This window comes from Alcaligenes sp. EGD-AK7 (assembly GCF_000465875.3).
Classification (GTDB): Bacteria; Pseudomonadota; Gammaproteobacteria; order Burkholderiales; family Burkholderiaceae_B; genus Alcaligenes; species Alcaligenes phenolicus.
Genome location: NZ_AVOG02000001.1, coordinates 115005 through 172197 on the forward strand (window position 1 = coordinate 115005; position 57193 = coordinate 172197).

Sequence of the window (57193 nt, forward strand, 5' to 3'; positions counted from 1 at the left end):
CAAAAACCAATCAATGCTATCCCGCCTCGTGCTCAGGCTTTTTGCAATTTGCGTTTTGTGCTGGGAACGCAGACAGAGGACTTGGAAAGCACCTTGCGCCAGCACCTTGATGCGCATGGCTTCGAGCAGGTGCGTATTCATATGGGCCAGATCATGCCTGCCACCAGGCTGGATCTGGGCAATAAGTGGATCGCCTTGATCAAGGATGCGATCAGCAAAGTGACGGATCAGAAAATTGCCGTGATCCCGAATTTGGCAGGAACTGTACCCAACGATATTTTTGCCGATGTACTGGGTCTGCCCACGATCTGGGTGCCACACTCCTACCCCGGCTGCTCTCAGCACGCTCCCAATGAGCACATGCTGACTCCCATTATCCAAGAGGGACTGGACATCATGACCAGCGTTTTCTGGGAACTGGGCGAATTGAACAAGAATACTTAAAAAAACAGACGCCGTTCAGAAGTAACGGCGCATTGCCTTCGGAAACACCGGGGGCAGGAGGAGATAAAAGATGGAGCAGACCAAAAAAGCGGTGGGGCCTTTACCGCGTTCGTTCTGGAAGCCGGTCGCCGCGTCCGTGGTGGGGAATACCTTGGAGTGGTTTGATCTTGCTGTATATGCCTACTTTGCACTGACCATTGGTCGTGTTTTTTTTCCGAGCTCAGACCCTACTGTCTCTTTGGTTCTGGCTTTTGCCACATTCGGGATTTCATTTCTGATTCGGCCCATTGGAGCCGCGGTTATTGGCTCCTATGCGGACAGACACGGACGCAAGAAAGCCTTGTCCCTGTCCATCCTCTTGATGTTATTGGGCACGTTCATGATTGCGGTCATGCCTGGTTATGAAACGCTCGGGCTCATTGCGCCTATCGGTATTTTGATTGCGCGTTTTATTCAGGGTTTTTCGGCGGGGGGCGAATTTGGCAGTTCTACCGCATTCATGATGGAGCATGCTCCAGAACGCTCTCGCGCATTTGTGGCCAGTCTGCAGTTTGCCAGTCAGGGCTTTGGTGTCGTGCTGGCTTCTTTGTTCGGTTACGTGTTGACTTCTACCTTAAGCGAACAGCAGATGCTGGATTGGGGGTGGCGTGTTCCTTTTTTCTTCGGCTTGTTGCTGGGGCCGGTAGGATACTGGATCCGCAAAACGGTGGATGAGTCTCCGGATTTCAAAGAAAGTGAGCCGGGCGGTCAGCCAGTGCGAGAAGTACTGAGTTCACAAAAGGCTTTGCTGTTGATTGCTTTAGGCACCTTGATCTTGTCTACCGCCTCCAACTACCTGATTACTTATATGCCGTCCTATGCGGCGACCACATTGCATGTTCCACAATCCGCCGGATTCTTGGCAACCTTAACAGCAGGCTTGATTCTGACTATTGCTACGCCGTTGGTAGGTTATGTCGCAGGTAAAGTTGGTCGGATCAAGATCATGCTCACCGCTGCCGTGCTGTATGCGATTACGATCTTCCCGTCCTTCATGTGGTTGAATAGCGAGGCGACCCAAACGGCGCTGATTCTGGTTGTAGGTTTGATGGCTTTGCTCAAAGCCGTGTACTTCGCCCCCTTGGCCGGACTGATGGCTGATGTTTTTCCGGTGCGTACCCGTGTTACAGGCATGTCCTTGAGCTACAACGTCGGCGTCACTGTCTTTGGTGGTTTTGCACCTGTGATTGCCACGGGTCTGATTTCACTGACCGGCTCTCCGGTGGCGCCCAGTTACTACCTGATTCTGGCCGCGGCGTTGAGTATCGTGGCCTTGCTGGCAGCCAGTCGCAAGCTGGGTATGAGGTAAGTCAGGGTCGTTCAAGGGAGGGCAGGCACTGCTAACAAGCAAAGGAGCCTGTTCAGAAAACCGTTTTCAGACCGGTTTGCCTGTGGTCAGCGGGCAAGCCGGTTTTTTTGTGTCTGCCTCCAGGCTGGCGCATCGTTCTTGTCCTGGCACCTTGCCGTATCTATAAGATGTATTTAATATATATCTTTATGGGCGGTGGCGATTTCATCAACTGCCTCACCTCATGTTAAAGGGATAAAAAATGCAAGTTGGAATGCTGAAACTGGCGGGTTTGCGACACCCTGAATGCGCCGATAAAGTGGCTATTGCCTTGGCGGCTATTGAAGGCGTACAAGCGGCAGATGCCTCGTTCGAAAACGCAAAGGCGTCGGTTCGTTTTGATGAAACCCAGGTCTCGCTGGAAGATCTGCATGCTGCGGTCGAGCGGGCCGGCTATCAAATCGCCAAACCTGCGCATGGTGAAGATGGTGCATGTTGCGGTGGCTGCGGCGGTTAAACCTACTGCATCCTGAGACTGAAAACCGACTGTAGAAACACAGTCGGTTTTTTATGGTTGTACAAAGCAGGGCAGGCGGTGTTTTGCTTTGAGTGTGTTGCCTTGGCTCCCCAGGTGCTTGCTTCAAGGGGTATTCACAGGCCTGTAAAGAAATCAGCCGATCATGCGGTGGTGATTTTTTGTGTGGAAATGGCTGTGTGTACAAAAGAAGGGGGTCGTATTGCTGCTTGTTTTCTGCCACAGTCAGACGTAATCGGATTGATGCTGAAGGATAATAAATTCATGGAGCAACCAAATAAGAAAGGCCGACCATTGAGAAATGAGCGGCCTTTCGGAATTTTGGTGCCCAGAAGAGGACTCGGTCACACGGGCGCGACCCCGGTCGGGCTTGCATGCCCGACCTTTCTCGCCCCCACGTCAGGTGCTCAAGCACCTGACTTTCTGGGCTGGAAAGCAAAAAGCCGACCATCTTGCGATGATCGGCTTTTTTGGAATTTGGTGCCCAGAAGAGGACTCGAACCTCCACACCCGAAGGCACATGGACCTGAACCATGCGCGTCTACCAATTCCGCCACCTGGGCATATCGTTGTATGCTTATGGCTGTGCCAAAAGCCTTGAACGACTTTACTGCGTGAGCAGCAAAGAAAAAGGATTATAGGCATACTTTATTAATAATGGAAGTGTCCTTTTGAATAAAAAACATCAAGACAGTACTGAGGACCGTATTCAATCAACGGGCCGTTATGAGTTGCCGCCTGACTTCGACCCGGATACCCCGACTCGGGAAGTGATCCTGGCGGGGCTGCGCGAAGATGCAGACGGCCTGACCATGCAGGCTCTGGCGAAAAAGCTGGGCCTGGGCAAAGAAATTACGGTGGGTTTCGAGCGGCGTGTGCGCGCAATGGAGCGCGATGGTCAGTTGCTGATTTCCCCCGAAGGCAAAATTCGCAAAAATAACCAAACTGGTTTTATCGCCGGCAAAGTGTTGGGCCATCGCGACGGCTTTGGTTTCTTGCAGCGCGACGATGGGCAGCCCGATCTGTTCTTGTCGCCACGAGAAATGGCCAAAGTGTTGCACGGCGACCACGTTATGGTGCGTATCGTCGGTGAATACCGCGGCAAGCCAGATGCCTCGATTGTCGAAGTTACTGCGCGCCACACCAGCAAGCTGGTGGGCCGTTTCCTGCGCGAGCGTGGCACGTTTATCGTGGTGCCCGAAGATCAACGCATCAAGCACGACATCCTGATTCCCAACGGAGACCAGGGCGAGGCCGAGCCCGGTCAGGTTGTGACGGTAGAGATTACTCAGCAGCCCGAGCGCCATCGTCAGCCTTTGGGGCGTGTGATTGAAGTGCTGGGGGAAATTGACGATCCCGGCATGGAAATTGAAATTGCCGTGCGCAAGTTTGAAGTGCCGGTCGATTTTTCCGAGAAGGCGCTCAAGCAGGCTGCGCGCATTCCCGCCAAGGTCAAGCCATCGGAATACAAAGGCCGCGTTGATTTGCGCGATGTGCCTTTCATCACTATTGACGGTGAAGACGCACGAGATTTTGACGATGCGGTGTACTGCGAACGCGTTGATATCGGCACGGGCAAGCGCTCGCGCTGGGCATGGCGTTTGCTGGTTGCGATTGCCGACGTCAGCCATTACGTGCGCTCTGGCGATGCCCTGGATGAAGACGCTCTGGAGCGTGGCACCAGTGTGTATTTCCCGCGCCGCGTGATCCCCATGCTGCCAGAAAGCCTGTCCAACGGGATTTGTTCTCTGAATCCGTCGGTAGACCGTCTGGTCATGGTATGCGATATGGTCGTGTTGGCCGATGGTGCCAAATCCGGCACCGTGTCGGCCTACCAGTTTTATGAAGCGGTCATTCATTCACATGCACGCACCACGTATTCCGATATCTGGAGCGCCTTGCAGCAGCCCACTGGCCCGGCGGCCACCCAGATTCAGCACGTGCTGGAGCCTGTGCAGAACCTGTACTCCTTGTACCGCCTGCTGGCCGAGCGCCGTACTGCACGTGGTGCGATTGACTTCGATACGGTTGAAACCAAGATTGTGTGCAACCCCTTGGGTCGTATTGAACGTATTGAGCCCTTGGTCCGTAACGACGCGCACAAGCTGATTGAAGAGTGCATGTTGGCAGCCAATACCTGTGCTGCCGACTTTATTGCCCGCAGCCGTCGCAACGGTTTATACCGCGTGCACGAAGGCCCAACGCCGCCCAAGCTGGAAGCCTTGCGTGAGTATTTGCGCAGTTTAGGTTTGACGCTGGAAGGAGGCGATGAGCCTACTTCTGCTGATTACGCCAAAGTCGTGGCTGCGGCTCGTGGCCGTTCTGACTTTGCCGTCATTCAGACCATGTGTTTGCGGTCCATGCAGCAGGCTATTTATAGCCCGGAAAAAACGGGGCACTTCGGTCTGGCCTATTCGCAATACGCGCACTTCACCTCGCCGATTAGACGTTACCCGGATTTGCTGGTGCACCGTGTCATCAAGGGTATTTTGAAGGGCGAGCGCTACATTCCGGCTATCGACGAAGATCCGGGCGATGCCGCCTTGCCAGCCAGCAAGCGCGACTTTGCACGTTGGGAAAAATTGGGCGCCTTGTTGTCAGCGCGCGAGCGTCGTGCTGATGAGGCTTCCAAAGATGTGGAAGCCTGGCTCAAGTGCTGGTTTGTTAAAGAGCACGTGGGGGAGGAATACTCCGGCAAGATCAGCGGCGTGACCAGCTTCGGTCTGTTTGTGACGCTGGATACCTTGTATGTGGAAGGTCTGGTCCATGTCTCCGAGCTGGGTGCGGATTACTTCCAGTACAACGAAACCTCGAACGAGCTGCGTGGTGAGCGCACCGGTCTGCGTTATCGCCTGACCGACGCGGTGCAAGTCCAGGTCGCTCGTGTTGATCTGGAAGCGCGCCGTATCGAGTTCCGTCTGGTCAAGGGTGTGGGCTACAAGGCGGTGAAGGCGGCAGCTGAAGGGGTCGATCCATCCGAGCGTCCCATCAAGAAAGCGGCCCCAACCAAACCGCTGGCCTTGAAGGGCACCACGGCATCCCAACGGCGTGCATCGCAAAAGCAGGCCGAGCGGGATGAAAAGCGCAGTGCGGAGAAGGCAGCCAAGTCTGCGAAATCCACGCGTAGCCCTAGAGGACGGCGCCGATAGGCGTACAATGCCAGGCCGGGCTTTTTGCCCGGCTTTCTTTATTTGCTCTTATTTCCCCCAAGGATTGTTATGCCTCAGCAGGTTTTGGCCGGTTTCCATGCCGTTATTGCCCGAGTTCGTTTTAGCGCCGCTTCGGTGCGCGAGGTCTATGTGGATCAGACCCGGCGCGATAAGCGGATGCTGGCCTTTATCGAACAGGTAGAACTGGCTGGTTTGAAAGTCATGGCTGTGCCGGTGGAGCGTCTGGATGGTCTGGCCAAAGGCACGCGCCATCAGGGCGTGGTGGCATTGGCTCTGGAGCAAGAACTGGCCGTCGATGTCAATGAATTGCTGGACGATCTGGAAGAGGCCGGTCAGGTACCTTTTCTGTTGATTCTGGATGGAGTGACAGACCCCCACAATCTGGGAGCCTGCTTGCGTAGCGCCAATGCGGCAGGTGCCCACGCCGTAATTGCGCCTCGTGACCGCGCTGTGGGTCTGAATGCCACCGTATCACGCGTGGCTTGCGGCGGTGCAGAGTCTACGCCTTACATTACGGTGACGAACCTGGCCCGTACCATGCGTATGCTGCGCGAGCGCGATGTCTGGCTGGTCGGCACCAGCGACCAGGCCACGCATACCTTCCACCAGGTCGATGCCCGCCGTCCCATGGCCTGGGTAATGGGGGCCGAGGGCGAGGGCATGCGTCGTCTGACCCGTGAAACCTGCGACGAGCTGGTTTCCATCCCCATGATGGGCGCAGTTGAAAGCCTGAACGTTAGCGTCGCCAGTGCGGTTTGCTTGTATGAAACCTTGCGCCAACGTAGCCAGTCTTAATTTCTTTTAAGTCTTGTTACTTGCTTAATTACTTATTTGTATAAAAAACGGCGGGTTTCATCCGCCGCTTCACCAGATAATAGGTAATTGGCCGTCAGCCGGGCAAAACCCGATCGGCGCTGACGGTGTGTACACGCATTATGGGCTTGGAAACGATCATGGAAGAAAACGGCTTTATTACCTCTACCTTGCACTCTGACCGTCGCTTGGGCACGCAGCATGGCGCTATCCATCAGCCATTGCACCCATCGACCGAGTTCGGTTTTCAGGATGCGCGTGAGCTGGCTGCGGTCTTTCAGGGCAAGTCCGGCTTTACCTATTCTCGTCAAGGCACGCCCACCACGGCGGCGTTGGAAGCCAAGATTACACGCATGGAAAAAGGCATAGGCAGCGTCAGTTTTGCCACAGGTATGGCGGCGCTGACAGCAACCTTGTTTACCTTGCTGCGCCAGGGCGATCACCTGATTGCCAGCAAATTCCTGTTCGGTAATACCAATAGCTTGCTGGGGACTTTGCGCGACCTGGGTGTACAAACCACGCTGGTGGATGCAACTGATCTGGCCCAGGTGCAAGCCGCACGGCAGCCCAATACCCGCATGGTCTTTGTTGAGACCATTGCCAATCCCGGTACACAGGTAGCAGATCTGAAAGGGGTGGGGCAGTGGTGTCAGGACGAGGGTTTGCTGTATGTGGTCGATGCCACCTTGTCTTCGCCGTATCTGTCGCCCGGCCGTGAATTCCAGGCTTCTCTGGTGGTCAACTCCCTGTCCAAACACATTGGTGGTCACGGTAATGCCCTGGGTGGCATGGTGACGGATACCGGCCTGTTTGACTGGACGACCTACCCCAATATTGCCGAGGTCTACCGCACGGGCAATACGCAGAACTGGGGTTTGGTACAGATTCGGAAAAAGGGCTTGCGCGATATGGGCGGCACCTTGTCGTCTGACGTGGCTCACCGGCTGGCCGTCGGTTCGGAAACCTTGCCTTTGCGTATGGAGCGTATCTGTTCCAACGCCCTGGCCTTGGCGCGCCATTTGAAGGCGCATCCCAAGGTCAAGCACGTGCAGTATCCCGGCCTGGAAGATCACCCGCAGCACGAGCGTACGGCTCAATTGTTCGGCAATCGCTTCGGTGGCCTGATGAGCGTAGTGCTGGAAGAGGGCATTGAAATCTTTGACTTCCTGAATCGCCTGAAAGTCTTTGTACTGGCTACGCACTTGGGTGACAACCGCAGTCTGGTGCTGCCCGTGGCCCACACCATCTACTACGAGATGGGCGCTGAGCAGCGCGCTCTGATGGGCATTGCCGACAATCAGTTGCGTATCTCCGTAGGTATTGAAGAGATTATCGATCTGACCTCGGACTTTGATCAGGCGCTGGCCCAGTCCTAAGCTCTTCGCACATCTAGCCATGGTTCAGCCTGGGCTGTATCAGGGCTAGATGCTGCATTGCTTGCTGCAATTCCCTGCATTCCAGATTCGCATAGCCAAACAGCAGATGGCGTGGATTCGTGCTGTCTGTTTCCTGGCTGGCGGCCTGTGCTAAAGGGTAGAGCCGTATGCCATGGCGCAGTGCCGCAGCGGCAACGTGGTGGGCATTTGGGCTTTGTTGTGGCAGGCGAAAAGCCAGATGCATGCCAGCATTGTGTCCGCTGACCACGCCCGTATTTCCCCACACTTTTTTCAGTCCCTGCAACAGCGTATTGCGTTGCTCCAGATAACGGCGGCGCAGGTATTGCAGGTGCCGTGGATAGTCATACTCATCAAAAAAACGTGCCAACACGGCTTGTGTTAGCCAGGGTGACCCGTTGTTGAGCAAGGCCTTGCGAGCAATAAAATCCTGGCTCAGGTGGGGAGGACAGACCATATAGCCCAAGCGCAAACCAGGGCCCAAGGTTTTGGAAAACGAACCCAGGTAAATCACCTGTCCGGGGCTCATGGCCTTGAGTGGCGCGGGCAAGGCCGGGCCATAACAGAAGTCCCCGTCGTAATCGTCCTCAATAATCAAAGCGCCACTGGTACTGGCCCAAGCCAGTAGCTCCTGTCTGCGACTTACCGTCAAGGTGTGCCCCAAAGGGTACTGATGGGAGGGCGTGACGAAAGCCAACTGAACAGCCTTGTCGGGCAGTGTGTCTGTGCGCAAACCGTGCTGGTCCACAGGCACGGGAATACTTTGTGCACGGTGCCGCGCCAGCAAATGTCTGAAGCCGTTGTAGCCGGGCGACTCATGCACCGCACAGCTTTTTTCGTCCAGGAAATGAGCTGCGATCAGACTTAAGGACTCCTGTGTTCCTGCAGTGATGATGATGTGCTCCGGGTCAGCCAATATGCCCTTGCTGGCCGCCAGATAATCCGCAATTTGCAGCCGCAAACCCCATAGACCTTCAGGCGGTGGATAGTCTGCCATGGCAGAGCCTGCGTAACGCAGCAACTGGTTGGACAAATAAATGAACTGTCGCAGCGGAAAAGCATGGACCGAGGGGCGTCCAATCTTGAAATCAAAACGAACGGGCACGCTGGCAGCAGGCACATGCACACCGCTGGCCTGTGCCGTGCTGGTACGCGGGCTGCGTGAACAGTGGGCCGTCTCCAGCACAAAATCCGGTGCCAGGCGACTGCGACCATTGCGGGTAGGTGTAGCCACAAAGAATCCCCGGCTAGGTTCGCTATGAATCAGATTGGAGTCGATCAGCAAATCATAGGCACCCATGATCGTATTTTTGGAAACCTGCAGCAGAGACGCCATTCGGTTGATTGAAGGCAGGCGATTGCCTTCTTGCAAACGTCCCGAACAGATCAGGGTTTCGATTTGACGTGCAATTTGTCGTTTATACGGTGGGCTATGAGTATGGGAAAGCGTAATCGGTAAAGAAAACATGGCGGGACCGGAAAAATAATCAAAACCATCAAGGGCGAGCCAGGCCGGGCCACTATAGGCAGCAGCCTCTAGTTTTAACTTGAGTTAAGTCAAAATGAATATTCGTTCGTGATAAATTTATCCGGCTTCTTGATCTGCCAACTGGCTCCTTGTCATGGATGTTTTTATCTAGGTAAGAGTATTTAATATCCCGTAATTACGATATAAAAAAACCATCCCCATTATTTAATCCGTATCCATACCTTCTCAGTAAAAAATAACAATCGTTATAGTTTGTTTGGTCTTGCCCTTTAGCAAGGCAATTGTTGGAGGTAATGGAATGTATAGAAAAATGATGACCCTGGCCTTCCTGTCTACCACCGTCAGCGCGGCTTTGGCGGCCCCGACGGAAGAGCAAGTTCGGGTAGACAACTTGTTTCAGCAAAACTGTGCGGTGTGTCACGCAGCCGACCGGGGAGGGTATATCGCTCCGGGCCTGCACAGTGATCGCCTGGTTCAAAGTGAGATTGCCTTGCGCGGCACCATCATGACCGGGATTCCGGATACCTTGATGCCACCTTTTGTCGGACGCTTGCCCGACGAGGATATTCGCGCATTGGCCAAGATGATCAAGAACGAACCCGTGGTGGAACGCACTTGGGATATGGATCAGATACGTGCCAGCGTGAAAGTGCTGGTAGACGAATCCACCTTGCCCGGCAAACCCAATTACGAGATCGATTCCGTCTACGACTTGATGGTCATCATGGCCCGCGGGCGTTATGGGCGGGGCGATGGTTCCAATCAGGCTCGTGCTGTTTTCATCAATGGCAAGAACAACCAGAAGGTGGGTGAAATTGCCACGGTTGGCGCGCCACACATCATGGAATTCAGCCCCAGCCACGAGCGCTGGGGATACCTGAAAAGTGATGATGGCCACGTCTACAAAATCGACTTGTACACCTTGCAGATTGTTCGTCAGGCCAAGGTGGGGCTGACTGGTACGGGTATTGCCTTATCCAAAGATGGCAAGTGGCTGGCACTGAGTTCCTTCGTACCCAACAGCATGGTTATCCTGAAGGCCGACACCCTGGAACCAGTGAAATATATCGCTCTGGAGGGCGAGGACCCAGACGGCAATTTCATCAAATCCGCCGGTGGTCCGATTATTGGTAGTCGTATCAATAACAAGTTTGCATTGACACTGCGCCAAGCCGGGCAGATCTGGATTATTGATCCGGACAAGCCGGATATGCCGGTCACCAAACTGGCCAAGGTCGGCCGCATGTTGCACGACACCTTCCTGACGCCGGATGGTCGCTATTCCATGGTGGCTTCTTACGACGACAACAAGTACGTGGCCATCGACCTGAAGGACGACAAGGTGGTACGTGACATTCCGGCTGGCTGTCAGCCCCACGCAGGCTCGGGTGCTGTCACGGAAGTGAACGGCCGCATGCTGGCCTTCGGCACCAATATGGGCACCTGCAAGTTAGGCTCCGTGGTTACTGCCTGGGATGTCAAAGACTTCTCTGTGGTGAAGCAGATTCCCGTTGCCGGAGCCACCGAATCCCCCGCCGCCCATCCTAATGCCCCGTATGTGGCGGTGGACATTATCGACAAGGACAAGCGCGCTTCCTGGATTCAGCTGATCGATAAAAACACCTTGTCCGTGGTGAAGACTTTGGAGGTGGGTGGTCATGCCTTCTTCCCCAACTACAACCGCACGGGCGATTACCTCTACGTCAGTTCGGGTTACTGGGGGGATCGCTTGAAGATTTACGACAGCCGCAGTCTGGAGCTGGTAGCTGAACACAAGATGGAAAGCCCATCGGGCATTTTCTCGCGTGCCCGTACCCGTTGGCTCACCATTGGTCAGCCTGAAACCCAAAAATTCTAAGCAAAGGAACGTCATGAAAAAGCTTTTTATGGGTATGGCTCTTGTGGGCCTCTTGGGTTCCAGTGTCGCATTGGCAGCGGACAAAGCAGTGGGTTTACAAGGCTCGCATGGGCAGTCGCAACTATCGGCCCAGGCATCGTCCATGCTGCCTTTGTGCGCGTCCTGCCATGGGCTGGAAGGTGTCAGCACGGAAGGTATGTATCCCAACCTGGCAGGGCAGAAGGTGGAGTATCTGGTCAAGCAGCTACAGCAGTTCAAATCGCGAGAGCGCAACGATCCCATCATGAGCCCCATGGCCGAGCCTCTCAGCCCGGAAATGGTGAATGAACTGGCTGCCTACTTTTCCAGCCTGAAGTAAGTGTGAACCGGGCGCCAGTGTCTGCTGGCGCCTTAAGGATGTCGTGCAATGAATGTGTTTCCCTTGTTCTTCAATCTGACCGGTAAGGCGGTTGTCGTCGTAGGTGGCGGGACGGTTGCGGAGCGTAAAGTTCGGCTCTTGCTGCGTGCTGGCGCGCGAGTCACCGTCGTCGCACCGGAGCAAACTTCCTGGTTGAGGGCCAGTGCTCAGGCGGGTGCTTTAAGCAGCTTGTTTACTTCCTTTGTTGCCGAGCATATCCACGAGGCCTGGCTGGTTGTTGCAGCAACTGGACGGCGCGAGATAAATCGCATCGTGGCTCAGGCAGCCGACGCCTTGCGTCTGCCCTGTAATGTGGTCGACGATGGGCATCTGTCTACCGTACAAGTCCCTGCCATGGTCGACCGTTCGCCCTTGATGATTGCGGTCTCCTCTGCAGGTTCAGCTCCTGTACTGGCGCGGCGTGTTCGGGAGTGGATAGAAAGCGAGCTGCCTGAGTCAGTAGGGGACTTGGCCGGTTTGCTGGCTCGCCGCCGAGCCGATATCAAACAGGCTTTCCCCGAGGTACATACCCGTCGTCATTTCTTTGATTACGTACTGGATAGTCCTATCCCCGATCTCCTGGCGCAAGGCAAGGCTACGGAAGCGCTGGCAGCCTTTGATGCTGCCTTGAGGACAGAAACCCCTCAGCAGCATATTCAGGTCACCATTTTGCCTATCGCCGACTTGGAGGCAGTGGACTTGCTGACGCTGCGCGCCTTGCGCAAATTGAACCAGGCAGATTGGGTCTTGTACCTGCCACTGATTTTGCCTGCGATTTTGGAGAAGGCACGTCGTGATGCCCGTTTGATGGCCTTGGATCAGGCGGGGGTGGTCTTGCAAGACACCTTGTTGAATCGTGATTTCTGGGCACCCCTGTGCCAGTCCTGGGTGCCAGGCGAGCGCATCGTGATTGCCTGGAAGTCATCGTGGGATGTACAGCCTTTGGTTGAGCTGTTGCAGCAGCAAGGCTTGATCTGTGAGCTGGCCTAGGTGCGCTATCAGCTTGCTTAGGTGAACTGTGTGATGAAGAACTAAGTGAAGTGTTGTTGTTGTTGTTGTTACTGAGTTTGAGTGAGGCAAGATCGCTTGCCTCACTTTTTTTGGCCCTTCAATTTAGGCCTGTCCAGGCTGGCACTTGAAGCTGGCTGTGTTTTGATTCCGCACTCTTTTTCCCAGCAGCTCACCTGATTTTATTGGGAGTGCTGGGTACTATTTGAGGCTTCAGAAGTCAGGGGGCAGGGCAGAGGTTCCAGAACTGTGGTTGAGTAAAAATGGTTCTTGTTAATTGCCTGGAGGGCGTTCAGACAGTGATTTCCTGATCGTTGAGATAGCATCCCGGATCTTCTGCCCACACATTGCCTGTGCTTTTTTCTGCCCGAGTGCGCGTATTGCCATTGCAGATATCCAGGTAGGCACAGCCAGCACAGCGCCCCTGTACAGGCCTGGGTCGTTGCCGCAGGCCTGTCAGCAAGGGATCTTGATCGTTGGACCAAATCTCCGAGAAAGGCCGTTGCAACACGTTTCCAAGGCTGTAATGCCACCACATGGTGTCGGGATGAACATTGCCACGGTTATCGATGTTCGCAATTCCTTGGCCGGAGGAATTGCCTCCCCATTGGCACAACATAGTCAGAATTTTGGGAGCTTGCTCGGGGTAATGCCGTCGCACCCAGTGCAGAAAGAAAACACCGTCAGCATCGTTGTTGCCCGAGGTGAACTCTTTGGGTTTGCCGGCTTTTTGATAGGTCATGCAGGTTGTGAAAAGCTGCTCCATAGCCTGCCGGGTGACGGCGTGGTGACTGGCCAGGGCGCGGTTGCCCAAACCCCGACCTGCATAGTTCAAATGAGAGAGATAAAAGCGGTCGATTTGTTCCTGCTCCATCACAGCCAGCAGGCCATTTAGATCAACTGCATTTTCTTGAGTCAGGGTAAAGCGCAGGCCTACTTTCAACTGTTTTTCACGGCATAGTCTCAAACCGTGCAAGGAGGCCGCGTAGGCTCCGTCCTCTCCACGAATTCGGTCATGGCGGGCCTGCAAACCGTCCAGGGAGATGCCTACGTAGTCAAAGCCGCAGTCGGCAATCTGATCAATATTTTGCTCGGTTATCAAGGTGCCGTTGGACGATAGTCCTACGTACATGCCCAGTGTTTTCGCACGTCGGCCCAAGTCGTAAATATCTGGGCGTAGCAAAGGTTCGCCGCCGGACAGGATCAGGGCGCGTACACCGAATTGATGCAGGTCATCCATGACAGTGCAGACTTGTTCGTAGCTCAGCTCGCCAGGGAAGTCCTTGTTGGTAGAGGCAGAGTAGCAGTGGCTGCAATGCAGATTGCAACGACGTATCAGATTCCAGATCACCACAGGGGCCTTGCTGGCGCGTGTCGGTGCAACAGGAGCGTGCAGGGCAGCGACAAAACGGGATATCCGGAACATGCTCAAGGCCTCCGTAGACGCAGGCCGGTCTTTTTAAGAATGGCCGTGGAAAACAAAATATCGTGATCGTGCAGGACGCCAGGAAAGCGCTGCGATATTTGCAGGCTGATGCTCTGTGCCTGGGCACGTACCGTGTCATGGTCCTTGCCATGCAGCATGGCGAACAGGTTGTATGGCCATTGGGGTAGACGACGCGGACGACGATAGCAGTGGCTGACTCCGGCTTGCGAGCCTAGCCATGTACCGACTAGGTCCAGCTTGTCGTCCGTGATATTCCAGACGCACATGCCATTGGCTACGTAGCCCAGAGCATAGTGATTGGGGATGGCTGCAATGCGCCGTATCAAGCCTTGGTCCAGCATGGTTTGAAACTGCTTCATGACATAAGCTTCGGATACACCCAACTCTTGCGCCAGTTTTAGGTAGGGCTGTGGCTCTATCGCCAAACCCCGCTGCGAGGCATGGATCAGTGCGGTATAGGCGGGATTCAAATGCACCATATCAAAGCTCCAGTTTCAGGCTTAGGGCGTATTCCTGCTCTTTGGGAAAGGCAAAGACGGGTAGGCCGGTTTCAGCTTCAATTGTCTGCAGGCAGGATTCGATGTCTTGCGGTGTCGCCGTAGCCAGTACAAACCACATATTCAAGGCATGGGCGCGCCGGTAGTTGTGAGCGACTTCAGGATGGCGGTTGACGGCTATGACGGTACTGTCCCAGCGTTTTTCGGGTACGGCCATAGCGACCAGGCAGTAAGTACCGCCTAAAGCCTCGATCTGGAAGAGGGGCCCAAAGCGGGTCAATATCCCGGATTGCCGCAAGTGCTGGACACGTGCAATCAAGGCAGACTCGCTCAAGGAAAAATCAGGTGCCAACTGTGCAAAGGGGCGGGAGCAGATGGGGAAACCATCTTGCAGGCGATTCAGAATGTGGCGATCGGTCTTGTCCAGTTCAACCGGCGCATGCAATGGTGGGGTGTGATGATCAGTCATGATGAGCCGGGCTAAGCAGTGCGCCTCGTTGTTTGAAGCAGCGAGTGGAGAACAACACTTCCTGCGGGAGCTGACCCAAGTCAAAACGATTATTCAACTCCGCATGGTTTGTCAGTACGTCCTGACGGTTTTTGCCGTGAATCATGCAAAACAGATTGTGATTCCAATGTGGCGGGCAGGGCTGCCGCTGATAGCACAGCGTGATGCCGTCTTGCCTGGCCAGCTCCTCGCCTAGGGCATCAATGCGAGGCTTGTCTACCGTCCAGACACACATGGCATTGGCTTGGTAGCCCAGTTTTCGATGGCGCAGGACCACGCCAAATCGCCGGAATATGCCTTGTTCCAGAAAGCCGCGTAGCTGTTGCAGCACTTGTTTCTCGCTGATCTGTACTTGCTCTGCCCAAGGCTTGAAGGGGTCGGCTTGAATCTTCAAACCTTGCAAAGAACACTCCAGCAGTTTGCGTTCAGTACTGCCTAATGCGGGCAGCCCCTTGCTTGGCGACAAGGGGCTGGTGCTCTTGGTATGTGGAACAAGGCTAAACCCCAGGTCAATGTGATAGGCCCGGATCATGGGCAAGGACAAGGGCAACAAGCCGGTATGTTCAGCGATGTGCTCCAAGGCCGCCTGCCGTTCTTGTTCATTCGCACAGGTCAGCACAAACCAGAGATTGATGGCGTGTTCGCGCTCGTAGTTGTGGTTCACGGCGGGCAGGGCACTGATCCAGTCTGCAACCGTGTTCAGATCCTTGGCGGGCACATGCATGCCCACCAAAGTGCTGCTCATACAGGCAGGGTTCAGTACTGGCCCGATACGGCTGATGATGCCTCGGTCTTGCCAGCGTTGCAGGTAGTCCATCACGGCTTGTTCGCTAAGCCCCAAGAGCAGTCCCAGCGTGCGGAACGGTCGGGGTTCCAAGGGGAAGCCATGTTGCCAGGCGTTCAATAGTTGAAAGGCAGAAGGGGAAAGATCAGAAACCAATGCGACCACTCCGATGCGTAAAAAACACTCCACTCGGGTGCTGAATATCCAGGCTGTCCAGACGCTTGAAATTGTGGGTGTCGTACACACTGACTTTGTTGTCGTCTCGCGCTGAAATCCAGACAGCCTCACCCCTAGGGGTGAATTCCATGTGGAGAACGGCTTTGCCTACGTCCAAGGTTTGAACCACTTCCAGGGTGGCGACATCAATCACCTGTACCTTGTCGTTGTCTGGAAAAGCGAAGTTCACCCAGACCTGACGGCCATCGGGCTGAGCCATCACAAAAACGGGTTGTCCATGAACCGGAATGCGAGTTTTCTCTTGCCAGTTCACGGTGCTGGCGACCAGAACCTCATGGCGTCCAATGGCCGGTAAAAATAAGTCCTGACCAGCCAAGGACCAACCCCGTAGATGCGGCATTTTGTAGACGGGCAGGGCGGACTCTCCCCGACCATAGCCTTGCAAGATTTTTTGGACTCCATTTTCAGGATTCCACAAATCCAGCATGGCCAGGGCATCCTCGCCAAACAGTCCGGCAATGTAGTACCTCCCATCCGGGGTGACCATGGCATCGTAAGGCTGACGACCCGCTGCAAAACGCCGTGTTGTGGGGCGTAAGGGGTCGGATAAATCGGTCAGCCAGATTTCACCTGCCTCGAACAAGGAGTAGGCAAATTGCTGATTGGGTAAGTCCGCCAGACCAACCACTTTGGCACGTTTGTTGGGGGCGTAGTAAGACGGGACTTCACTGATCAGGGCCAGGGTGTCCGCATCAAAAACCTTGATACCACCCGGTTCGTAGTTTTGCACCACAATCAGCTTGCCATCCTGGGAGATGGCGCCACCTATGGCATTGCCGGACTGAATGATGCGATGAACTAGAACTTGTTGAAGCAGGTCCACTTTGCTCAGGCCGCCGTCCCGTCCAAAGACATAGCCATAACGCCCGTCACGTGAGTAGGTGATATGGGCGTGGGACAGATCACCCAAACCTTCAATTCGTGCCAAGCGGCTGCGATGACTGGTTTCAACGACAGCCACACTGCCCGTCGCACGCTCTACAACCAGCCCCAGGTCATTCGTGCCGCGTAATGGGTTGGCACAGCCGCTTAAAGCGACAAGCAGGCTCAGAGTCATCAGTGCTTTCATGGTGCTGCATCCGATTCATGGAGAAGAAAATGAGCCAGCCAGAGGCTTTCCGCTGGCTGCAAGAAGCGGTTCCAGGCAGGCATGGCTGTTCCGGGACGGCCCTGCATGATCGTCAGGGCGATCTGCTGTGCGCTTTGGTCTTGCAAGGCGTTAGCCGTTAAGGCAGGCCCCAGGCCTCCTTTCAGGAGCAAGCCATGACATGAGCCGCATTCTTGATGAAGCAGCGTCCGTAAAGAGGCTTGCCGCTCCGGTGTCAAAGCGGTTTCATCAGCAGCGGCTTGTTGTGGCCAAAGAAGGGAGAGCAGCACGGCTAGCCACATGTTGGCCAGAAACTGCCTGCCACTGAGCTTGAAAGGGAGGTGCAAACCTTTCACATCAAGGCCCAGGAGGGTGCGCAGGCGAGGGCATTTTGCGTGTTTGAGGCGGGTTGCGGGTAATCCGGATGCAACTGCACCACCTGGCCGATAATCAACAAGGCTGGGGGACTGAAGGTTTGCGCAAGCTGTGGAAGTGTTTGCAAAGTACCCAAGCCCCAGCGCTGGCTTTTAAGCGTGGCATCTTGTGCCAAGGCGATAGGCGTATGTGGGCTGCGCCCATGTTGAATCAAGGCCTGGGCAATATGGCTGCAATTGGCCATGGCCATGTAGAACACCAGCGTACAGGTGGGATCAGACAAGGAGGCCCAGTTCAGTTCCAGCCCCTGGTTGTCGCGCAGGTGCCCGGTGATAAAGCGCACACTGCTGGCCAGCCCGCGATGGGTCAAGGGAATGCCTAGAGAAGCCGCACAACCTGTCGCTGCCGTAATCCCGGGCACGACTTCAACCTGGACTCCATGTTGTTGCAGATACAGTTGCTCTTCGCCTCCACGGCCAAAAATAAAGGGGTCACCGCCTTTCAGGCGAACAACGTGCTGATGTGTTCTGCTCAAGGACAAGAGCGTGCCGTTGATGTCGTCCTGCATGCTGGGCTTGCAGGCGGCAACTTTACCGACGTCATGCAAGGTGGCCTCAGGATTGATGCAGCTCATGATGGCGCGGCTGACCAGACGGTCATATACCACCGCATCTGCATGTTGCAGCAGGTATAAAGCGCGTAGTGTGAGAAGTTCAGGGTCGCCAGGCCCCGCCCCAACCAAATAAACCTTGCCGTGCATCGCTGCGCTCCTTGACGGTAGCAAGTACCGAAATACAGTCAAACAATGCAGAAAATTGTAGGAGGGCAGGCCGCTTCGATATGGGCATGGTTGGTGTTCAGGAGAGGGGTGCAGAAATGAAGCTTCTCGCCCTCAGACAAGAAGCTAGGGTGAGGCTAAGTGCGAGGCATAAAAGGAAATTTATGCGAGCGACGGCTTGCAGAGTCGCTGCTGGATGTGCGCAAGCGCTTGAAAAAATGTTCAAAAACGTAGTATCAGCCAGCTAATTTTTTGGGGTTTCAAAGCCCAAATAACATATTTGAGGCAGCCTGTTAAGTTTCTCGATGCAAAATAGGGAAAGTCCTGCAACTTGTATCAACAGTGAGCAATGATGCGGGTTACAGGGGTTTTTTTGCTTGACACGGGTATTAAACGAAGGCTTAATACGCGGTAGCCAACCGGGGCACTTGTGCGCCCGGTAGCCATGGCAGACGGTAGTGCTTGCTTGCCCTGTCGTTTGTCACTATTAAGTCTGACCGCCACAAACTGGTTCCCGCTGGGGGCCCGTAAAATAATTTTCAGGGGTATTTTCTCAATGAATAAAACCGAGCTTATCGAATTCATTTCCACCAAAGCCGATCTGTCCAAAGCTGACGCTGGTCGTGCACTGGATGCGTTTATCGATGCCGTGACCACCACGCTGAAAGAAAAAGATACGGTTACTCTGGTTGGTTTTGGCACCTTCGCTGTGTCGGAACGCGCTGCCCGTTCGGGTCGTAACCCACGTACCGGTGAAACCATCGAGATCGAAGGCGCAAACGTGCCCAAGTTCCGTCCCGGTAAGGCTCTGAAAGACGCTGTGAATTAATTTTTAAATTAATTTACGCAAAAGACTTGCAAAAAAAATTCTTTGGTCCTATAATTCTTTTTCTTCACAAGAAGAACGGCATCACAGAAATGGGTGCTTAGCTCAGCTGGTAGAGCGGCGCCCTTACAAGGCGTAGGTCGGGGGTTCGAACCCCTCAGCACCCACCATTTCTTTTGCTAGTCGAATCAAGCACTTAGGTAAAACTAAGTGCTTTTTTTGTGCCTGTTTGGTTTGTATTTCAGGTCAATTCATACTAACGCTGCTCTACCAGACCCGTGCCCTTTGTCGCCAGATATGCCTACTGAAACCATGTAAGCATTGGTAAGGCATTCACCCGCTAACAAGGACTAGTCGTGTTGCGTGTCAATAATCACCCTTGTGTTGGGTCGCAAGTGGCGAAACCGGCAGGGTGCTCCAACCGCTTAGTTTGTAACGGTGCTATCAATATATGCGGATAGCGTCCATAGTGTGTCCAGGGACATTTTTCCCCTGATTAATTAGGACATACATTGAAAACAGAAATTGGTATTGTGAAGTGGTTCAATAACGAAAAAGGCTTCGGCTTCATCATGCCGGAGAGTGGCGGTAAAGACCTCTTCGCGCACCACAGTGAAATTCAGGGTTCTGGGTTTAAATCTCTGGAGGAGAACCAACGCGTTTCCTTCGTTGCTGGCGTTGGCCAAAAAGGCCCTTGCGCTACCCAGATCCAGATCGTTTGACCCCCCTGCTTGCCTGCATAGGCAAGTGTAGCGTCGGTCGATAAAGCCGAACCCTTTGAAATATTGGGTTCGGCTTTTTCATTTATGTTTCCCCCTCCATGTGGACATATTGTGCTTCTGTCCACTGCTCACATGTGTCGTATGAGGGTGACTCTATTGGGGACTATGGCCCCAAGGGAAGCAAGGCCATGATGGATTACCTGCCCAAAGCCTACGACGAAGATATTCGTATCCGTGTTGAGGATCAAGGTCCGGTTGTGGCTGGTCGTGACTTGATGGAGTTTACGGTTGAAGACAAGGCGGTCCTTGTCTATGACGAGGCGGGCAAGGAACTGATGCAGGTGCCACGCCGATGATCTTGATTCGAGCGTTCTGCGTGAGAAGCTGAAATACGGGGAGTGGCGACAAAGGCTTATTCCTGCAACTTGTCATGCCTCTCCCGTTTGAACTGCTGCCAGGCAAAGGCAAAGGCAAAGCACAGGCAAGGCAGCGATACTAGCAACAGCTGCCCGGCCTTGAGCGTAGTGGCTATTCAGGCAACACTACACCTTGTCGATATGCGCTCCTCGGGTCTTCATGAGCAAACTACTTTCTTGCCTGTCCCCTCTTGCCACCTTGATTCTGGCATGGCTGGCCTTTATGTTTCTTTTGTTTTTCCCGCCGCTATGGATCTTGTGGTCGGTGCTGGTCGTGTGCCTGGGCTGGATCAATTACAGAGGGATACGTTACGCATTGGGCAATAGTGACAAGTCCAAGCCCTGGCACCTTTGGTTCAATGTGGGCGAGTGCCTGTTGGCGGTGATTGTCCTGACTTTACTGGTCCGTGACCTTGACGTCCCAGCGACCTGATTTTTCCTCTTGTTGTACGAGAAACGTGTTTATGTATTCGGACCCTTGGCTTGATCGCTGGTTACCCTTGATCGCTCAACGTGAAATTTCTTCGCCGGTACTGGAGATAGGCTGTGGTTTTGGCGACGATACGTTGACCTTGACCCAGGCAGGATTGAAGGTGATGGCTTTTGACCTCTCACCCGAAGGTGTGGCAATCGCACAGCAGCGCGCTCCCGAGGCTTTGATTGAGTGCAGGGATACGCGAGGTCCCTGGCCGCAGGCGGCGAATAATCTTGAGCTGGTCCTGGCCAGCTTGTCCCTGCATTATTTCCCCTGGGATGAAACCCGGGCCATTGTGCGCAGAATCTGGAATAGCTTGCGGCCCGGTGCCTTGTTTTTATGTCGCCTGAACTCCACCGAAGATGTGAATTTCGGTGCCGGGCAGGGCGAGTTGATTGAAGCCAACTTCTATCGCGACCAAGGCAATTGCAAGCGTTTCTGTGATCAGGCCAGCGTAGAGCAGTTATTTGGGGCCGAATGGCGCCGGATTTCTGTCCAGCACATGACATCGCACAAATATATAAAGCAAAAAACGATGTGGGAGCTGGTGTTGGAAAAAGGGCAGTTGTCAGGCTGATTCCCGGACCCTGAGCACTCTGGATCTGGCAGCCGTTTCGGTCCCCTCCATCTCCCCGCTATATCTAACCAAAGAATCGGTATTTAGCCGGGTGTAACACCCTTGCTAGACTCGTTCTCATTGCTTGGAAATGGTTTCTAGGGGGTGGGAAATGAAGCGGATTCAACAGAAGTGGAACGGCGTTCGGGCAGGGGCTTTGCTGGCGTTGGTGCTGGCGGCGGCAACCGCTGTTGCAGCCGAGGTCAGTATTCTGAATGTTTCGTACGACCCAACGCGTGAACTGTATGCTGAATTCAATAAGGCTTTCCAGGCGCATTACAAAGAGCAAACCGGTGACAGTGTAGTCATCCGTAGTTCCCACGGTGGTTCCAGCAAGCAGGCCCGTACCGTGATTGATGGCGTGCCCGCTGATGTGGTGACGCTAGGTATTTCTTCCGATATTGATCAGATCGCTCAGTCCGGTTTGCTGGACAAAGGCTGGCAGGCTCGCCTGCCAGACAACAGTACGCCTTACACCTCCACGATTGTCTTGCTGGTGCGCAAGGGTAATCCCAAGGGGATTCACGACTGGAACGACTTGATTCGCTCTGATGTAAAGGTAGTTACGCCCAATCCTAAAACTTCGGCGGGGGCACGTTGGAACTATCTGGCGGCCTGGTTGTACGCCCTGAAGCAAGGCAATGGGGATGAAGCGCAGGCCCGTGACTTTGTGGCCAAGCTGTATCGCAACGTCAGCGTGCTGGATTCCGGTGCGCGTGGATCGACCACAACCTTTGTGGAACGGGGCATTGGCGATGTATTGATTGCCTGGGAGAACGAGGCGCTCTTGTCCGTCAAGGATCTGGGGCCCGATCGCTTCGATATTGTGGTGCCTTCCAGCAGTATTCTGGCCGAGCCGCCCGTGGCGCTGGTAGATGCCAATGCCGCCAAGCATGGCACGGAAAAAGTGGCTCAGGCCTATCTGGAATATCTGTATAGCCCGGAAGGTCAGGAAATCGCCGCCCGTCATTTTTACCGTCCTCGCCTGGAGTCGGTGGCCGCCAAGTACCGCGATCAGTTCCCGGCGTTGAAACTGTACAAGGTTGACGATGAGCTGGGCGGTTGGACTCAGGTTCAGGCCAAGCACTTTGCGGATGGTGGCGTGTTCGACAGCATCTACTTGAGCAAGTAACCCCACTATCACCGAGGACCGTTCGATGTCACAGGCTCGTCTTTGGGGATTTCTGCCCGCTGCTCGCAAGCAGCGGGCTCTGCCAGGCTTTGGCTTGACCATGGGTTTGTCCATCAGCTATTTGAGCCTGATTGTTCTGATCCCCTTGTCTGCTGTTTTGCTCAAGACCACCTCTATGGGTTGGTCGGCCTTTTGGGAAACCATCAGTGCTGCGCGCGTCTTGGCTTCCTTGAAACTGACCTTTGGGATGGCCGCTTTGGCGGCGTTGATCAATGGTGTATTTGGCTTGATTCTGGCCTGGGTCCTGGTGCGTTACCGCTTTCCGGGTCGTCGAATTGTGGATGCCTTGATTGATCTGCCCTTTGCCTTGCCAACGTCGGTAGCCGGGATTTCCTTGGCAGCGATTTATGCGCCTACGGGCTGGATCGGTTCCTGGGCTGAACCTTATGTTGGGCAGATTGCCTTTACCCCTTGGGGTGTGCTGATCGCCCTGATTTTTATTGGACTGCCCTTTGTTGTGCGTACCGTGCAGCCGGTTCTGGAAGAGCTGGAACAGGAGCAGGAGGAGGTCAGTGCTTGCCTGGGGGCCGATCGCTTCCAGACGGTCACCAAGGTGATTCTGCCCGCTATCTTGCCCGCCTGCTTGACGGGCGTAGCGCTGGCTTTTGCCCGTGCGGTGGGTGAGTACGGTTCCGTGATTTTCATTGCCGGTAATGTCCCTATGGTTTCGGAAATTACACCCTTGCTGATCGTGATCAAGCTGGAGCAGTTTGACTATGCCGGAGCCTCGGCGCTGGCCGTTTTGATGATGGTGCTGTCCTTCATTATCTTGCTGGCGATCAATCGCTTGCAGTGGTACTTGCAGTCACGTCATTCGGGCCAGGCTAGTGGCAAGGCAGCCAAGGTGGCCGCGCCTTTGACTTTGGAGGGCGCACGATGAGCAGCCTGACGATGGATTCATCTGTGCAGGCGGTGCCGGTACATACGGCGCGCTTGCGGGCGGCGCAGGATGAAGGTCCGGCCGTCAAAGCCCTATTGATTGGTATTGCCTTGCTGTTCTTTGTGCTGTTCTTGCTCCTGCCTTTGATCCTGGTCTTCATGACGGCTTTTAGCCGGGGCATCATGCCGTATCTGTCCGCCTTGAGCGAGAGCGATACCTTGCATGCCGCCAGCCTGACAGTTCTGGTTGCCGTGATTGCCGTGCCTTTGAATATCGCGTTTGGTCTGGCCGCCTCCTGGGCGATTGCGCGTTTTGAGTTTCGTGGAAAAAGCATTCTGACGACGCTGATCGACCTGCCGTTCTCGGTATCGCCTGTCATTGCCGGTTTGATGTTTTTACTGATTTTTGGTCGCCAAGGCCCATTTTGGGATTGGCTGGACGCTAATAACATTCGTATCGTATTTGCCTTGCCCGGTTTGGTTTTGGCGACTTTGTTTGTCACTTTCCCCTTTGTGGCGCGTGAACTGATTCCGCTGATGCAAATGCAGGGCAGCGAAGAAGAGCAGGCTGCGCGGGTGCTGGGGGCCAATGGCAGGCAGATGTTCTGGCGGGTGACTCTGCCCAAGATCAAGTGGGGCCTGCTGTATGGCGTGATTCTGTGCAATGCCCGTGCCATGGGCGAGTTTGGGGCGGTGTCGGTGCTGTCGGGCCATATACGGGGCCAGACCAACACGCTGCCCTTGCATGTAGAGATTGAGTACAACGACTATCACACGGTGGGCGCTTTTGCGGCGGCTTCGGTGCTGGCGGTCTTGGCTTTACTGACGTTGGCGCTTAAATTGTGGGCCGAGCGCAAAATGGTTCAAGACGGTCATCGTGGATGATCGCATTCGGAGTTCATTATGAGTATCGAAGTTCGTCATCTATCTAAACAGTTTGGTGCGTTTACGGCACTGGGTGATGTGACATTGGATTTCCCAGCGGGCGAGCTGGTGGCTTTGCTGGGGCCGTCGGGCTGCGGCAAGACGACCTTGCTGCGTATCGTGGCTGGCCTGGAACATGCGGATGCGGGTCAGGTGCTGATCAACGGCAAGGATGTGGCTGCTGTGGGCACGCGTGATCGCCAGGTGGGTTTTGTGTTCCAGCACTATGCCCTGTTCCGCCACATGACGGTATTTGAAAACGTCGCCTTTGGTCTGCGCATTAAGCCACGCAAGCAGCGCTTGCCCGAAGCCCAGATTCGTCAGCGTGTGCACGAGCTGTTGGAGCTGGTGCAGCTGGATTGGCTGGCCGATCGCTACCCAGCGGCCTTGTCGGGTGGCCAGCGGCAGCGTATTGCTCTGGCACGTGCCTTGGCGGTGGAACCGGGTGTCTTGTTGCTGGACGAGCCGTTTGGTGCCTTGGATGCCAAGGTGCGCAAGGAACTGCGTTCCTGGCTGCGTCGTCTGCATGATGACCTCCATATCAGTACCTTGTTTGTGACGCACGACCAGGAAGAGGCCATTGAAGTGGCTGATCGTATTGTGGTGCTCAATAAAGGCCGGGTTGAGCAGGAAGGCGCCCCGCAGGATGTCTATAACCACCCTGCCAGTCCTTTTGTGTATGAGTTCCTGGGGGCGGCGAATCGCTTGCCGGGTCAGTTCCAGCACGGACGCTTTGTGGCTGATCCTCAGTTGGGACAATTCGAGTCCAATCAGGCCTTGAATGCTCAGGATGCGGGTCAGGGGGAAGCAGTAGGCTATGTGCGCCCGCATGACCTCGATTTACAGCGTCAATTGGATGGCCAGGGCATCGTCGTGGCCGTGCAGCGCATTATTCCCTTGGGGGCGACAGTACGGGTTGAACTGGCCTTGAACGAGGGCGAGCGTGCTTGGGAAGCCGAGTTCGATCATCAGCGTTGGTCGCAGCTGGGCTTGCGGCCTGGTGAGCGGGCTTTAGCCTTGCCACGCAAGTTCAGCGCTTTCCCTATCGAATCTCAAACCGAAGCGCGATTGTCCTGATTTCTTGCAAATTATTCGCAACAGGCTGACCCTAGGTCAGCCTGTCTGCGTTAGTATCTGGAGGTTTTTTGCAGGGCGGGTTGGAGCAGGAAATATTACAGGAATTTAGTATTGAGAATCATTCCTGTTTCTGTTAAGATTCGATACTTCACTGGGCATCCTGTCCGGTCCCGTCATGGTCCATGCGGGTTGCAGAATGTGTAGAACGGATTATGACCGGAATTGCTTCTCAAAAGAATAATCGCTCGATGCTGGCCTTGAAGGCAACTGGCTTGGCATTGGCACTGGGATTGCACGTGGGTGTCGTGGCTACCATCTTGTGGACGGAAACCCCCAAGATTGTGGGTGAACCTGCCCCCATGGATGTTGTTGGGGTGACTTTGGTGGAAGTGTCGGAGTCCCCGGTTCAGCAAGAGCAGGTCAGTGCCCCTCCTGAGGAAGTGGTGGCCGAGCCGGAACCTGAGCCCGAACCCGAGGTGGAACCGGACCCCGAGCCTGAGCCAGAACCGGTTGTTGAGCCGGAACCCGAGCCAGAGCCTATCGTGGAAAAACCTCCGATTCCCGAGCCGCCCAAGCCCAAACCAAAACCCAAGCCGAAACCCAAGCCCAAGCCACAGCCCAAGCCCGAGGTCCCACCGGCAGAAACACCGCAGCCTGCTCAACCAGCCGCTCCTGCCGCTCAAGCAGGTCCAGCTACGGACAATACGTCCTCCCAAACTGCCGCCCGTTCTACGGATGGTGATCGGCCCAAGCTGATTGGTCGTGTAGATTATTTGGGACGTCGTCCTGTGCCGGTGTACCCCCGGGCTTCCGAGCGCCGTCGTGAGCAGGGCCGCGTGGTGGTTCGTGTAGTGATTTCAACCCAAGGAACCGTGCTGGAAGCTAAAGTGCAAAGCTCCTCAGGCTATGAACGTCTGGATGAGTCGGCACTGAAAGCAGTACGCACAGCGCGTTTCAAACCGTATACGGAAAATGGTGTGGCCTATCGTGCCATGGCCGATATTCCTTTCGACTTTGTTTACTAGGATATATCAATGATGCAGGAACTATTTCAAAGCGTATGGGTAAGCCTGGCACAAGTTGCAGGGCCTGTTGCAGATCAGGCTGCCGCCAGTGTTGCTGCCGCTGAGGAAGCGACCGGGGTGCTGCACTTTATCCAGCAAAGTGATGTGGTCGGCAAGACCTTGTTCGTCATTCTGGCCTTGATGTCGGTTGCCAGCTGGTACCTGATTATCGTCAAGGGCGTGCTGTCCTTCCGCCTGAAGCGTCGCTCACAAGGTTTCATGCGTGAATTCTGGTCCGCCAGTTCTCTGGAGCAGGTTGAAAACGAAATCGCCACCCACGGTGCCCGCGATCCCTTCAGTCACTTGGCCAGCCACGCTATTCACGCTCAAAAACACCATGTGAAATACGGCGCCATGCGTCTGGAAGAGAAAGGCTCTACCGATGCCTTTGTCTCGCGCATCATGCGTAAAGTCATGGATGAAGAAACCGCCAAGCTGGAAAACGGCCTGACGCTGCTGGCTTCGGTGGGTTCTACCGCTCCGTTTGTGGGTCTGTTCGGTACGGTTTGGGGTGTGTACCACGCACTGATCAATATCGGTCTGTCCGATGGTGTAACCCTGAACAAGATCGCCGGTCCTGTGGGTGAAGCCCTGGTGATGACCGGTCTGGGTCTGGCCGTGGCTATTCCTGCCGTATTGGCATACAACGCTTTTGTGCGTACCAACCGCGTTTACCTGTCCCAGCTGGACGCGTTTGCTCACGATCTGTTTACTTTCCTGACCACAGGCCAGCCTGTGCAAGATAACCAACCTGTTCTGCGTCGTGTCCCTAGCTCGGGCGGTGGTGCAGCATCGAGCTCGGCAGCGGCTGCCAAGCGGGAGCACTAATCATGGCTTTTGGCAGCTTTGATAATCGCAATTCGGGCTCCGCGCTGTCCGAAATCAATATGGTGCCGCTGATCGACGTCATGCTGGTGTTGCTGGTGATCTTTCTGATCACTGCTCCGCTGCTGTCGCACTCCATCAAGATTCAGCTGCCCCAGGCGACGTCTGAACCAGTCCAGCAAGATCCCAAGACGATTGATCTGGCGATTGACGCAGAAGGGCAGATCTTCGTGAACGAGCAGCCGGTGGCGCTGGAAGACCTGACCGCCACGCTGGCCCCTTACTCCAAGGATCAGCCTCAGCCTGAATTGCGTATCCGTGCCGATACCGATACTCGCTACGAAACACTGGCCCAGGTCATGAGCCGCTCCAAAGCTTCCGGCCTGACCCGTCTGGGTTTCATTACGCGTCCAGGTCCAACGACCAAGGCCGCGGGTGATGAGGGCGAAGCCAAGGAAGGCGCCGTCGTCGACCAGAAGGCCGTTGAGCCTAAACCCGCTCTGTAATTCCAGGTTCTTCTTCGTGTTGTTTTTTCTGGCCCCTCGCTTTGCATCTGCAACGCGAGGGGCCAGTTTCGTAATAAAATCCCCCGAATGCGTGTACTAGTTATCGAAGACGACGCCATACTGGGCGCCGCACTGCAGGAATTTCTCAACGATCAGGGCTACGCTGTTGACTGGCTCCAGGAAGGCGAAAGTGCCTTGAAGGAGTTGGCCGCCCAGGTCTACGATCTTCTGCTCCTGGACTTGAACTTGCCCGGCATCAGTGGCCTGGACGTGCTGCGCCAATTGCGTCAGCAGGGCAACGCTATTCCCGTCCTGATTCTGACTGCGCGTGATGGCGTGGATGATCGTGTCGGCGGCCTGGATGCCGGTGCTGACGACTACCTGATCAAACCTTTTGACCTGTCCGAGCTGGCCGCCCGCGTGCGTGTTTTTGGCCGCCGCCGCAGTGGTCAGGTACAGCCCATTATTGATGTGGGTCCCTTGAGCTTTGATACCATTGGCCGCGAGCTGCGCTGTGCCGGTCAACGTGTGACCTTGTCGGTGCGCGAGCTGTCCGTACTGGAAATGCTGATGATGCGCGCGGGCCGTGTTGTCACCAAGCAGCAAATTATCAACTCCTTGTCTGCCTGGGATGCCGATTTCAGCGACAATGCAGTCGAAGTCTACGTGTATCGTTTGCGCAAGCGCCTGGAAGGCACCGGGGCTGTCATACAGACTGTGCGCGGCTTTGGCTATTTGCTCGATGTGGAGAGCGTGGCCGGAGCATAACGGCAGCCCGTGCCCGCTGCCTGAAACCTTAGGTCAACCATGCCCGATCAGCATCTTTCTCCAGCGGTAAAAACCTCCTTGTTGCGAGGCTGGCTGGAGCGCTTTCTTGCTCCCGGTTCTTTGGCCCGCAAACTGATGGGCCGTTTGTTTCCCCCGATCTCCATTCTGGTGGTGCTCGATTTGAGCGTTACCTGGATACTGACGCGTCGCATGAGCCTGGAAGACTGGCTGCTGCGCGACATTTTCTGGACCATGGCACTGAGCCAGGTGCTGTTGGTCAGTCTGATTGCCTGGGTATTGCTGTCGGGGATTCGCTCGCAGTTGGCGTCCATTGATGATTTATCGCAGCAAATCCGTAACCGTGCTGATGATGACTTCGAGCGTCTGGATGCCAGTGCCTTGCCCGCCGAGATTGTGCCGCTGGTGGAGCACTTCAACGAGTTGCTGGAACGTCAGCGTGATACCCTGCAGGCGCAAAAGCGCTTTATTGGTCACGCAGCGCATCAGTTGCGCACACCCCTGACGGGTTTGCAGCTGGAGTCCGAGCTGATGCTGGCAAGGCCTTTGCCAGAAGATATCCGCCAACGGGCCGAGCGCATCAAAAGTGTTTCGGACCGCATGATTCGTCTGGGCCAACAGTTGTTGGTGCTGGCACGTACCGATGCGGACACTAATATTAAAGACAGCTTTGTGCGCCTGGACTTGTGTGAATGGGCGCGCGAGGAGGGCGGTGACTGGTTCTTGCAGGCTCGTCAGCATGGTGTGGAAATCCATTTGCTGGCACCTGAAAAGCCGGTCTGGATTGATGCTGCCCCCGTGCTCTTGCGGGAGTTATTGTCCAATCTGATGGATAACGCCTTGCGTTACGGACAAGGGACAGACCGCATTGTCTTGCGGGTGGCCAGTAATCCACCCTCCTTGTCGGTGGAAGATCACGGGCCGGGTATTGAGTCCAGCGAGCAGCAGCGCGTATTTGAAGCCTTTTACCGCTCCCCCGGTACCCAAGCAGGAGGTTCTGGCTTGGGCTTGGCCATTGTGCAGGAGATTGCCCGTGCGCATGGCGCCTGGTGGAGCCTGATGAGCCGTCCTGATTTTCCAGGCACTCGCATCACCATTGTTTTTCCCGGTCCGCGTATTGGTGCGCGTCTGACCCGGCACGATACTTTGATTGGAAACTAAGCCTTGAACACAGCAACAGAAAACCCCAAAAAAGCGGCTCAGGCCGCCTTGTTAATGGGCGCTTTAGGCGTGGTGTATGGCGATATAGGAACCAGCCCGCTCTACACCATGAAAGTGGCCTTGAGTGCTTACGGACAGCCTGGTGCCGAACAGGTCTATGGAGTGCTGTCCTTGCTGTTCTGGCTGCTGACCCTGGTGGTCTCCATCAAGTACGTCACGGTGGTGTTGCGTCTGGACAATAAAGGTGAGGGCGGCACGCTGGCCCTGATGGAATTGGCGGCACGCGGCATTCAGGGGCCACGTCGGCAGATTATTGTGGTGCTGGGGCTGATTGGTGCTGCCTTGTTTTATGGGGACAGCATCATTACCCCGGCCATCTCCGTGATGTCGGCGCTGGAAGGCATAGGGATGGTGTCTCACGTGCTGGACCCTTGGGTCGTACCTTTGGCTCTGGGCGTCTTGCTGGCCTTGTTTCTGATCCAGTCCCATGGCACGGGCACCATGGGTAAGTTGTTCGGCCCCATTATGTTGACCTGGTTTCTGGTGCTGGGTGGCTTGGGTCTATGGCGTGTTATTGAGCATCCCCAAGTTTTGATGGCCCTGGACCCACGGTGGGCCGTGGCTTTTATTGCTGAGGCTCCCTGGCAAACCTTTTTGCTTTTGGGGGCCTTGGTCCTGGCCTTGACGGGGGCCGAGGCCTTGTACGCCGATATGGGCCATTTTGGCCGTCCTTTAATTCGTAAAGCCTGGTTCATGATTGTCATGCCCTGCCTGGTCCTGTGTTATTTCGGCCAAGGCGCATTGTTGATTTCCGACCCAACCGCCATTCGTAATCCGTTCTTCTTCCTGGCTCCCAACTGGGCCTTGGTGCCCATGGTGATGTTGGCAACGGTTGCAACGGTGATCGCCTCCCAGTCCGTGATATCCGGTGCGTTTTCTGTAACTCGTCAGGCGGTGCAGCTTGGTTTTTGGCCGCGCATGGTGATTCAACATACTTCAGCCAAAGAAGAAGGGCAGATCTACTTGCCGCGTGTGAATTTGCTGCTATGCGTGGCGGTGATGATTCTGGTCCTGAGCTTTGGCTCCTCGGATCGCCTGGCCCATGCTTATGGCTTTGCAGTCACGGGTACCATGCTGATGACCAGTTTGCTGGCTCTGGTACTGCTGCCGCGCCGCGCTAGCGGAATCAAGCGCTGGGCCTGGCTGGGGCTCCTGGGTGTTTTCCTGATTCTGGACATATTGCTGTTCTCGGCCAATGCGCTCAAGATTCTGGAAGGCGGTTGGCTGCCTTTGCTGGTGGGTGCTGTGCTGCTGGGCTTGATGCTGACCTGGCGTCAGGGACGAGCCGCCTTGCACGAACGTCTGCTTGAAAACAAGCAGCCGATAAAAGAGTTCTTGCTGAGCCTGGAGGAGTACGCTCCGACCCGTGTACCAGGGACGGCGGTGTTCATGAGCACCATTCCCGACTCGGTTCCTCCGGCCTTATTGCATAACCTGAAACACAATAAAGTCCTGCATGAACAGGTCCTGTTTTTGACCGTAACCAGTGCCGGTGTGCCTTACGTTCCTTTTGGGGAGCGCTATAGCCTGCAACGTCTAAGCCGAGGCAGCTGGCAGGCGGTGGCTTCCTGGGGCTTCAAGCAAGAGCCCAATGTGCCGCAGTTGCTGGAGCAGATTGCTCTGGAGCACCCGGAGCTGAATCTGGAGCCTATGCAGACGTCCTACTTCCTGTCGCGCCAGACGGTGATGATCCAATCCCGTCAGCCCTGGTACTTGGGCTGGCGTCGTCGCTTGTTTGCTTTCATGGCGCGCAATGCCAGCCGTAGCACGCGCTTTTTCAAAATCCCGCCTAATCGCGTGGTGGAGATGGGGATACAGGTGGAGCTGTAGGTGGAGACATTTGCAGCTGCAGCTAGCTATTGCAGCCAGTAGAAACAAAGAATGGGCCTTTTCAAGGCCCATTCTTTTTATCTGGCTAGCTATTATGAATAGCCGTGTTTTCTGCGTTTACTGAGCAGGCACCACAGTCGTGGTTTCGCGAAGGATACCGCCGCCTTCCACGCTACCGCGTACCGTTGTGTCCTGGCCGGTCATGGATTTCAGGCAGTCTTGCTGGCGATCAGCGGGTAAGCGATGGCAGCGCGCTTGCCGGTTGGCATCCAGATTGTGATCGCGCTTGTCCAGCTTGTGCTGACGTTCGGCTTGCAGCGCGGCACCGGCTTCGCGACGGCAAGTGGTGCGCTGGTCGCCTTTGAATTGCTCACAGCGCTGGATGTCGTGTCGGTAGTCTTGGGATGGGGTTTGAGCCCAGGCAGCAGAGGACAGCAAACCCAGGCTGAGCAAGCCAGCACTCAGAACTCGGGATGGGCGTGTAAGTAGACTCATCGATCTCACTCCTTTACTTGCTAAGGGAATCACCGGCTTGGCGAGCACTGTTACGAGCAGGTATGAGTAGCAGGCCGCAAAGCCCCAAAAGCGACTGCGTATGGGGCAATTCCCGATACGCAGTAAACGCTTACTAGTATAAGTGGAGCAGTTGCAAGTGAGGGTAATAAAACTTGTCTAAACCCTCTCTGCTTGATTTAGGTCTTGTCGCTAGCTGGTGGTTGAGCCAAATCTTTGGGCAGAGGCGCTTTATGTGGCATGTCCAGATAGCCTGGCTCGTCCGGGCCATATTCGGCCAGACGTTGGCGATGTTCGCGTTTGATGGCAGCGCGCATCAGAAAGATGGCGGTGACCGGCGAGGTAATGATCAAGAGCACACTCAGGATGAGCGGATGCAGGATAGGGCGGCTCATCAGGTGGCTGGCGCTGATGGCGACGGCCAGCACCATGAAGAACGTACCCAGCGTGTTCCCCATGGTGGGAGCATGGATGCGTGAATAAAAGTGTTTGAAGCGCAGCAAGCCAGCCGAACCCACCAGGGCCACGATGCCGCTAAGAACTAGCAAAAGGGCAACCGGGACAGCCAGCCACCAAGGTAGTAAAGGCGTATTCATGGCTCGATCACCTCGGCACGCAGCAGGAATTTCGCCATGGCTGCCGAGCCTACAAAACCGAACAGGGCAATCAGCAAGGCGATATCAAAGTACAAGGTAGAGTCAAAACGGATGCCCAGGGCCAGCAAGGCCAGCATACCGTTGATGTACATGGTGTCCAGCGCCAGCACGCGGTCGGCGGCAGAGGGGCCTTTAAGCAGGCGGATGACGGCGCAGCCCATGCCCAGGACAAAGCAGCCCAGGGCAAACTGACAGGCCCAGTAAACAATGTCTATCATTGGAAAATCTCCAGTAGCGGTCCTTGGTAGCGCTTCTGAATAGTGTCTAACCAGACCTGTTCGTCTTGCAGATCCAGAATGTGCAAAGTCAGGACACGGGTCTCGTAATCGAAGCCGGACCAGACGGTCCCTGGGGTGTAGGTAATGATGCACGCCAAGGCTGCCAGACCATGTGGGTCAGTCAGTTGCAACGGGATGGCCAGAAAGCCGGGGCGGGGCGCGTTGCCGCCTTTCAGAACCAAGTGGCCAACGGCAATATTGGACAGCACAATGTCCCAGGCCACTTGGCAAATCAGTTTCAAGGCCAGAAAAGGGTGGCGGATGCTGGCCTTAACCGGACGAAATGGAATGGCCGCCAAGCTCAGGGCGATAGCCAGGAACAGGCCCAGCACCACGTAACCGGCCGAGAGCGAGTCGTTCAGCAGCAGCCACAGGCCAAGCAGTAGCAAGGGCAGGAAAAGATGTTTGGTATAGCGTCGCATCAGAATCACTCCGCTTGAACAGAACGTAGCGGGTTCTGCCGCAGGACGGACCCTATATAAATACGGGGTTCGTCCAGTTGCTGGGCTGTTTGTTCCAGGTAGGTGGTGATCGGGCCGGCATACCAGCTCAAGATCCCGCAAGCCACAATAATGCTGGCAATGGGGGCAGCTTCGATCAGCTTCAGGCGGGGAATCGTCAGGGAGCTATTGCTCCAGAACAGACGAATGCCCACACGTACCATGGCGATCAAACCGGCTACGCCGGAAATCAGCACGGCAGCGGTCAGAATCCAGGCGTTTAGAGGTTCTGGCGATTGGCCCGAGGCTTTCAGCGCGGCTGTCAGCAAGGACAGCTTGGCTACAAAACCGGACAGCGGTGGCAGGCCCACAATCAGCAAGGCGCAGGCAATAAAGGACATGCCCAGGAACACCATCACGCCAGGAATAGCCACACCTACCACGTCATCGCTATTGTCTTCGGACTCCGGGTCGTCCAGATCAAAGACTTCCTGACTGACGGCCAGCAGGTCGGCACCAAAAGGTTTGGTACGGCTAACCAGTTCCAGCAGCAGGAAGAAAGCACCCAAGGCCAGAACGCTGCTGAGCATGTAGTACAGGGCAGGGCCGGTCAGGATGACGCCGGGCATGCCCAAGGCGGCCAGCAAGGTGCCGGAGGACACGATGATGCAATAACTGGCCAGTCGTTCGGGTTGCTGTGCGGCCATGACACCGATAGCGCCGAAGGCGAGCGTGGCGATCCCGGCGGGGAACATCCAGGCCACGCCAAAGGCGGCAGGTGCTCCCGTAGGCAGTAGCAAGGAGCCGATACGTAGCAGTGCGTAAATACCCACTTTGGTCATGATCGCAAACATGGCAGCGACCGGTGCACTGGCATTGCCATAGGCATTGGGTAGCCACAAGTTCAAGGGCCAGGCGGCGGCCTTGATCAGAAAGGCAATCCCCAGAATGGCCATGGCCGATTCAAATACCAGACGATCCGAATCCGGCATGGAGCCCGCACGCAGAGCCAGATCAGCCATGTTCAGGGTGCCGGTGACACCGTAAACCAGGGCAATGGCGATCAGCAGCAAGAAGGAGGAGATCAGGTTGACGGCAATGTAGTGCAGACCGGCACTGACGCGGGCCGCGCCCGAACCGTGCAGCATCAGACCATAGGATGCGGCCAGCAGAACCTCGAAGAACACAAACAGGTTGAACAGGTCACCTGTCAGGAAGGCGCCGTTCAGGCCCATCAAGAGCAGCTGGAACAAGGAGTGGAAATGCACCCCCACGCGATCCCAGCGTGCTAGCGAATAGAACCAGCAGCAAAAGGCCAGCACATTGGTCAGCACCAGCAAGAAGGCGGCCAGCCGGTCCACGACCAGCACAATCCCGAAGGGAGCGGGCCAGTCACCGAGCAGGTAGACACCGACGGACTGGGGCCAGATCGGGTCCAGCGTGCCATCGGCCAACAAGAGCAGATAGACCGCGCAGAACAACTGGGCCAATAAGGAGCTGAAAGCGATCAGCAGCTTGTAGTGACGGCGCTTGTCGCGCAGCATCACCATCAGGGCCGCGGCCATCATGGGGATGGCAACGGGCAATACGGGCAAGTGTTGGTTGAGTAGACTCACAGATCGTCTTCCTCGCGGCCATCAACGTGGTCAGTACCGCTCAGGCCACGATTGGCCAGAATGACGACCAGAAACAGGGCGGTGGTAGCAAAGCCAATCACAATAGCGGTCAAGACCAGCGCTTGGGGGAGGGGGTCGGCATAGTCGGCCCCCAGCTTGCCGGCGTTAATAACGGGAGCGGCGCTGATTTTGAGCCTGCCCATGCTGAAAATGAACAGGTTCACGGCATAGGACACTAAAGCCAGCCCCATGATGACCTGAAAGGTACGCGGGCGCAGCAGGAGCCAGACGCCCGAGCCCGCCAGCACACCAATCGCAATTGAAAGCACGATTTCCATTATTTATTCTCCATCCCGGATGCAGCGTTCGAGGCGGATTGCAGCGACGGCAGTTTGCGATAAAAACGTAGGGACTGGTGGGCCAGCGCGACCAGAATCAGGATGGTGGAACCAATCACCAGCATGAATACGCCAATGTCAAAGATCAGCGCGCTGGAGGTATGGACGTCGCCCACCAGGGGCAGATGCAGATCCCAGCTTTGGGCAGACAGGAAGGGCTTGTTGAAGGCCCAAACCAGCATGGCAGCCACACCGGCTGTCAGCAGACCCAAGCCAATCCAGGTTTGAGGCTGAATCAGTGGGCGGGACTCCATCCAGACCACGCCGCTAACCATGTATTGCAGGATAATGCCGGTTGCCATGATCAGGCCGCCCACAAAACCTCCACCGGGCAGGTTGTGCCCACGCAGCAGGAAGTACAGGGCGATCAGCGTGGAGATAGGCAGCAGCAGGCGCAGCAAGACAGCTGGAATCTGCATGATGCCTTCTGGTAACGGTGTCTTGGGGTCCGGTTCCACAAAGACGGCTTCGCGGCTGTCCTTGACGTTCTGGCGACGGGCCAGAGGCTGGGCGATGGCTTCGATGGGTGGACGGAAGCGTCGCAGCAGCGCAAAGACCGTCAGGGCCACAATGCCCAGCACCACGATTTCACCAAAGGTATCAAAGCCGCGGAAGTCCACCAGAATCACGTTCACCACGTTCGCGCCACCGCCCAGGGGCAGGGCCTTCTCGATAAAGAAGGGCGAGATGCCGCTGGGGTGAGGGCGTGTCATCATGGCGTAGGCCAGGGCGGCAATACCGCAACCGGCCAGAATGGCAATAATCAAGTCGCGGCTACGGCGGAACAGGGCACGACCACTATTGTCCTGGCCGCCAGGCATATCACTGACGCGTTGCGGCAGCCAGCGCAGGCCCAGCAAAATCAGCACAACGGTGACCACTTCCACCGCCAACTGGGTCAGTGCCAGGTCAGGGGCGGAAAGCCAGGCAAAGGTCAGGCTGGTAACTAGTCCAGCGCCACCAGATAGCAGCAGGGAGGCCGGGCGGTGGAACTTGGCTTGACGAGCCGCACCAATCGCGCAGGCAATTCCGACGGCCCACATCAGGGCGAAGAAGGGGTCGATGGGGGTGGAAATAGTGGACTTGAACCAGTTGCCGCGAATCAGAGGCAGGGCAGCAACACAGATTGTGGCCACAATAATCAGCAAGGTCTGACGCTGCAGGCGTGGCGAGTAAAGCTTGCCCACGGCCCAGTTGGCTGCCACTTCCAGATACTCCATGGCCAGCTCAAAGAAGCGTCGGCCATCAGCACGGGTCAGCAAAGGCGTACGGCCTTGGCGGTTCCTGTAGAAGCGGTTGATGATCAGAACGAAGATCACGCCCATGCCTGTGGCGACCAGACTCATGATCAGGGGCAGGTTGAAACCATGCCAGACGGCCAGGTCGTACTGGGGCATTTCTGCACCCAGAATGGCGCTGGCCGCAGTATGCAAGAAGGGGCCAAAAGTCAGGCTGGGAATAATGCCGACCAAGAGACAGGTCAGTACCAGAATCGCGCTGGGGATCAACATGCGGCGAGGCGGCTCGTGTGGCTCGCGGGGCAAGTCCTTGGCGACGGGGCCAAAAAACACCTGTGCGATAAAGCGCAAGGAGTAGGCCACGCTGAAGGAGCCCGCAATTACGGCCACCACGGGCAGAGCATATTCCCAGGTGTTGCCATTGCTGGCCAGAATGGTCTCGGCAAAGAACATTTCTTTGGAGATGAAGCCATTCAATAGCGGCACACCGGCCATGGCAGCCGCCGCAACGGTAGCCAAGGTGGCAGTCAAGGGCATGGCGTGGCGCAAACCGGAAAGCCGGTTCAGGTTACGGGTACCGGTCTCGTGGTCCACGATACCGGCAGCCATGAACAGGGAGGCCTTGAACGTCGCGTGATTCATCATGTGAAACAGCGCCGCGACCAGAGCCAGTGGGCTGTTCAGGCCCAACAGCAAGGTAATCAGACCCAGGTGGCTGATGGTGGAATAGGCCAGTACGCCTTTCATGTCGCGCTGGAACATGGCCACATAAGCCCCCAGCGTCAGGGAACACAGGCCAGCGCCGCCAATAATGACAGCCCATTCCGTGGTGCCCGACAGGGCAGGCCACAGGCGCGCCAGCAGGAATACCCCGGCCTTGACCATGGTGGCCGAGTGCAAATAGGCGGACACAGGTGTGGGGGCGGCCATGGCGTGAGGCAGCCAGATATGGAAGGGAAACTGCGCGCTTTTAGTGAGTGCACCCAAGGCAATCAGGATCAGCATCCCGGTATACCAGGGGTGATTGCGAATCTGCTCGCCCGACTCCAGTACCACACTCAGGTCGTAACTGCCGGCAGCCTGGCCCAGCATGAGCACGCCCGCCAACAAGCAGAAACCGCCGGTTCCCGTAATGATCAGCGACATCCGCGCACCCCGTCGCGCATCCATGCGGTGATACCAGTAGGCAATCAGCATGAAGGAGGACAGACTGGTCAGCTCCCAGAACACGACCAGCTGGATCAGATTGCCCGACAGCACCACCCCCAGCATCGAGCCCATAAAGGCTTGCAGAAAGGAGAAAAAACGTCGGACCGGATCCTGAGCGGACAGGTAATAGTGCGCATAAAGGGCGATCAAGGCCCCCATGGCGGTAATGATGATACTGAAAAGCCAGGCATAGCCGTCCATGCGCAGCTTGAAGGTCAAGCCATGGGCGGGTATCCAGGAGCGTGACGACTCCAGCACCTCTCCGCGAGCAATGTCCGGATAGGCGTAGAGAGTGAGTAAGGCGCACGTAATGGCGACAGCGCCTGCAAGAGATGCCTGGAGTTTGCGAGAGTTCGCGGGCATCAGGGAAGATAGCAAGCTACCGATAAACGGTAGAGCTAGGATCACGAGCAAATACATCTGACTCCAACAGGCGGTAATTTAGGCGGCTAGCGCTTAATAATACGATATATGAAGCTAAATTCAGTCCAACAGCCATAAAAAAAGCGTTTTTTTAGTTATTGCGGCCTTGATGCAGGTCAAGCGCATGCTTGAGGTTTTCTCTCACAATAAATGCTTGACTAGAAGAAACAGGTCTCGTGCAGGAGGACCCTTTATGCCGCAAACACTGGAAGCATCGGATGCCAGCGCCCCCACCGCGCCGGATATCGAAATCTCTGAAGCCCTGATCCGGCGTTTTGATCGTTCCGGGCCTCGCTATACCTCCTATCCCACTGCAGATCGTTTTTTTCAGGACTTTCCTGCTCAGCCTTATATTCACGAATTATCGCGGCGCGCCTTGAGCAGCAGTAATCCGCCTCTGTCGGTTTACCTGCACATCCCGTTTTGTCAGTCGCTTTGCTATTTCTGTGCCTGCAACAAGATCATCACGCAGGATCGTAGCAAGAGCGAGCAGTACCTGGATTACCTGCTGCGCGAAATTGATATGGTCACCCAATATATGGGTGAAGACCGGCGCACCGAACAACTGCATTTGGGCGGCGGCTCGCCCACTTTCCTGGACAATGAACAGTTGGCCCGCTTGATGGCCAAGCTCAAGGAGCAGTTCGCGTTCACGGACGATGCCGAACTGGGCATCGAGATCGACCCGCGTACCTTGGCGGAAGGCACGCTCCAGAACTTGGCGGCTCTGGGTTTTAACCGTACCAGCTTCGGGGTGCAGGATTTTGACCCCAATGTGCAAAAAGCGATCAACCGTATTCAGCCCTTCGAAATGGTCAAACGCGCCATTGAAGAAAGCCGGGCTGCCGGTTTCCAGTCCATCAACACGGACCTGATCTACGGTCTGCCTTTGCAGACCCTGGAAAGCTTTGCCATCACCATTGACTCCTTGGTGCAACTGCGACCAGATCGCATCGCTCTGTATAACTACGCGCACTTGCCAACGCGATTCAAGGCGCAGCGTTTAATCAATGAAGAAGAACTGCCCGATGCCGACCAGCGTCTGCAACTGTTCCTGATGTCTTCGCAGCGTCTGCTGGATGCAGGCTATGTCTATATCGGTCTGGACCACTTTGCCTTGCCGACCGACGAGCTGAATCTGGCCCGCCTGGACGGTAGCCTGCACCGCAACTTCCAGGGCTACACCACCCGCGCAGCCTGCGATCTGGTTTCTTTTGGCGTGTCGTCTATTGGTCAGGTGGGCACCATGCATGTGCAAAATGCTCGCAGCCTGCGCAATTATTACGCCGATATAGACCGGGGGCGTTTGCCTATCGAACGGGGTATTGTGATGCAGCAGGACGATCGCCTGCGGGCGGAAGTCATCATGCATTTGATGTGCAGCATGCCAGTGCCTATCTTGCGTCTGGAAGCGCGTTACGGCATTGATTTTGCCAGCTATTTCTCTGCCGAGCTGCAAGAGCTCAACAGCTATGCCGACGCTGGCTTGCTGACAGTCGATGCCCAATCCATCCAGGTTCTGCCCAAAGGCCGTTTGTTTGTGCGCGCCTACAGCATGGTGTTCGACAAGTACTTGAGCCAGGAAAGCGGTGCCCGCTATTCCCGCCTGATTTAACACAGTGGCCGTCCTTGCAGACGGCCACGATTCTATTGCCCTGTTTCTGGTCCCGACGTGGCCGGCAGGTTCTTGCATCAACCTAAGGTATCAACATCGTGCTAAAGACGGATTTACGTCTCATGTCCCTGAAGGGAAAACTGCTTTTGCCTATTGTTCAAGGCGGCATGGGAGTCGGTATTTCGGCGTCCCGGCTGGCCGGTACTGTGGCCGCATTGGGCGGGCTGGGGACGATCTCCAGCGTGGATTTACGGCGTCATCACGAAGACCTGATGGACAGCACCCAGGGTGATGTCGAAAAAGGCGTGGTCGATGCAGCCAATTTGCAGGCTCTGGACCGCGAGATCAATCGTGCCCGAGAGCGCTCGGGTGGCAACGGTGGCATCGCCGTCAATATCATGAAGGCTGTCTCGCAGTATCCCGAGTATGTGCGTCAATCTTGCGAAAGCGGGGCAGATGCCGTGGTGGTGGGCGCTGGCCTGCCGCTGGACTTGCCTGAGCTGGTTCAGGATCATCCCAAAGTTGCCTTGATTCCAATCTTGTCGGATGTGCGCGGCGTCACTTTACTGGTGAAGAAATGGCTGCGCCGCAAGCGTTTGCCGGATGCAGTCGTTCTGGAAAATCCCCGTTTTGCCGCAGGCCACCTGGGGGCCGCCGACGACCAATCCTTGAACAAGCCTGAATATGCTTTCCAGCGCGTTCTGGAAGGCTGCCGCGCCTTGTTTCGCGAGTTGGGCCTGGAGGCCGAGCGTATTCCCTTGATCGCTGCAGGCGGGATTCACCGTCCTGAACAACTGCGTCAATTAATGGATTGGGGGGCAGATGGGGTGCAAATGGGCACTGCCTTTGCCGTCACTGAAGAAGGTGATGCGCATGAGAACTTCAAGCGCGTGTTGCTGGATGCCGAGCCCAAGGACATCGTGACCTTTATGAGCGTGGCCGGACTGCCTGCCCGTGCCGTGCGTACGCCCTGGCTGGATGCTTACCTGCACAAAGAGCAAAAGCTGCAATCGGTGGCACGCGAGCGTGCTTGCACGGAAGGCTTTGATTGCCTGGCACATTGTGGCTTGCGCGATGGCGTGCAGCGTCATGGTCAGTTTTGCATTGATCGTCAGTTGGCCTATGCCCTGAAAGGTGATGTACAACGCGGTCTGTTCTTCCGTAGTTCCGAAGCCTTGCCTTTTGGCAAAGCCATGAAATCGGTGCGCGAGCTGATGGACTATATGTTGAATGGCCGCAGCAAAACGCCGGGCGTGGTTCCTGCGGCCTAAACGGGATCAAGGGCTTAGCCCTTGATTTCGCGGATCAAGCCTTCCTCACCGCCATCAATGGTGTGGACGGCTTCCTTCCTTTGTGTCTCCAGTGCCAGGCGGCGGGCAATTTCATAGCATTCTTCAATATGCTGGTTGCCGACTTTGCGCAGCACTACAAAGCTGATGGAAGCGGAAATGGCGCTGCCTATCAAGGGCACATATTTGGCGCCGTATTTCCCGGCCAGTTTCTTCGCTCCCAGACGCACCAGAATATTGACCACGCGATCTGTAGTCAGCACGCGTCCCACCATGCCCAGGCCCATACTGGTTCCCCCCACGACCACCAGCTTTTTCAGCTCCGGGCTCAGGGCGTCCACATCGTTGGCCGTCAAGCCGAAGCGCGCATTGATGATGGGGATGACTTTCATCAGAATCGCCACATCCGTACCTACATCCACACCGGGGATGGGCACCACGGCTGCCGCTGCTGACAGCAGAGCGCGCCGACTGATCAGTTTGCGACATTCCTCGCGGGTTTTATCCAGTTCCTGCAGTGTCATCGTGCTCATGTGTCTATCCTGAAATCTAAGCGGATTGATCGTGCAAGCCTTAACCCATATGGGGCGAGTACCGTGCTTTTCCAGTGACTGCCTGGGCAATTATGTTTCTTATCGTAGTGGATGCCGCCAGTTTTGGGAAAAAAGCAGGGTATTGGTCGCATTTGAAATTTTTTCTTTCAAATGCCATGAATGCATCTACAAACGGGTGTCGTGAACAATTAAAGCCCGGTGTCTTTTTCTGTTGCACTTGGTGGCATTCTTTATGCGCTTTCGGGGCTAGTCAGACACGCTCAGAGGGTCTGATTTCTATTAAACTGGCGCCGAAAATAGCACATTCCATAGGGGAAGAACGATGCATCGCCAGTCTTTGCTGGGTTTGATGTTCTTGCTGGGTGTCAGTAGCGCCCAAGCCATTACGATAAGCAGTTTCTCGCCCCAAGGGGCGACATCGGATTTGCGGGATGTCAAAGTCACCTTTGCCACACCCGCAGTTCATTTTGGGGATTCGCAATTGCCTGCACCCGTTCAGGTGCAGTGTGATGATCCTTCGGTAGTCGGTCAGGGCCGTTGGCTTGATTCGCGCCGCTGGATTTATGAATTCGACGAGCGTCCAGGACCAGGCTTGAGTTGTACGGCCGTCGTGTCCAAAAGTTTTCGCAGCATCAATAATGAAGCGATTAGCGGACCGGCTCAATATCGTTTTAATTCAGGCGGCGCCATTCTGGAAAGCAACCGCCCGTATTACAACATTATTGATGAAGACCAGGTCTTTCTATTCAGCTTCAATGCGCCGGTTAATAGCGCCTCTTTAGTCAAGAACGGCTATTGCCGGGTAGAGGGTATTGGCGAGCGTATTGGCTTGAAAGCCATTGAGGGTGCCGAGCGCGACGCCATGGTTCGCGCCGAGTTCTATGTGGACGAGGTAGACGACCGATACCAGGCCGTCCAGTGTGCGCGTCCCCTGCCAGCGGATGCCAGCGTGTCGGTGGTGCTGGAGCCGGGCATCATGACCCAGATTGAGAATCGCAAGGGCGTCCCTAATACGGACCGCTATACCTACGATTACAACGTGCGCCCCGAGTTTACCGCCTCGCTCACTTGCATGCGTGAGCGCGCAGAAGCGCCTTGCACGCCGGTTGGCAGCTTCGGTGTTCAGTTCTCTGCGCCCGTCGCTTACGAGTACTTGAGCCAGATTCGTTTGGAAGCCGGCAAGCAGGTTTGGGAACCCAAGTCTGATAGCGACGAGGCATGGCAGGATCGTGGGCCTGGCCAGTACGTGCGTTTCGAGGGTCCTTTCCCTGAAAACGCCAAGCTGACGGTCAAGATTCCGGACAGCCTGACGGACGACGCAGGTCGCCGCCTGAAGAACCCGCAAGTACTGAGCAACGGCATGAGCACCACGACCTATCCGCCGCTGGTGAAGTTTGCGGTGGAGCCTTTCGGGATTGTGGAGCGTTTCGGCCATGCGGATCGTGACGGATCGGACGATTCCGATCCGCCAGCCATTGGCTTGAGCCTGCGTAATGTCGAAGCCAATCTGACAACTCAGCAAATGCTGGTGTCCGCCGGTCAGGTGGGGGCTCTTGCCGTGAAGGACGACAAGGAAGTTCTGACCTGGTTCTCCCGTCTGCGCCAGCTGAACTATTCCTGGTCGGTCACCCCCGACTATCTGAAGACCATGATGGGCAGTGACTTCCATGTCACCGCTCCTTTGAATGAGAACGGCTACCTGGATCTGCGTGCCCAGCCCCTGTTGCAAGGCAAGGATCTGAAGAAGCTGGACTTGCCCGGCATGGATCAAAAAGGCGAGCGTCCTTTTGAATTGATTGGCGTGCCGCTGAAAGAGCCTGGTTTCCATGTTCTGGAAGTCGCTTCTCCACGTCTGGGAGCTTCCTTGCTGGAGGCGGCCGGTACCATGTACGTGCGTAGCTCTGTGCTGGTGACCAACCTGGGTGTGCATATCAAGAAAGGTGGTGACGATTTGCTGGTCTGGGTCACGACACTGGATGATGCCAAAGTCGTGCCCGGCGCGAAAATTCGCGTGATGAACTGCCGTGGTGAAGAGCTGCTGCAAGGTGAAACAGACGAGAATGGGATGTTCCATCACCCGCAGGCGGTGTCCAGCCCGGATTACTGCCAGGAAACCAGCTTGTCCGGTTTGTTTGTGACGGCGCGAATCGACAAGAACAACCCCATGGCTCGTGGTAAAGATGATTTCAGCTTTGCCTTGAGCGAGTGGAATTCGGGTATCGAGCCTTGGCGCTTCAATGTGCCTTACAACTGGGGCGGTCGCGATGAGGCCATTGCTCACACTGTGATGGATCGCAATCTGTTCCGTGCGGGTGAAGTGGCCCATATGAAGCACTATGTACGCGAACGCGTGCGTGACGGTTTCAAGGCTCCAGCTCGCTATCCCGACACCATGATTGTCGAGCACGATGGCAGCGGCAAGCGAATTGAGCTGCCCTTGAAGTGGCAAAAGACAGCGGCAGGCAGCGTATTTGCCCTGACCGACTGGAAAATCCCCAAGGACGCCGAGCTGGGTGTGTATCGCTTGCGAACCGAAGGCGAGGATCAGTACTTCAACTTCGGCGAGTTCCGCGTAGAGCAGTTCAAGCTGCCTGTGTTGGGCGGCAGTATCAAGCTGGGTGACGGTCAGGATCGTCCTTATCTGGTCAAACCCAAAGAACTGCAGGCCGACCTGCAGTTGCAGTACCTGTCTGGTGGCCCGGCCGATTACTTGCCGGTTCAGTTGTCGGCGGTCGTCCGCTCGGCAGGAACGTCCTTCAGCGCCTATGACGATTTCAGCTTTGTCCCTCCCGAGAAAGTTGAACAGTCTGATGTCTCGGACTCCCGTGTTTTCCTGAACAAGAAGCGCTTTCAGCTGGATGCACAGGGTGGTTTGCGTGCCACGCTGGATGAGTTGCCTGCGGTGGATCGTCCTTCCGAATTTCTGGTAGAAGCCACTTTTGCCGATCCGAACGGTGAAATTCAAACCTTGACCCAAACCGTGTCCGTATGGCCGGCCGATGTAGTGGTGGGTCTGCGTGCAGGTAGCTGGTTGGCAGCCGGTTCGTCCACCAAGCTCTCGGCTATCGCGGTGAGCCCGGACGGCAAGCCACTGAAAAACGTGCCTGTGCGTATTGAGGCGGCCAATGTGCAGCGTTTCTCGATCCGCAAGCGTATGGTGGGTGGCTTCTACAGCTACGACAATCAGGAGCAGCGCGAAGACCTGGGCACGATCTGCGAAGGTCGCAGCGACGATCAGGGTCTGGTGCAGTGTGATGTGAAACTGGAGAAGGGCGGTCAGGTCGAGCTGCGTGCCATTGCACGTGATGGCGAAGGCCGCGAGTCCGTTGCTGCCAGCACCGTCTGGGTCAGTGGCTCCGGTTACCTGTGGTTCGGTGGTCAGAACGATGACCGTATCGACGTGATTCCTGCGAAGAAAGTTTGGGCTCCTGGCGAGACAGCCGAGTTCCAGGTGCGCATGCCGTTCCGCGAGGCCACGGCCCTGGTGTCGGTGGAGCGTGAAGGTGTCTTGCAGGCTCAAGTGGTTCAGCTGGAAGGCGACAGCCCTAACGTCAGCGTGGAGATCAAGCCCGAATGGGGGCCGAACGTTTACGTGTCCGTGCTGGTTCTGCGTGGCCGTCTGCGTGAAGTGCCTTGGTACTCTTTCTTTAGCTGGGGCTGGAGTCAGCCTCTGACTTGGTACAAAGCCTACTCGGAAGGCGGTGGTGAGTTTGTTGCCCCGACAACTACCGTGGACTTGTCCAAGCCTAGCTATCGTTTTGGTCTGGCCAGCATTGAAGTCAGCAGCCAGCAAGATGCACTGGATGTGAAGGTAACGACGGATCGCAGCCAGTACGCGATTCGTGAGCAGGCCAAGGTTGATATTCAGGTCCTCAAGTCCGATGGCACACCGGCAGCCGGTGCGTCCGTGGCCTTGGCGGCTGTGGATCAAGCCTTGCTGGAACTGAGCCCGAACAATAGCTGGAACCTGCTCAACGCCATGCGTGCCGTGCGCGGCTACAACGTGCAGACCGCCACGGCGCAGTCTGAAATCGTGGGTCGTCGTCACTATGGTCGCAAGGCTGTCGCAGCGGGTGGTGGCGGTGGCAAGAGCCCCACTCGTGAATTGCTGGATACTTTGCTGCTGTGGAAAGGCAATGTGGAGCTGGACGCACAAGGTCGCGCAACGGTGACCGTGCCGCTGAAAGACTCCCTGACCCAATACCGGATTGTGGCCGTCGCCGATCTGGCGGGCGACCGCTTTGGTAGTGGTTCGGCTCAGATCGTCACAACGCAAGACCTGCAAATCATTTCCGGTTTGCCAGCCATTGCTCGTGAGGGTGATGATTACCAGGCCCAAGTGACGCTGCGTAACAGCAGCCCCCGTGCCATGACCGTGAAGGTGCAGGCGCAGTACCGTGGTAAAGGCTTGCCCTCGGCGGCCTTGCCAGAGCAAACCGTTGAGCTGGCTTCGGGCTCGGCTAAAGTGGTTTCCTGGCCCATGTCGGTTCCACTGTCCAGTGGTTCGGCCGATTCGCACCAGATGGAGTGGAGGGTGGATGCACAGGAAGTTCAGCAGTCCGGCGCCACGGGCAAGGCTGCCAAAGACAGCCTTGCAATCAAGCAGGAAGTCTTTACCGCGACCCCCGTTACGGTTCAGCAGGGAACATTGGTTGCCGTGGGTATGGATGAGCCATTGAACATGTCGGTGCAGGCACCGGCCGGTGCCTTGAAGAACGAACAAGGCGTGGTTCAAGGTGGTCTGCAAATGTTGTTCCGTTCCTCCTTGGGTGGCGGTATGGAAGGGGTGCGTGCCTGGTTTGAACGTTATCCTTACAGCTGCTTTGAACAGCAAGCCTCGCGTTTCATGGGCCTGCGTTCCGAAGAGGCGTGGGCTGGCCTGATGCAGCGCATGCCGTCTTATATGGACGAGAGTGGTTTGTTGCGTTACTTCCCCAGTAGCTATGGGTGGGGTAGCCGCGTGTTGACCAGCTACATCCTGGATATCAGCTACATTGCGGAATCCATGGGCTTGAACTACCCCATCCCGGACGGCTTCCGCAACGAGATGCTGCAAGCGCTGGAAAACGTGGTGAATGGTCGTATCCCGAGCATGCAAACGGTCTCTCGCCAAGAGCGGGATCTTGAAGTGATTCGTGCGACGGCCGTGCTGGCCAAGTACGGCCGTGCTCGCGTCAACATGCTGGATTCGGTGGAACTGAACCTGCAAAGCTGGCCCACTGAAATCCTGCTGGCCTGGGTGGATCTGACTCAGCGTTTGCCGGGCATCAAGAAAGCCGAGCAGACACGTAAAGAAGCCATGAATCTGATTCAGGCACGTCTGGTCAGCCGTGGTACCCGTCTGGTCTTTGGTGAGGACGCGCTTAACGGCAGCCCATGGGCCATGACCAGCCGCGTGACCAACCAGGCTCGCCTGATGCTGCTGGCCAATGAAATGTCGGACTGGACCGAGGACATGCCTCGTCTGGCCCAGGGTCTGTTGGCGGAGCAGCAACGTGGTGCATGGCGCATGACCACTGAAAACCTCTTGGGTAGTTTGGCTATTGAACAGTTCAGCCGTCATCACGAACAGAACCCTAGCGGTCAGTCCATGGTGATTCTGGGCTCGGAAAGTGCCCAGGTGGTGGATTGGGACATGCTCAAGCCTGACGGTCAGGGTGTGCGCTCTTCCAGGATTGATGTGCCTTGGCGCGGCGATCAGGCCGATAACCTGAGCGTTGAGCAAATGGGTGAGGGCAAGGCCTGGATCGAAGTTCGCTCCCTGGCTGCGGTGCCCGTGACCAAGCCTGTTGCGGCTGGTTTGAGCATGGAGCGTCACATCGAAGCCGTGGAGCAGGCCAAACCCGGTGTATGGAGTCGTGGCGACATCATGCGCGTGAAGATCAAGGTCAAGGCTCAAGGTCAGGCAAGCTGGGTGGTGGTGTCGGACCCGATTCCTGCCGGTGCCACTATCCTGGGCAGCGGCCTGGGTCGCGACTCTGCCATGGCAACGGCCGGTGAAGAGCAGTCCGGTCATTGGCCCAGCTTTGTCGAACGCCGCTTTGATGGCTACCGTGCTTACTACGAGCGCTTTGAAGAAGGCACGACCGAAGTCAGCTACACGGTGCGTCTGAATACAGTGGGTCAGTTCGTGCTGCCAGCCAGCCGTGCTGAAGCCCTGTACGAGCCCGACGTGTTTGCTGTCTGGCCTAACGAGCAAGTTCTGGAAGTTGTGGATGCACCAGCCAATTAAAGCAGGACTGCTGGTGTTGGGACTGGCCCTGTGGGCCAGTCCCGGGCAGGCCATGCCCAGCTACAAGGAAGTTCGGCAAGCTTACCGATCGTCCGATGTGCAGGTCCTGGATCGTCAGGGCCAGCTTGTCCAGCGAGTCCGTCTGGACTTTCGTCAACGGCGCGGCGATTGGGTCGCGCTGGAGCAAATTTCTCCGGCCTTGCAAATGGCGGTCCTGGTGTCTGAAGACCGCCGTTTTGAATCTCACGGTGGGGTGGACTGGTTATCAGTGGGCTCCGCCGCGTGGGATGGCCTGTTTGCCGGACGCAGTCGCGGTGCTTCTACGATTACCATGCAGCTGGCCGGCCTGATGGATCAGGATCTGATTGGTGGTCGAGGTGGACGCTCGGTCTGGCAAAAGCTGGATCAGGTGGTGGCCGCCCAGTCGCTGGAAGACACCTGGACCAAGCCGGAAATTCTGGAAGCGTATCTGAATCAGGTGGCTTTTCGGGGTGAGCTGGTCGGGGTGGACGCGATGGCGCGTACCTTGTTTCAAAAGCAGGCCGCTGCGCTGGATGCACGCGAATCTGCCATTGCCGCAGTTTTGCTGCGCGGCCCCAATGCCTCGGCCTTGATGGTCGAGCGCCGGGCGTGTACGACCCTGCAAGAGATGGGACGCGCCGAACTATGTCGAGAATTAAGTAATCTGGTGCCGGTGGCTTTGCGCCGGGCCGGACAGGCTCCTTTGGGGCAAGCCCAACTGGCCCCTCATTTTGCCCGTTGGGTTCTGGATCAGAATCCTGAAATCAAGGCCGGTGACAGTATTCGTACGACCTTGGATACGCGCCTGCAAACTCAAGTGCAAGCCAGTATGCGGCGCCACTTGCTGGATCTGCGCACCGCACGTGTTCAGGATTCTGCGGTGGTGGTGCTGGATAACCATAGCGGACAGGTCCTGGCCTATGTGGGTTCCAGTGGCGATCTGTCCGAGGCGGCCGAGGTAGACCATGCCCGTTCCTTGCGGCAAGCCGGTTCCACGCTCAAGCCCTTTTTGTATGAGATGGCGATTGAAAAGCGCCTGTTGACCGCCGCATCCTTGCTGGAGGATTCGCCGCTGAATCTGTCCACCGGCAATGGCCTGTATATCCCGCAAAACTACGATAAGCAGTTTGTGGGCTGGGTCAGTGCGCGCAATGCTCTGGCTTCTTCCCTGAACATTCCTGCTGTGCGTGTGCTGACCATGCTGGGGCCTGCCAACTTGGTGGATCGCCTGCGTGCACTGGGCCTGAATCTGCGCCAGGATGGCGATTTCTATGGGTATAGCCTGGCTTTGGGCAGTGCCGATGTCACCTTGCTGGAACTGACCAATGCTTACCGTGCACTGGCCAATTTGGGCCAGACGCAAGCTGTGCAAACACGTATGGATCAGCAAGCCGCTCCCTTTCATTCTGTGATGGATGAGGGGGCCAGCTGGATTGTGGGTGATATGTTGTCGGACCGTCAGGCTCGGGTGCTGACCTTTGGATTGGACAGTGCTTTGAGTACACCATTTTGGAGTGCGGTTAAAACCGGGACCAGTAAAGACATGCGTGACAACTGGGCCCTGGGTTGGACAGAGCACTATACCGTTGGCGTTTGGGTGGGAAATAGTGCTGGCCAAAGTATGCAAGATGTATCAGGTGTCAGCGGGGCAGCCCCGATCTGGCACGAGGTGATTTCGCTCTTGAACCAGCGTCGCCCCGGTCGTCAAACGGCCATGCCTGCACAGGTGCAGGTGCGCCAGATTGAGTTTGTACCCGCCATGGAGCCTGGCCGGGAAGAGTTTTTTGTTGAAGGCACGCAGACCGATCGTGTGGAATTAAGTGATGTGAATCTGGCCTATGCCGGCCCGGCCCGTATCCGCGAGCCGGTCAATGGCACCATTTTTGCGTTGGACCCGGATATTCCACCGCAAAACCAGCAATTGCGTTTGTTGGCCCAAGGGCAGATTACCGAGCCCTTGGTATGGTGGGTGCAGGGAGTAGAAGCAGGAAAGGGGGCGCAGCTGCGAATTCCATTGGTACCCGGAACGCTGCGCATTGAGTTGAAAACTGAACAAGGTCGCTTAATGGATCAAGTCAGCGTACAAATTAGGGGTGCGCAAATGACAAGCTTTAACAAAGATTAACCGCTTGCGCTTTTACATGACTGATACACTGCTATCCTTATTGATTCTTCGTAAAGAGAGGGGGGAACTTCACTATGATGACTTTACGCACACTCGCTCGAATTTTGGCTCCTGTTGGCCTGGTCGCCTTGGCCGCTTGTCAAACCGTTCAAGAAAAGCCGAGCGACAAGGCTGGCACCTCCAGCGCCGCAACGCAAACCACTCCCTCCACGCCTGCGACGGGTGCTCAGCAGCCTCAGGCTCAAGCTGGTGCCGAGCAGCAAGCTGCGCCTGTACAGATCTTCCTGGCTGATACTCAGGAACAAGCGGGTTGGGCACGTGTCGACGTGCAACCTAATGGTGTCTTGTTTGTGAATCCGCGTGCCGTGGTGGTGCGTGAGGATCTGGTTGGCGTGCAAGCCGGCACCAACGACAGCAAAGAAGGTTTGCTGGCTTTGGATCTGACTCCAGAGGCTGCTCAGCGTCTGCTGCAAGTTACCACTCAGTTCCCCAAAAAGCGTCTGGCTTTGGTCGTGGGTGACACCATGCTGGCTGCCCCTGCTTACGGTTCGCCCGTTAAAGATGGTCGCCTGATTTTCATGGTCGGTACGGAAGCTAACGCTTTGGCTGCTGCCCGCGCGATTGCCGGTCCACAGGCTACCCAGACCAACGGTAAGAAGTAAGCGCTGCTGGCTCGTCTGAATGCTGTCCTGGTCCTGGGTTCACCCATGCCCGGCTTTTTGAAAAACGCGGTGGGTGCAAACCCGCCGCTCTTGTTACTAACAGGAAAGTCGGTATGGTGACCCCGCCAGGCAGTCTCGCTTTTTATATTCTTTCTTTTCGGGTTCTGGTCTGCCTGCATGGGGCTGCGCTGCTGTTCATCATGCTGATGGGCACTGGAGCGATTGGATCTGTTTTCGTCCCCGCTTTTTTGCGCCTGCCCTTGTTCGTTTTTCTGATGGGGCTGGTTTCGGCGTTTCTGGCCTTGTGCTGGAGTCACTGGACCCTGGCGTGGCACAGCTCCAAAGCAGGGCGACGCTGGGCCTGGATACCCGGTTTCTGTTCGGCCTTCTTTCTGGCCTTGAGCCTGGCTCTTTTTGTAATTGGCGTATGGGGTACCTTGGGCCTGGCCGATTTTGCCTATCAGCATAGCGAGTGGCTTACCTCCGGCCAGCAAGATTACGACGGTTTTGTCGTTCCCAATAATGACGAAGCCCAGCCCTACACCATGCCTTATCGGCAACATCCTTAGCTTGCCTTCCATTTGAACGCTACGTTCAGACAGCAGCGTTTCAAGCCTGCTGCGTAGAGTGTCGTTGTATTTTCTGCAATAGTCTCAATTCTTGCTCGCTTTTTTATCAGTCGCAGTCTTAAAATGTGCGCATTGCGTATATTTCATAAGCGAGAGCTGATATGGCCGTCTCCCAACAAGTTTTTTTGCGTGATGCAATGCGTCGCCTGAACCTGACTCGTGACGTTTTTGCGGCACGTATTGGGGTGAAGCGTCGTGCACTGGATACCTGGCTGCTGCCTGAAGGCTCTTTGGAGTCGCGGGCCATGCCCGAAGTGGTGCAGCGTTTTGTCACGGAAATCGTGGAAAACGAAGCCTTGCTGAGCAAGTATGCGCAAAGCGCACAGTCCGGTCCTTTGCGTGACCGTATTGCCACCGGCGGCAAGCATCAGCTCTTGTCCGTAGACCAGTTCACCCGCGAAACCGTGGAAGAACTGTGCAGCCTGGCTGATATCATGCAGCCCATCGCCCGCCGTCAAAAAGTGTCGCGCGTGCTGGAAGGGGCGGTGCTGGGTAACCTGTTTTTTGAAGCCTCCACCCGTACTCGCGTCAGCTTCGGCTCGGCCTTCTGCCGCCTGGGTGGTTCGGTGTGCGATACCACTGGCTTTACCTTTTCTTCCATGGCCAAAGGCGAATCCATTTACGACACCAGCCGCGTCATGAGCGGCTATGTGGATGCCATGGTGATTCGTCACCCTGAGCAAGGTTCGGTCGCGGAATTTGCGCGTGCCACCAATATTCCTGTGGTGAACGGTGGTGACGGCGCGGGCGAACACCCCAGCCAGGCCTTGCTGGATCTGTACACCATCAGCACGGAGTTCTCCCGCCTGGGCAAGTTGCTGGATGGCGCACATATCGCCCTGGTAGGGGATCTGAAATATGGCCGTACCGTGCACTCCCTGATCAAGTTGCTGGGTATGTACCGTGGCCTGAAGTTCACCCTGATCTCGCCCCTCGGCCTGGAAATGCCCGAGCACATTGTGGAGCAGGTGGCCAAGCAAGGTAAGCACGTCATCGAGCAGACGACGTCCCTGGAAAAGGGCTTGCCTGGTGTGGATGTTATTTACGCTACGCGTGTGCAGAAAGAGCGCTTCGAAGAAGGGCAGGACGGCAGCTTCACGGCCGACTTCCAGGTCAATAAAGCCATTATTGACCGCTGCTGCGGCCCCGATGTAATCGTGATGCACCCACTGCCACGCGATAGCCGTGAAGGTGCCCATGATTTGAGCGTGGATCTGAACCACGACCCTCGACTGGCCATCTTCCGTCAGGCTGACAATGGTATTCCCGTGCGTATGGCGATTTTTGCTGTGCTGCTGGGTGTGGAAACGCTGGTGCAGCATTCCATGCGCGATGTGACCTGGAATCCTCCTTCGCACATCGGTCCTGATGATGCGGTTTTCCACGGCATGTACTAAGTTGAGCAGGTGTCAGCGCTAAGTACACGCAAGCATTAAAAAAACCGGGGCTCTGATTCAGAGCCCCGGTTTTTTGTTCGTGATTTACTTGGACGTAGGCATGGCGAATTCCGCACCCTTGGAGATGCTTTCAGGCCAGCGCTGCATGATGGATTTCTGGCGGGTGTAAAAGCGGACACCTTCTTCACCATAAGCGTGCATATCGCCAAACAGGCTCTTCTTCCAGCCACCAAAACCGTGCCAGGCCATTGGCACTGGAATTGGCACGTTGATACCAACCATACCCACGTGGATGCGGCGGCCAAATTCACGGGCCACGTTGCCGTCGCTGGTAAAGCACGCTACGCCGTTGCCGAACTGGTGCTTGTTGATCAGTTCAATGGCACTGGCCAGATCCGGTACGCGTACGCAGCACAGCACAGGGCCGAAAATTTCTTCCTGATACACGCTCATGTCGGGGGTGACGTGATCGAACAGGGTGCCACCCATCCAGAAGCCGTTCTCGCAACCTTCACCGGCTTTGGCGCCGTCAAATTCGCGACCGTCGACCAACAGTTTGGCGCCTTCCTGTACACCTTTGTCTATGCAGCTGCTGATGCGCTCGCGCGCTTGCTGTGTCACGATGGGGCCCATTTCGGCGGCGGCATTGGTGCCATTCAGAATCTTCAGGCTGCGAGTACGTTCTTCCAGCTTGGGCAGGATGCGATCAGCAGAGTCACCCACCAGCACGGCTACCGAGATGGCCATGCAACGCTCGCCAGCCGAGCCGTAGGCGGCACCGATCAGGGCGTCCACGGTCAGGTCGATGTCGGCATCCGGCATGACGACCAGATGGTTCTTGGCACCGCCCAGGGCTTGCACGCGTTTGCCGCCGATGGCGCCCATTTCATAAATGCGGTTGGCAATCGGGGTGGAGCCCACGAAGGAGACGGCTTGCACGTCCTGGTGATTGACCAGTGCCTCAACCGCGTCTTTATCACCTTGCACCACGTTGAACACGCCATCGGGCAGACCGGCTTGTTTCAGCAGTTCGGCAATGAACAGGCTGGGGCTGGGGTCGATAGGGCTGGGCTTGAGCACAAAGGTGTTACCCGCCGCGATGGCAACGGGGAACATCCACATGGGCACCATGACAGGAAAGTTGAACGGGGTGATACCGGCCACCACACCCAAGGGCTGGCGCATGGTCCAGTTGTCGATATTGGTGCTGACTTGTTCGGTGAAATCGCCTTTGAGCAGTTGAGGAATGCCGCAAGCAAATTCCACAATTTCAATACCGCGGGTGACTTCGCCCATTGCATCGGACAGAACTTTGCCATGCTCGGCCGTAATCATGGCTGCCAGCTTTTCCTTGTTCTCGTTGAGTAAGGATAAAAAGTTGAACAGCACACGGGCGCGGCGTAGCGGTGGGGTGTCGGCCCAGGCGGGGAAAGCGGCCTGGGCGCTGGCCACAGCGGCGTCAATATCTTGCTGGCTACCCAGTTTGACTTTGGCGCTGACCTGGCCGGTGGCCGGGTTGTACACCGGTTGAGTACGTGTACCGGCGCCAGCCTGCTGGCCACCTCCGATGTAGTGAGCAATTTCGGGGGTGTTTAACTCTGTCATGGTGATGCTCCTGCTGGGATGAATTAAAACAAGGGGCGGTAACCCGATCGGGCTGGGCTACCGCCAGAGTACCAAGTATCTAGTGAGAGACAGCGGCAATACCGACTGCAGTTTCAGCGCGGACCTGTTGGGCGTCAAAGCCATCCCGGTCTTCGCTGGCGCGGCGGCTGCTGTCCAGTTTCGATACAAAGTAAATCATGAAGAATGCCAAAGGCATGGAAATCAGGGTGGGGAAGTCGTAAGGGAATACAGCTTCGGAAAAGCCCAGAATGCGAACCCAGACGGCTGGCGACAGAATCACCAGACCCAGGGCCACAAGCAGGCCGCTCAAACCGCCATAAATGGCACCGCGAGTGGTCATGCCGCGCCAGTACATGGACATCAGCAAGACCGGGAAGTTGGCCGAGGCGGCAATACTGAAGGCCAGGGCAACCAGGAACGCCACGTTCTGGTCACGGAACAGCAGGCCCAGGAAAATAGCGACAATGCCAATGCCGATCGAGGCCAGACGGTTGACGCGCATGGCTTGCGAGGGTGTGACATCGTCGCGGCGGATGACTTTGGCGTACAGGTCATGTGCAACTGCCGAGGCACCGGCCAGGGTCAAACCACTGACCACGGCCAGAATCGTGGCAAAGGACACGGCGGCCAGCAAACCAAACAGCAGGTTGCCACCCAAAGCCGTTGCCAGGTGCATGATGGGCATGTTCGAGCCGCCCAGCACCATGCCGCCTACCTTGCCGTCCACATAGAACTCGGGGTAGTTGGGCAGGATGGCCATGGCAGCCAGACCCAGGAAGCAGATCACCACAAAGAAGACGCCCATCAAACCCGTTGCGACGAAGACCGATTTACGGGCAGCGCGTGCATCAGGCACGGTGAAGAAACGCATCATGATGTGAGGCAGACCGGCAATACCAAACACCAGTGACACCGCCAGAGACAGGCCCGAGAACGGATCAGCCATCAGCTTCCAGGGGCCTTTCATGGCCGCGCCAGCCTGGTGGTGTTCGGCCGCCGCACTGACCAGGGCGGAAAAGTCGAAGTTGAAGTAGTACAGGGCCAGGCCAGCCATCAAGAAGCCATTACCCATCATCAAGATAGCCTTGATGATTTGTACCCAGGTGGTTGCCACCATGCCACCCACCACGACGTACACCATCATGAGCAAGCCCACGGCCACCACGGCATAGGTGTAGTCGATGCCAAACAGCAGTTGCACCAGTTGTCCTGCGCCGACCATTTGCACGATCAGGTAGAACAGCACCACGGTCAGCGAGCTGATCGCGGTAAAGATGCGAGTGCTGCGTTCATCCAGGCGGTACGAGACGATGTCGCTCAGGGTGTAGCGGCCCAGATTGCGCAAGCGCTCGGCAATCAGAAACATGATGACCGGCCAGCCCATGAAGGCGCAGACCGCATACAACAGCGAGTCAAAGCCGTTGGTAAAGGCCAGGGACGAAATACCCAGCAAGGTGGCGGCGGACATGTAGTCACCCACAATGGCCAGCCCATTTTGCGTGCCGGTAATGCCACCCCCGGCGGTGTAAAAGTCCGAGCTGGAACGAGTGCGCGACGAGGCCCAGTAGGTGATGCCCAGGGTCACGACCACAAAGGCGGCAAAAATCAGAATCGCTTGTGTATTCATGGGCGCACCTTTGCCAGTACACGTTCGCAAAGCGGATCAAAGCGCGTGTTGGCGACGTGGATATACACGCCTGTTAATAACCAGGACACAAGAATCAGTCCTACCCCGTACACCATGCCGCTGTTGACAGCTCCTCCACTGCCCAGGTCATGGGTTAGAACGCCGGGCCAAAAAATGGCCGTCACGATAAACAGGCCGGTCAGCCCCAGGCAGATGCCGGCGCAGGCAAATGCCAGACGCCGACGCTGCGACTTGAGTTGCTCATATTCCTGTAGTCCGGCTAGTTGCCGGCTTAACTCTTGATGCGACAGCATGGTTTTGTCTCCGTATTGTTGTGATTACTGCCCATGTCCGCCTGGCCGATATTATTTGGTCGGCTTCACTTTATGAGCTTTCTTATTAACAAACTCCCCCAAGCGTTCCTGCACGTCCCGCCCGGTTTGAACTACTGCTGCCATCAAGCCCTCGGCAAAGAGGCCATCGGTGGCAGACATATCGGCAATGCGGCTGATCGAGCTGACAATGGCGTAGTTCGACAAGATGGCATTGCCTGCAATGCGCTGGGCCAGTTCCAGGCTCAGCTCATAGGCTGTTTTGGGGTTGGCTTCGTTGTTGCACACGTAGTGCGCCAGCCCCAGTCGCTCTCCTTCCACGGCATCGAGCACGCGGCCTGTCAGCATCAGTTCGATCATGCGGTTGGGAGAAATGATTTTTGCGGTGCGAACGGTCGCGCCACCGCCGGTAAAGATGCCGCGTGTACCTTCAGGCAGGGCAAAGAAGGTGCTGCTGTCGGCCACGCGAATGTGCGCTGCGCTAGCCAGTTCCAGGCCCCCACCCACGACCGCGCCTTGCAGGCAGGCAATGACGGGGATGCCGCCGTGTTCGATCTTGTCAAAAGCACGGTGCCAGCTTTGGCAGACGCGCAGAAAATCCACGGCGCCGCGTTCCTTGTCATGGTGTTCTTTCAGATCCAGGCCCGCGCAGAAATGGTCGCCTTCTGCCTTCATCAGAATGACCCGGATGTGCTCGGGAATATTGGAGAAGTACGCATCAATTTCAGCAATGGCATCTTCATCCAGGGCGTTGCGCTTGTGCGCCTTGTTCAGCGTGACAATTCCGATGTTGTCCAACTCGGTGG

At 56.1% G+C, this 57193-nt stretch carries 51 protein-coding genes and 2 tRNA genes (2 of these 53 only partly in view); 32 read left to right on the forward strand and 21 right to left on the reverse strand.

From position 1 onward, the window contains the following. From N879_RS00510 to N879_RS00520, 3 genes are all read left to right on the forward strand, one after another. Positions 1-444, forward strand: partial view of a M20 family metallopeptidase gene (locus tag N879_RS00510; RefSeq protein WP_021446493.1) — the end only. 939 nt of this gene lie to the left of the window's left edge; 444 of the gene's 1383 nt are visible here — the last part of the coding sequence; the start codon falls outside the window, past its left edge; the stop codon is at positions 442-444. 70 nt (positions 445-514) lie between these two features. Further along, a complete protein-coding gene (locus N879_RS00515) occupies positions 515-1792 on the forward strand; it encodes an MFS transporter (RefSeq protein ID WP_009458929.1) in 1278 nt (425 codons plus the stop codon). Positions 1793-2033: 241 nt separating this feature from the next. After that, the gene (locus N879_RS00520; RefSeq protein ID WP_031231948.1) at positions 2034-2288 is read left to right on the forward strand and encodes a heavy-metal-associated domain-containing protein; all 255 of its coding nucleotides are present in this window, start codon (positions 2034-2036) and stop codon (positions 2286-2288) included. A 496-nt stretch (positions 2289-2784) separates the two neighbouring features. On the opposite strand, the gene N879_RS00525 is transcribed toward N879_RS00520, so the two are convergent. Further along, positions 2785-2869, reverse strand: a tRNA-Leu gene (locus N879_RS00525). A gap of 108 nt (positions 2870-2977) precedes the next feature. Between N879_RS00525 and rnr the strand changes: the two genes are divergently transcribed. The 3 genes from rnr (at position 2978) to N879_RS00540 (ending at position 7665) form a co-directional block, all read left to right on the forward strand. Beyond that, positions 2978-5455 (forward strand): ribonuclease R, encoded by a 2478-nt coding sequence (gene rnr, locus N879_RS00530; RefSeq protein WP_009458934.1) that lies wholly within the window; start codon positions 2978-2980, stop codon positions 5453-5455. A 69-nt stretch (positions 5456-5524) separates the two neighbouring features. Further along, entirely contained in the window at positions 5525-6271 is a 747-nt protein-coding gene (gene rlmB, locus N879_RS00535) for a 23S rRNA (guanosine(2251)-2'-O)-methyltransferase RlmB (RefSeq protein ID WP_009458936.1), read from the forward strand. Positions 6272-6429: 158 nt separating this feature from the next. Beyond that, a complete protein-coding gene (locus N879_RS00540) occupies positions 6430-7665 on the forward strand; it encodes a cystathionine gamma-synthase family protein (protein WP_021446494.1) in 1236 nt (411 codons plus the stop codon). A gap of 13 nt (positions 7666-7678) precedes the next feature. On the opposite strand, the gene pdxR is transcribed toward N879_RS00540, so the two are convergent. Continuing rightward, entirely contained in the window at positions 7679-9151 is a 1473-nt protein-coding gene (pdxR, locus tag N879_RS00545) for a MocR-like pyridoxine biosynthesis transcription factor PdxR (RefSeq protein WP_031231950.1), read from the reverse strand. Between the two features lie 319 nt (positions 9152-9470). On the opposite strand from pdxR, the gene N879_RS00550 reads away from it, so the two are divergent. Genes N879_RS00550 through N879_RS00560 form a run of 3 tightly spaced genes read left to right on the forward strand, consistent with a single transcriptional unit; the run spans position 9471 to position 12417 of the window. After that, positions 9471-11030 carry a nitrite reductase gene (locus N879_RS00550; RefSeq protein WP_235484215.1) on the forward strand — a complete coding sequence of 520 codons (1560 nt, stop codon included), beginning with the start codon at positions 9471-9473 and terminating at the stop codon, positions 11028-11030. A gap of 13 nt (positions 11031-11043) precedes the next feature. Further along, positions 11044-11388: a c-type cytochrome gene (locus tag N879_RS00555; RefSeq protein ID WP_009461228.1), complete on the forward strand. Its 345-nt coding sequence runs from the start codon at positions 11044-11046 to the stop codon at positions 11386-11388. A gap of 48 nt (positions 11389-11436) precedes the next feature. Then, the gene (locus tag N879_RS00560) at positions 11437-12417 is read left to right on the forward strand and encodes a precorrin-2 dehydrogenase/sirohydrochlorin ferrochelatase family protein (RefSeq protein WP_009461227.1); all 981 of its coding nucleotides are present in this window, start codon (positions 11437-11439) and stop codon (positions 12415-12417) included. A gap of 310 nt (positions 12418-12727) precedes the next feature. On the opposite strand, the gene nirJ is transcribed toward N879_RS00560, so the two are convergent. Genes nirJ through cobA form a run of 7 tightly spaced genes read right to left on the reverse strand, consistent with a single transcriptional unit; the run spans position 12728 to position 18130 of the window. Beyond that, the gene (gene nirJ, locus N879_RS00565; RefSeq protein ID WP_009461543.1) at positions 12728-13861 is read right to left on the reverse strand and encodes a heme d1 biosynthesis radical SAM protein NirJ; all 1134 of its coding nucleotides are present in this window, start codon (positions 13859-13861) and stop codon (positions 12728-12730) included. 2 nt (positions 13862-13863) lie between these two features. Continuing rightward, a complete protein-coding gene (gene ahbB, locus N879_RS00570; protein ID WP_009461545.1) occupies positions 13864-14361 on the reverse strand; it encodes a siroheme decarboxylase subunit beta in 498 nt (165 codons plus the stop codon). 1 nt (position 14362) lies between these two features. Next, the gene (locus tag N879_RS00575) at positions 14363-14848 is read right to left on the reverse strand and encodes an Lrp/AsnC family transcriptional regulator (protein ID WP_009461547.1); all 486 of its coding nucleotides are present in this window, start codon (positions 14846-14848) and stop codon (positions 14363-14365) included. Continuing rightward, the gene (gene ahbB, locus N879_RS00580; RefSeq protein ID WP_442853941.1) at positions 14841-15860 is read right to left on the reverse strand and encodes a siroheme decarboxylase subunit beta; all 1020 of its coding nucleotides are present in this window, start codon (positions 15858-15860) and stop codon (positions 14841-14843) included. The genes N879_RS00575 and ahbB (N879_RS00580) overlap by 8 nt, the downstream gene beginning before the upstream one ends. Further along, positions 15817-16977, reverse strand: a complete 1161-nt coding sequence (locus tag N879_RS00585) for a cytochrome D1 domain-containing protein (RefSeq protein ID WP_009461551.1) — start codon at positions 16975-16977, stop codon at positions 15817-15819. The genes ahbB (N879_RS00580) and N879_RS00585 overlap by 44 nt, the downstream gene beginning before the upstream one ends. Beyond that, positions 16974-17297, reverse strand: a complete 324-nt coding sequence (locus tag N879_RS19875) for a c-type cytochrome (protein ID WP_035272739.1) — start codon at positions 17295-17297, stop codon at positions 16974-16976. Before N879_RS19875 ends, N879_RS00585 begins: the two co-directional genes overlap by 4 nt. A gap of 50 nt (positions 17298-17347) precedes the next feature. Next, positions 17348-18130 (reverse strand): uroporphyrinogen-III C-methyltransferase, encoded by a 783-nt coding sequence (cobA, locus tag N879_RS00590; RefSeq protein ID WP_009461555.1) that lies wholly within the window; start codon positions 18128-18130, stop codon positions 17348-17350. Between the two features lie 574 nt (positions 18131-18704). On the opposite strand from cobA, the gene N879_RS00600 reads away from it, so the two are divergent. From N879_RS00600 to N879_RS00670, 16 genes are all read left to right on the forward strand, one after another. Further along, complete coding sequence (locus N879_RS00600) at positions 18705-18977, forward strand: HU family DNA-binding protein (RefSeq protein WP_003799450.1); 273 nt, start codon at positions 18705-18707, stop codon at positions 18975-18977. Positions 18978-19068: 91 nt separating this feature from the next. Beyond that, a tRNA-Val gene (locus tag N879_RS00605) sits at positions 19069-19144 on the forward strand. A 342-nt stretch (positions 19145-19486) separates the two neighbouring features. Further along, a complete protein-coding gene (locus N879_RS00610; RefSeq protein WP_009461560.1) occupies positions 19487-19696 on the forward strand; it encodes a cold-shock protein in 210 nt (69 codons plus the stop codon). A 188-nt stretch (positions 19697-19884) separates the two neighbouring features. Then, positions 19885-20052 (forward strand): hypothetical protein, encoded by a 168-nt coding sequence (locus N879_RS20525; RefSeq protein ID WP_022983143.1) that lies wholly within the window; start codon positions 19885-19887, stop codon positions 20050-20052. A 220-nt stretch (positions 20053-20272) separates the two neighbouring features. Beyond that, positions 20273-20545 (forward strand): hypothetical protein, encoded by a 273-nt coding sequence (locus N879_RS00615; protein WP_009461562.1) that lies wholly within the window; start codon positions 20273-20275, stop codon positions 20543-20545. Between the two features lie 31 nt (positions 20546-20576). Further along, entirely contained in the window at positions 20577-21164 is a 588-nt protein-coding gene (locus N879_RS00620; RefSeq protein WP_009461564.1) for a class I SAM-dependent methyltransferase, read from the forward strand. A gap of 151 nt (positions 21165-21315) precedes the next feature. Then, positions 21316-22335, forward strand: a complete 1020-nt coding sequence (locus N879_RS00625; protein ID WP_021446499.1) for a sulfate ABC transporter substrate-binding protein — start codon at positions 21316-21318, stop codon at positions 22333-22335. A gap of 25 nt (positions 22336-22360) precedes the next feature. Continuing rightward, a complete protein-coding gene (gene cysT, locus N879_RS00630) occupies positions 22361-23275 on the forward strand; it encodes a sulfate ABC transporter permease subunit CysT (RefSeq protein WP_009461725.1) in 915 nt (304 codons plus the stop codon). Beyond that, positions 23272-24159, forward strand: a complete 888-nt coding sequence (cysW, locus tag N879_RS00635; RefSeq protein ID WP_009461726.1) for a sulfate ABC transporter permease subunit CysW — start codon at positions 23272-23274, stop codon at positions 24157-24159. Before cysT ends, cysW begins: the two co-directional genes overlap by 4 nt. 18 nt (positions 24160-24177) lie before the next feature. After that, positions 24178-25275 (forward strand): sulfate/molybdate ABC transporter ATP-binding protein, encoded by a 1098-nt coding sequence (locus N879_RS00640; RefSeq protein WP_009461727.1) that lies wholly within the window; start codon positions 24178-24180, stop codon positions 25273-25275. A gap of 248 nt (positions 25276-25523) precedes the next feature. After that, complete coding sequence (locus N879_RS00645) at positions 25524-26300, forward strand: energy transducer TonB (protein ID WP_009461736.1); 777 nt, start codon at positions 25524-25526, stop codon at positions 26298-26300. 9 nt (positions 26301-26309) lie between these two features. After that, positions 26310-27167, forward strand: a complete 858-nt coding sequence (locus N879_RS00650; RefSeq protein ID WP_009461741.1) for a MotA/TolQ/ExbB proton channel family protein — start codon at positions 26310-26312, stop codon at positions 27165-27167. Positions 27168-27169: 2 nt separating this feature from the next. Beyond that, the gene (locus tag N879_RS00655) at positions 27170-27670 is read left to right on the forward strand and encodes an ExbD/TolR family protein (RefSeq protein WP_021446501.1); all 501 of its coding nucleotides are present in this window, start codon (positions 27170-27172) and stop codon (positions 27668-27670) included. An 87-nt stretch (positions 27671-27757) separates the two neighbouring features. Next, positions 27758-28438, forward strand: coding sequence for a response regulator (locus tag N879_RS00660; protein WP_009461744.1), 681 nt, complete (start codon positions 27758-27760; stop codon positions 28436-28438). A 39-nt stretch (positions 28439-28477) separates the two neighbouring features. Continuing rightward, entirely contained in the window at positions 28478-29617 is a 1140-nt protein-coding gene (locus tag N879_RS00665; RefSeq protein ID WP_009461745.1) for a sensor histidine kinase, read from the forward strand. A 54-nt stretch (positions 29618-29671) separates the two neighbouring features. Beyond that, entirely contained in the window at positions 29672-31507 is a 1836-nt protein-coding gene (locus N879_RS00670; RefSeq protein ID WP_031231968.1) for a potassium transporter Kup, read from the forward strand. Positions 31508-31624: 117 nt separating this feature from the next. Here N879_RS00670 and N879_RS00675 read toward each other — a convergent pair whose 3' ends face one another. The 7 genes from N879_RS00675 to N879_RS00705 form a co-directional block, all read right to left on the reverse strand. Then, on the reverse strand, positions 31625-32002 hold the full coding sequence (locus N879_RS00675) for a hypothetical protein (RefSeq protein WP_009461749.1): 378 nt from the start codon (positions 32000-32002) through the stop codon (positions 31625-31627). 197 nt (positions 32003-32199) lie between these two features. Further along, a complete protein-coding gene (gene mnhG, locus N879_RS00680) occupies positions 32200-32616 on the reverse strand; it encodes a monovalent cation/H(+) antiporter subunit G (RefSeq protein ID WP_021446503.1) in 417 nt (138 codons plus the stop codon). Beyond that, a complete protein-coding gene (locus tag N879_RS00685; protein ID WP_009461751.1) occupies positions 32613-32894 on the reverse strand; it encodes a K+/H+ antiporter subunit F in 282 nt (93 codons plus the stop codon). The genes mnhG and N879_RS00685 overlap by 4 nt, the downstream gene beginning before the upstream one ends. Further along, positions 32891-33376 (reverse strand): Na+/H+ antiporter subunit E, encoded by a 486-nt coding sequence (locus N879_RS00690; RefSeq protein ID WP_021446504.1) that lies wholly within the window; start codon positions 33374-33376, stop codon positions 32891-32893. Before N879_RS00690 ends, N879_RS00685 begins: the two co-directional genes overlap by 4 nt. A gap of 5 nt (positions 33377-33381) precedes the next feature. Further along, positions 33382-34962 carry a monovalent cation/H+ antiporter subunit D gene (locus N879_RS00695; protein WP_235332520.1) on the reverse strand — a complete coding sequence of 527 codons (1581 nt, stop codon included), beginning with the start codon at positions 34960-34962 and terminating at the stop codon, positions 33382-33384. Positions 34963-35006: 44 nt separating this feature from the next. Next, positions 35007-35348 carry a Na+/H+ antiporter subunit C gene (locus N879_RS00700; RefSeq protein WP_009461754.1) on the reverse strand — a complete coding sequence of 114 codons (342 nt, stop codon included), beginning with the start codon at positions 35346-35348 and terminating at the stop codon, positions 35007-35009. Beyond that, positions 35348-38275 (reverse strand): monovalent cation/H+ antiporter subunit A, encoded by a 2928-nt coding sequence (locus tag N879_RS00705; protein WP_031231971.1) that lies wholly within the window; start codon positions 38273-38275, stop codon positions 35348-35350. Before N879_RS00705 ends, N879_RS00700 begins: the two co-directional genes overlap by 1 nt. Positions 38276-38471: 196 nt before the next feature. On the opposite strand from N879_RS00705, the gene hemN reads away from it, so the two are divergent. Further along, complete coding sequence (gene hemN, locus N879_RS00710; RefSeq protein WP_021446507.1) at positions 38472-39893, forward strand: oxygen-independent coproporphyrinogen III oxidase; 1422 nt, start codon at positions 38472-38474, stop codon at positions 39891-39893. A gap of 122 nt (positions 39894-40015) precedes the next feature. Continuing rightward, positions 40016-41164, forward strand: coding sequence for an NAD(P)H-dependent flavin oxidoreductase (locus N879_RS00715; RefSeq protein WP_021446508.1), 1149 nt, complete (start codon positions 40016-40018; stop codon positions 41162-41164). Positions 41165-41178: 14 nt separating this feature from the next. Here the strand turns inward: N879_RS00715 and N879_RS00720 are convergent, their stop codons facing one another. Beyond that, on the reverse strand, positions 41179-41715 hold the full coding sequence (locus N879_RS00720) for a hypothetical protein (RefSeq protein WP_009461759.1): 537 nt from the start codon (positions 41713-41715) through the stop codon (positions 41179-41181). A gap of 343 nt (positions 41716-42058) precedes the next feature. Here N879_RS00720 and N879_RS00725 point away from each other — a divergent pair, with 343 nt between their 5' ends. From N879_RS00725 to N879_RS00745, 5 genes are all read left to right on the forward strand, one after another. After that, entirely contained in the window at positions 42059-47968 is a 5910-nt protein-coding gene (locus tag N879_RS00725) for an alpha-2-macroglobulin family protein (RefSeq protein ID WP_021446509.1), read from the forward strand. After that, positions 47952-50114 (forward strand): penicillin-binding protein 1C, encoded by a 2163-nt coding sequence (gene pbpC / locus N879_RS00730; protein ID WP_021446510.1) that lies wholly within the window; start codon positions 47952-47954, stop codon positions 50112-50114. Before N879_RS00725 ends, pbpC begins: the two co-directional genes overlap by 17 nt. A gap of 74 nt (positions 50115-50188) precedes the next feature. Then, positions 50189-50776, forward strand: a complete 588-nt coding sequence (locus N879_RS00735; protein WP_009461761.1) for a hypothetical protein — start codon at positions 50189-50191, stop codon at positions 50774-50776. Between the two features lie 113 nt (positions 50777-50889). Then, positions 50890-51345: a hypothetical protein gene (locus N879_RS00740; RefSeq protein WP_021446511.1), complete on the forward strand. Its 456-nt coding sequence runs from the start codon at positions 50890-50892 to the stop codon at positions 51343-51345. A gap of 161 nt (positions 51346-51506) precedes the next feature. After that, complete coding sequence (locus tag N879_RS00745; protein WP_009461763.1) at positions 51507-52802, forward strand: aspartate carbamoyltransferase; 1296 nt, start codon at positions 51507-51509, stop codon at positions 52800-52802. Positions 52803-52886: 84 nt separating this feature from the next. Here the strand turns inward: N879_RS00745 and N879_RS00750 are convergent, their stop codons facing one another. The 4 genes from N879_RS00750 to N879_RS00765 all read right to left on the reverse strand — a co-directional run. Further along, the gene (locus N879_RS00750) at positions 52887-54407 is read right to left on the reverse strand and encodes a CoA-acylating methylmalonate-semialdehyde dehydrogenase (protein WP_021446512.1); all 1521 of its coding nucleotides are present in this window, start codon (positions 54405-54407) and stop codon (positions 52887-52889) included. A 79-nt stretch (positions 54408-54486) separates the two neighbouring features. After that, complete coding sequence (gene actP, locus N879_RS00755; RefSeq protein WP_009461764.1) at positions 54487-56055, reverse strand: cation/acetate symporter ActP; 1569 nt, start codon at positions 56053-56055, stop codon at positions 54487-54489. Further along, positions 56052-56369 carry a DUF485 domain-containing protein gene (locus N879_RS00760; protein ID WP_009461765.1) on the reverse strand — a complete coding sequence of 106 codons (318 nt, stop codon included), beginning with the start codon at positions 56367-56369 and terminating at the stop codon, positions 56052-56054. Before N879_RS00760 ends, actP begins: the two co-directional genes overlap by 4 nt. A 51-nt stretch (positions 56370-56420) precedes the next feature. Then, positions 56421-57193, reverse strand: the 3' portion of a protein-coding gene (locus N879_RS00765) for a crotonase/enoyl-CoA hydratase family protein (RefSeq protein WP_009461766.1). 22 nt of this gene lie beyond the right edge of the window; the window shows 773 of its 795 coding nt (coding positions 23-795); its start codon lies off the right edge, out of view; it ends in the stop codon at positions 56421-56423.

Excerpts from the sequence above, each read along its gene's own strand:
- N879_RS00515 (WP_009458929.1), top strand. The coding sequence starts at position 515 with ATGGAGCAGACCAAAAAAGCGGTGGGGCCTTTACCGCGTTCGTTCTGG.
- N879_RS00520 (WP_031231948.1), top strand. The coding sequence starts at position 2,034 with ATGCAAGTTGGAATGCTGAAACTGGCGGGTTTGCGACACCCTGAATGC.
- rlmB (WP_009458936.1), top strand. The coding sequence starts at position 5,525 with ATGCCTCAGCAGGTTTTGGCCGGTTTCCATGCCGTTATTGCCCGAGTT.
- N879_RS00540 (WP_021446494.1), top strand. The coding sequence starts at position 6,430 with ATGGAAGAAAACGGCTTTATTACCTCTACCTTGCACTCTGACCGTCGC.
- pdxR (WP_031231950.1), bottom strand. The coding sequence starts at position 9,151 with ATGTTTTCTTTACCGATTACGCTTTCCCATACTCATAGCCCACCGTAT.
- N879_RS00550 (WP_235484215.1), top strand. The coding sequence starts at position 9,471 with ATGTATAGAAAAATGATGACCCTGGCCTTCCTGTCTACCACCGTCAGC.
- N879_RS00555 (WP_009461228.1), top strand. The coding sequence starts at position 11,044 with ATGAAAAAGCTTTTTATGGGTATGGCTCTTGTGGGCCTCTTGGGTTCC.
- N879_RS00560 (WP_009461227.1), top strand. The coding sequence starts at position 11,437 with ATGAATGTGTTTCCCTTGTTCTTCAATCTGACCGGTAAGGCGGTTGTC.
- nirJ (WP_009461543.1), bottom strand. The coding sequence starts at position 13,861 with ATGTTCCGGATATCCCGTTTTGTCGCTGCCCTGCACGCTCCTGTTGCA.
- ahbB (WP_009461545.1), bottom strand. The coding sequence starts at position 14,361 with ATGGTGCATTTGAATCCCGCCTATACCGCACTGATCCATGCCTCGCAG.
- N879_RS00575 (WP_009461547.1), bottom strand. The coding sequence starts at position 14,848 with ATGACTGATCATCACACCCCACCATTGCATGCGCCGGTTGAACTGGAC.
- N879_RS00585 (WP_009461551.1), bottom strand. The coding sequence starts at position 16,977 with ATGAAAGCACTGATGACTCTGAGCCTGCTTGTCGCTTTAAGCGGCTGT.
- N879_RS19875 (WP_035272739.1), bottom strand. The coding sequence starts at position 17,297 with ATGTGGCTAGCCGTGCTGCTCTCCCTTCTTTGGCCACAACAAGCCGCT.
- cobA (WP_009461555.1), bottom strand. The coding sequence starts at position 18,130 with ATGCACGGCAAGGTTTATTTGGTTGGGGCGGGGCCTGGCGACCCTGAA.
- N879_RS00600 (WP_003799450.1), top strand. The coding sequence starts at position 18,705 with ATGAATAAAACCGAGCTTATCGAATTCATTTCCACCAAAGCCGATCTG.
- N879_RS20525 (WP_022983143.1), top strand. The coding sequence starts at position 19,885 with ATGATGGATTACCTGCCCAAAGCCTACGACGAAGATATTCGTATCCGT.
- N879_RS00615 (WP_009461562.1), top strand. The coding sequence starts at position 20,273 with ATGAGCAAACTACTTTCTTGCCTGTCCCCTCTTGCCACCTTGATTCTG.
- N879_RS00620 (WP_009461564.1), top strand. The coding sequence starts at position 20,577 with ATGTATTCGGACCCTTGGCTTGATCGCTGGTTACCCTTGATCGCTCAA.
- N879_RS00625 (WP_021446499.1), top strand. The coding sequence starts at position 21,316 with ATGAAGCGGATTCAACAGAAGTGGAACGGCGTTCGGGCAGGGGCTTTG.
- cysT (WP_009461725.1), top strand. The coding sequence starts at position 22,361 with ATGTCACAGGCTCGTCTTTGGGGATTTCTGCCCGCTGCTCGCAAGCAG.
- cysW (WP_009461726.1), top strand. The coding sequence starts at position 23,272 with ATGAGCAGCCTGACGATGGATTCATCTGTGCAGGCGGTGCCGGTACAT.
- N879_RS00640 (WP_009461727.1), top strand. The coding sequence starts at position 24,178 with ATGAGTATCGAAGTTCGTCATCTATCTAAACAGTTTGGTGCGTTTACG.
- N879_RS00645 (WP_009461736.1), top strand. The coding sequence starts at position 25,524 with ATGCTGGCCTTGAAGGCAACTGGCTTGGCATTGGCACTGGGATTGCAC.
- N879_RS00650 (WP_009461741.1), top strand. The coding sequence starts at position 26,310 with ATGATGCAGGAACTATTTCAAAGCGTATGGGTAAGCCTGGCACAAGTT.
- N879_RS00655 (WP_021446501.1), top strand. The coding sequence starts at position 27,170 with ATGGCTTTTGGCAGCTTTGATAATCGCAATTCGGGCTCCGCGCTGTCC.
- N879_RS00660 (WP_009461744.1), top strand. The coding sequence starts at position 27,758 with ATGCGTGTACTAGTTATCGAAGACGACGCCATACTGGGCGCCGCACTG.
- N879_RS00665 (WP_009461745.1), top strand. The coding sequence starts at position 28,478 with ATGCCCGATCAGCATCTTTCTCCAGCGGTAAAAACCTCCTTGTTGCGA.
- N879_RS00670 (WP_031231968.1), top strand. The coding sequence starts at position 29,672 with ATGGGCGCTTTAGGCGTGGTGTATGGCGATATAGGAACCAGCCCGCTC.
- N879_RS00675 (WP_009461749.1), bottom strand. The coding sequence starts at position 32,002 with ATGAGTCTACTTACACGCCCATCCCGAGTTCTGAGTGCTGGCTTGCTC.
- mnhG (WP_021446503.1), bottom strand. The coding sequence starts at position 32,616 with ATGAATACGCCTTTACTACCTTGGTGGCTGGCTGTCCCGGTTGCCCTT.
- N879_RS00685 (WP_009461751.1), bottom strand. The coding sequence starts at position 32,894 with ATGATAGACATTGTTTACTGGGCCTGTCAGTTTGCCCTGGGCTGCTTT.
- N879_RS00690 (WP_021446504.1), bottom strand. The coding sequence starts at position 33,376 with ATGCGACGCTATACCAAACATCTTTTCCTGCCCTTGCTACTGCTTGGC.
- N879_RS00695 (WP_235332520.1), bottom strand. The coding sequence starts at position 34,962 with ATGATGGCCGCGGCCCTGATGGTGATGCTGCGCGACAAGCGCCGTCAC.
- N879_RS00700 (WP_009461754.1), bottom strand. The coding sequence starts at position 35,348 with ATGGAAATCGTGCTTTCAATTGCGATTGGTGTGCTGGCGGGCTCGGGC.
- N879_RS00705 (WP_031231971.1), bottom strand. The coding sequence starts at position 38,275 with ATGTATTTGCTCGTGATCCTAGCTCTACCGTTTATCGGTAGCTTGCTA.
- hemN (WP_021446507.1), top strand. The coding sequence starts at position 38,472 with ATGCCGCAAACACTGGAAGCATCGGATGCCAGCGCCCCCACCGCGCCG.
- N879_RS00715 (WP_021446508.1), top strand. The coding sequence starts at position 40,016 with ATGTCCCTGAAGGGAAAACTGCTTTTGCCTATTGTTCAAGGCGGCATG.
- N879_RS00720 (WP_009461759.1), bottom strand. The coding sequence starts at position 41,715 with ATGAGCACGATGACACTGCAGGAACTGGATAAAACCCGCGAGGAATGT.
- N879_RS00725 (WP_021446509.1), top strand. The coding sequence starts at position 42,059 with ATGCATCGCCAGTCTTTGCTGGGTTTGATGTTCTTGCTGGGTGTCAGT.
- pbpC (WP_021446510.1), top strand. The coding sequence starts at position 47,952 with ATGCACCAGCCAATTAAAGCAGGACTGCTGGTGTTGGGACTGGCCCTG.
- N879_RS00735 (WP_009461761.1), top strand. The coding sequence starts at position 50,189 with ATGATGACTTTACGCACACTCGCTCGAATTTTGGCTCCTGTTGGCCTG.
- N879_RS00740 (WP_021446511.1), top strand. The coding sequence starts at position 50,890 with ATGGTGACCCCGCCAGGCAGTCTCGCTTTTTATATTCTTTCTTTTCGG.
- N879_RS00745 (WP_009461763.1), top strand. The coding sequence starts at position 51,507 with ATGGCCGTCTCCCAACAAGTTTTTTTGCGTGATGCAATGCGTCGCCTG.
- N879_RS00750 (WP_021446512.1), bottom strand. The coding sequence starts at position 54,407 with ATGACAGAGTTAAACACCCCCGAAATTGCTCACTACATCGGAGGTGGC.
- actP (WP_009461764.1), bottom strand. The coding sequence starts at position 56,055 with ATGAATACACAAGCGATTCTGATTTTTGCCGCCTTTGTGGTCGTGACC.
- N879_RS00760 (WP_009461765.1), bottom strand. The coding sequence starts at position 56,369 with ATGCTGTCGCATCAAGAGTTAAGCCGGCAACTAGCCGGACTACAGGAA.